General features: G+C 39.4%; 41 protein-coding genes and 2 pseudogenes (2 of these 43 cut by a window edge). 17 read left to right on the forward strand and 26 right to left on the reverse strand.

Features of this window, described 5'->3' with window-relative positions; all coding sequences use genetic code 11:
- The 3 genes from QWY93_RS01525 to QWY93_RS01535 form a co-directional block, all read right to left on the reverse strand.
- Positions 1-114, reverse strand: partial view of a VOC family protein gene (locus QWY93_RS01525; protein ID WP_290246429.1) — the 5' portion only. Its footprint begins 258 nt before the window's first position; 114 of the gene's 372 nt are visible here — the first part of the coding sequence; it begins with the start codon at positions 112-114; the stop codon falls past the left edge of the window.
- Positions 115-266: 152 nt separating this feature from the next.
- Positions 267-1,034, reverse strand: coding sequence for an XRE family transcriptional regulator (locus QWY93_RS01530; RefSeq protein WP_290246430.1), 768 nt, complete (start codon positions 1,032-1,034; stop codon positions 267-269).
- Between the two features lie 11 nt (positions 1,035-1,045).
- A complete protein-coding gene (locus QWY93_RS01535; protein ID WP_290246431.1) occupies positions 1,046-1,303 on the reverse strand; it encodes an early set domain-containing protein in 258 nt (85 codons plus the stop codon).
- Between the two features lie 266 nt (positions 1,304-1,569).
- Here QWY93_RS01535 and QWY93_RS01540 point away from each other — a divergent pair, with 266 nt between their 5' ends.
- Positions 1,570-3,894 carry a TonB-dependent receptor gene (locus tag QWY93_RS01540; RefSeq protein WP_290246432.1) on the forward strand — a complete coding sequence of 775 codons (2,325 nt, stop codon included), beginning with the start codon at positions 1,570-1,572 and terminating at the stop codon, positions 3,892-3,894.
- A gap of 95 nt (positions 3,895-3,989) precedes the next feature.
- On the opposite strand, the pseudogene QWY93_RS01545 reads toward QWY93_RS01540, so the two are convergent.
- Positions 3,990-6,233: pseudogene (locus tag QWY93_RS01545) on the reverse strand (Tex family protein).
- Positions 6,234-6,415: 182 nt separating this feature from the next.
- Here QWY93_RS01545 and QWY93_RS01550 point away from each other — a divergent pair.
- Positions 6,416-6,940 carry a TlpA family protein disulfide reductase gene (locus QWY93_RS01550; RefSeq protein ID WP_353959608.1) on the forward strand — a complete coding sequence of 175 codons (525 nt, stop codon included), beginning with the start codon at positions 6,416-6,418 and terminating at the stop codon, positions 6,938-6,940.
- A 198-nt stretch (positions 6,941-7,138) separates the two neighbouring features.
- On the opposite strand, the pseudogene QWY93_RS01555 reads toward QWY93_RS01550, so the two are convergent.
- Positions 7,139-9,350: pseudogene (locus tag QWY93_RS01555) on the reverse strand (sodium-translocating pyrophosphatase).
- Between the two features lie 154 nt (positions 9,351-9,504).
- Positions 9,505-10,425, reverse strand: coding sequence for an IS1595 family transposase (locus QWY93_RS01560; RefSeq protein ID WP_290246175.1), 921 nt, complete (start codon positions 10,423-10,425; stop codon positions 9,505-9,507).
- Positions 10,426-10,736: 311 nt separating this feature from the next.
- Between QWY93_RS01560 and QWY93_RS01565 the strand changes: the two genes are divergently transcribed.
- From QWY93_RS01565 to QWY93_RS01575, 3 genes are all read left to right on the forward strand, one after another.
- Complete coding sequence (locus QWY93_RS01565) at positions 10,737-11,783, forward strand: NAD(P)H-quinone oxidoreductase (protein ID WP_353959609.1); 1,047 nt, start codon at positions 10,737-10,739, stop codon at positions 11,781-11,783.
- Positions 11,784-11,910: 127 nt separating this feature from the next.
- Complete coding sequence (locus QWY93_RS01570; RefSeq protein ID WP_290246433.1) at positions 11,911-12,939, forward strand: pirin family protein; 1,029 nt, start codon at positions 11,911-11,913, stop codon at positions 12,937-12,939.
- 198 nt (positions 12,940-13,137) lie between these two features.
- A complete protein-coding gene (locus tag QWY93_RS01575) occupies positions 13,138-13,446 on the forward strand; it encodes a hypothetical protein (protein WP_290246434.1) in 309 nt (102 codons plus the stop codon).
- A gap of 231 nt (positions 13,447-13,677) precedes the next feature.
- On the opposite strand, the gene QWY93_RS01580 is transcribed toward QWY93_RS01575, so the two are convergent.
- Positions 13,678-14,811, reverse strand: coding sequence for a glycerate kinase family protein (locus QWY93_RS01580; RefSeq protein ID WP_290246435.1), 1,134 nt, complete (start codon positions 14,809-14,811; stop codon positions 13,678-13,680).
- A complete protein-coding gene (locus QWY93_RS01585) occupies positions 14,808-16,163 on the reverse strand; it encodes an alanine/glycine:cation symporter family protein (RefSeq protein WP_290246436.1) in 1,356 nt (451 codons plus the stop codon). Before QWY93_RS01585 ends, QWY93_RS01580 begins: the two co-directional genes overlap by 4 nt.
- A 556-nt stretch (positions 16,164-16,719) precedes the next feature.
- On the opposite strand from QWY93_RS01585, the gene katG reads away from it, so the two are divergent.
- Positions 16,720-18,954 carry a catalase/peroxidase HPI gene (katG, locus tag QWY93_RS01590; RefSeq protein WP_290246437.1) on the forward strand — a complete coding sequence of 745 codons (2,235 nt, stop codon included), beginning with the start codon at positions 16,720-16,722 and terminating at the stop codon, positions 18,952-18,954.
- 386 nt (positions 18,955-19,340) lie between these two features.
- Here the strand turns inward: katG and QWY93_RS01595 are convergent, their stop codons facing one another.
- Positions 19,341-20,558, reverse strand: coding sequence for a glycoside hydrolase family 43 protein (locus QWY93_RS01595; RefSeq protein ID WP_290246439.1), 1,218 nt, complete (start codon positions 20,556-20,558; stop codon positions 19,341-19,343).
- Between the two features lie 642 nt (positions 20,559-21,200).
- On the opposite strand from QWY93_RS01595, the gene QWY93_RS01600 reads away from it, so the two are divergent.
- Together QWY93_RS01600 and QWY93_RS01605 are read left to right on the forward strand one after the other, a co-directional pair.
- Positions 21,201-22,040: a universal stress protein gene (locus tag QWY93_RS01600; RefSeq protein ID WP_290246440.1), complete on the forward strand. Its 840-nt coding sequence runs from the start codon at positions 21,201-21,203 to the stop codon at positions 22,038-22,040.
- 191 nt (positions 22,041-22,231) lie between these two features.
- Positions 22,232-23,842, forward strand: coding sequence for a family 43 glycosylhydrolase (locus QWY93_RS01605; protein ID WP_290246441.1), 1,611 nt, complete (start codon positions 22,232-22,234; stop codon positions 23,840-23,842).
- Positions 23,843-23,983: 141 nt separating this feature from the next.
- Here QWY93_RS01605 and QWY93_RS01610 read toward each other — a convergent pair whose 3' ends face one another.
- On the reverse strand, positions 23,984-24,985 hold the full coding sequence (locus QWY93_RS01610; RefSeq protein ID WP_290246442.1) for a glycoside hydrolase family 43 protein: 1,002 nt from the start codon (positions 24,983-24,985) through the stop codon (positions 23,984-23,986).
- A 280-nt stretch (positions 24,986-25,265) separates the two neighbouring features.
- Here QWY93_RS01610 and proB point away from each other — a divergent pair, with 280 nt between their 5' ends.
- Positions 25,266-26,357, forward strand: coding sequence for a glutamate 5-kinase (gene proB / locus QWY93_RS01615; RefSeq protein ID WP_290246443.1), 1,092 nt, complete (start codon positions 25,266-25,268; stop codon positions 26,355-26,357).
- A 236-nt stretch (positions 26,358-26,593) separates the two neighbouring features.
- Here proB and pgi read toward each other — a convergent pair whose 3' ends face one another.
- Both pgi and acnA read right to left on the reverse strand, forming a co-directional pair.
- On the reverse strand, positions 26,594-28,240 hold the full coding sequence (gene pgi / locus QWY93_RS01620; RefSeq protein ID WP_290246444.1) for a glucose-6-phosphate isomerase: 1,647 nt from the start codon (positions 28,238-28,240) through the stop codon (positions 26,594-26,596).
- Between the two features lie 424 nt (positions 28,241-28,664).
- The gene (gene acnA, locus QWY93_RS01625; RefSeq protein ID WP_290246445.1) at positions 28,665-31,442 is read right to left on the reverse strand and encodes an aconitate hydratase AcnA; all 2,778 of its coding nucleotides are present in this window, start codon (positions 31,440-31,442) and stop codon (positions 28,665-28,667) included.
- Between the two features lie 437 nt (positions 31,443-31,879).
- Between acnA and QWY93_RS01630 the strand changes: the two genes are divergently transcribed.
- Positions 31,880-32,665 (forward strand): endonuclease/exonuclease/phosphatase family protein, encoded by a 786-nt coding sequence (locus QWY93_RS01630; protein WP_290246446.1) that lies wholly within the window; start codon positions 31,880-31,882, stop codon positions 32,663-32,665.
- 217 nt (positions 32,666-32,882) lie between these two features.
- Here QWY93_RS01630 and QWY93_RS01635 read toward each other — a convergent pair whose 3' ends face one another.
- The 4 genes from QWY93_RS01635 to QWY93_RS01650 all read right to left on the reverse strand — a co-directional run bounded on the left by QWY93_RS01635 (position 32,883) and on the right by QWY93_RS01650 (position 36,677).
- Complete coding sequence (locus QWY93_RS01635) at positions 32,883-33,872, reverse strand: MlaD family protein (RefSeq protein WP_290246447.1); 990 nt, start codon at positions 33,870-33,872, stop codon at positions 32,883-32,885.
- Positions 33,872-34,621: an ABC transporter ATP-binding protein gene (locus QWY93_RS01640; protein ID WP_290246448.1), complete on the reverse strand. Its 750-nt coding sequence runs from the start codon at positions 34,619-34,621 to the stop codon at positions 33,872-33,874. The genes QWY93_RS01635 and QWY93_RS01640 overlap by 1 nt, the downstream gene beginning before the upstream one ends.
- Positions 34,622-34,624: 3 nt before the next feature.
- Entirely contained in the window at positions 34,625-35,422 is a 798-nt protein-coding gene (locus QWY93_RS01645; protein ID WP_290246449.1) for an MlaE family ABC transporter permease, read from the reverse strand.
- Positions 35,423-35,489: 67 nt separating this feature from the next.
- Positions 35,490-36,677, reverse strand: a complete 1,188-nt coding sequence (locus QWY93_RS01650) for a response regulator (RefSeq protein ID WP_290246450.1) — start codon at positions 36,675-36,677, stop codon at positions 35,490-35,492.
- Between the two features lie 350 nt (positions 36,678-37,027).
- Here QWY93_RS01650 and QWY93_RS01655 point away from each other — a divergent pair, with 350 nt between their 5' ends.
- Together QWY93_RS01655 and QWY93_RS01660 are read left to right on the forward strand one after the other, a co-directional pair.
- A complete protein-coding gene (locus tag QWY93_RS01655; RefSeq protein ID WP_290246451.1) occupies positions 37,028-38,404 on the forward strand; it encodes a TIGR00341 family protein in 1,377 nt (458 codons plus the stop codon).
- Positions 38,405-38,428: 24 nt separating this feature from the next.
- Positions 38,429-38,881 (forward strand): YciI family protein, encoded by a 453-nt coding sequence (locus QWY93_RS01660; RefSeq protein WP_290246452.1) that lies wholly within the window; start codon positions 38,429-38,431, stop codon positions 38,879-38,881.
- Positions 38,882-39,082: 201 nt separating this feature from the next.
- Here QWY93_RS01660 and QWY93_RS01665 read toward each other — a convergent pair whose 3' ends face one another.
- Entirely contained in the window at positions 39,083-41,944 is a 2,862-nt protein-coding gene (locus tag QWY93_RS01665) for a PD-(D/E)XK nuclease family protein (protein WP_290246453.1), read from the reverse strand.
- Between the two features lies 1 nt (position 41,945).
- Positions 41,946-45,161, reverse strand: a complete 3,216-nt coding sequence (locus tag QWY93_RS01670; protein ID WP_290246454.1) for a UvrD-helicase domain-containing protein — start codon at positions 45,159-45,161, stop codon at positions 41,946-41,948.
- A gap of 220 nt (positions 45,162-45,381) precedes the next feature.
- Between QWY93_RS01670 and QWY93_RS01675 the strand changes: the two genes are divergently transcribed.
- A complete protein-coding gene (locus QWY93_RS01675; RefSeq protein ID WP_290246455.1) occupies positions 45,382-46,152 on the forward strand; it encodes a YdcF family protein in 771 nt (256 codons plus the stop codon).
- A 56-nt stretch (positions 46,153-46,208) separates the two neighbouring features.
- On the opposite strand, the gene QWY93_RS01680 is transcribed toward QWY93_RS01675, so the two are convergent.
- Positions 46,209-46,667: a CBS domain-containing protein gene (locus tag QWY93_RS01680; protein ID WP_290246456.1), complete on the reverse strand. Its 459-nt coding sequence runs from the start codon at positions 46,665-46,667 to the stop codon at positions 46,209-46,211.
- Between the two features lie 409 nt (positions 46,668-47,076).
- On the reverse strand, positions 47,077-48,063 hold the full coding sequence (locus QWY93_RS01685; RefSeq protein WP_290246457.1) for a glycosylasparaginase: 987 nt from the start codon (positions 48,061-48,063) through the stop codon (positions 47,077-47,079).
- Positions 48,064-48,230: 167 nt separating this feature from the next.
- Between QWY93_RS01685 and QWY93_RS01690 the strand changes: the two genes are divergently transcribed.
- Positions 48,231-48,938: a hypothetical protein gene (locus QWY93_RS01690; RefSeq protein ID WP_290246458.1), complete on the forward strand. Its 708-nt coding sequence runs from the start codon at positions 48,231-48,233 to the stop codon at positions 48,936-48,938.
- Between the two features lie 43 nt (positions 48,939-48,981).
- On the opposite strand, the gene QWY93_RS01695 is transcribed toward QWY93_RS01690, so the two are convergent.
- Complete coding sequence (locus QWY93_RS01695; protein WP_290246459.1) at positions 48,982-50,721, reverse strand: tetratricopeptide repeat protein; 1,740 nt, start codon at positions 50,719-50,721, stop codon at positions 48,982-48,984.
- 153 nt (positions 50,722-50,874) lie between these two features.
- On the opposite strand from QWY93_RS01695, the gene QWY93_RS01700 reads away from it, so the two are divergent.
- A complete protein-coding gene (locus QWY93_RS01700) occupies positions 50,875-51,093 on the forward strand; it encodes a PspC family transcriptional regulator (RefSeq protein WP_290246460.1) in 219 nt (72 codons plus the stop codon).
- Here QWY93_RS01700 and QWY93_RS01705 read toward each other — a convergent pair.
- Positions 51,090-52,097 (reverse strand): glycosyltransferase family 2 protein, encoded by a 1,008-nt coding sequence (locus QWY93_RS01705; protein WP_290246461.1) that lies wholly within the window; start codon positions 52,095-52,097, stop codon positions 51,090-51,092. The two genes, QWY93_RS01700 and QWY93_RS01705, sit on opposite strands and share 4 nt — an antisense overlap.
- A complete protein-coding gene (locus QWY93_RS01710) occupies positions 52,097-52,429 on the reverse strand; it encodes a YbaB/EbfC family nucleoid-associated protein (protein WP_290246462.1) in 333 nt (110 codons plus the stop codon). The genes QWY93_RS01705 and QWY93_RS01710 overlap by 1 nt, the downstream gene beginning before the upstream one ends.
- A 208-nt stretch (positions 52,430-52,637) precedes the next feature.
- On the opposite strand from QWY93_RS01710, the gene QWY93_RS01715 reads away from it, so the two are divergent.
- Positions 52,638-52,928, forward strand: coding sequence for a hypothetical protein (locus tag QWY93_RS01715; RefSeq protein WP_290246463.1), 291 nt, complete (start codon positions 52,638-52,640; stop codon positions 52,926-52,928).
- A 62-nt stretch (positions 52,929-52,990) separates the two neighbouring features.
- On the opposite strand, the gene hisS is transcribed toward QWY93_RS01715, so the two are convergent.
- Both hisS and QWY93_RS01725 read right to left on the reverse strand, forming a co-directional pair.
- Positions 52,991-54,364: a histidine--tRNA ligase gene (hisS, locus tag QWY93_RS01720; protein ID WP_290246465.1), complete on the reverse strand. Its 1,374-nt coding sequence runs from the start codon at positions 54,362-54,364 to the stop codon at positions 52,991-52,993.
- 461 nt (positions 54,365-54,825) lie between these two features.
- Positions 54,826-55,038: a hypothetical protein gene (locus QWY93_RS01725; RefSeq protein ID WP_290246466.1), complete on the reverse strand. Its 213-nt coding sequence runs from the start codon at positions 55,036-55,038 to the stop codon at positions 54,826-54,828.
- Positions 55,039-55,562: 524 nt separating this feature from the next.
- Here QWY93_RS01725 and typA point away from each other — a divergent pair.
- Complete coding sequence (typA, locus tag QWY93_RS01730; RefSeq protein WP_290246467.1) at positions 55,563-57,374, forward strand: translational GTPase TypA; 1,812 nt, start codon at positions 55,563-55,565, stop codon at positions 57,372-57,374.
- Between the two features lie 98 nt (positions 57,375-57,472).
- Here the strand turns inward: typA and QWY93_RS01735 are convergent, their stop codons facing one another.
- Positions 57,473-57,671, reverse strand: the 3' portion of a protein-coding gene (locus tag QWY93_RS01735) for a hypothetical protein (protein ID WP_290246468.1). 287 nt of this gene lie beyond the right edge of the window; 199 of the gene's 486 nt are visible here — the last part of the coding sequence; the start codon falls outside the window, past its right edge; its stop codon occupies positions 57,473-57,475.

The raw sequence follows: 57,671 nt of genomic DNA on the forward strand, positions 1-57,671 counted from the left end.
GTAATTTTGGGACATATCGCCACCAAAAACAGTAAAACCCAATTTTTCATAAAAGGATTTTGATGCTTTCAGGTCTTTGACATTAAGACTCACAGAAAAAACGCCAAGTTTCATGAGACTTTTATTTTAAGCCATAAAGATTTATTTCCTGCCAAACCAAGCAGGGCTAGAATATACCATCACAGTTTTCCTGGGAATTAATAGGAATAATTTAAAACAATTTTCCAGCATTTAAAAGCACCTTTTCCCATCCGCGAAATAAAATATTATTTGGTTTTCACTATATGAGACCTCAGTTCTCCAATCATTTGCGCTATATCCTCCAAAGTTGTTGGTTGGGTTTTGTCTTTGGGGTTAGGAAAATCGGTACTAATAAATGCTTTGGCCTCCCAAATTTCCTGGACATCAGTCCCTAAAACTTCATAAGGCTTATACAAGTCATTGTCGGACACCAAAAATAATTTTCCATTTTCCTCCAGATAATTAAATACTCTTTTATAAACCACACCTTCTGATTCTGTGATTAGTATATAAGTCTTTCCGCTTTTGATATCGGACAATTGCTCCACGTAAGCCCCAATTACTATGGTTCCTGATACCAGTGGCAACATACTGTCACCGTTGATTTCAAAAGCCCGGTAAGTGGCATTTTTGGACAAATTGGGCAAATGAAAAGAAGGTAACTTTTGCATGTATTCTGGATCTGCAAAACCATTGAGGTAACCAGCAGATGCTTTATGCTCCACCATGGTTATATTCTCATTTTCCTCCTGATCCAGAGAAACGGTGAGGATCTTAATATCCTTTTTTTGGGTGGCCTTCCTTCCTTTTGACTGTATATCATGTTGGAGCAATTCATCCAGGGAAACTGAAAAAATTTCAGATAAAATCTTTAAAGTGGACAACTTCGGTTCCGATCGGTTATCTTCATAAGCAGAAATCATTGTCCTTTTGATACCCAAACGCTCAGCCAACATCTCCTGGGTCATGGATTTTGATTTACGAAGGTATTTTAAATTTTTCCCCAATAACATATCGATTTTGTTTAGGCACTGTAGAGATAAAAATTGTGGTCATCTTGCCAGGTATTTTTAAATGAAAAACGGTGAAGATCTATTGTTGATTTCTCCATCATTTCCATTCTTTCCCTTATTTCAGCTATTACCTCCCCTACAAGTCGGTTACCCTTAACTAATAAATAACCATACCTGGGACGCATTTCATCCTCTACAAAAAATTTCACCTGGTGATTTCCAGAGGCCAATTGTTTACTAACGATTCTAATTTTTGGTGCCTTTTCCATAAACATTGCTATTTTTATAAACTTTGATGTTACTAAAGTAACAATGTTTACCAAACAAACAAAAACAGGATCATAAAACAAACATTTTTACGACACAAATTGTCTCAAAAAAAACAAAACTACTTATTTAACCAGCTTTCACCCAAAGGATCATTATTATTTTTCTACCACAAATCAGCCTATTTCCCCATTAATCCAAAACCATCCTCCAACCTAAACCTTTACCCCCTAATATTGGTTGGTTATTTTATAAACCAATATTCAGGATGAAGCAAGTAAACTTAATTATTTTAATTTTGGCTTTTATTTTTCCCAGCTTAGGGTTTGCCCAACAAGTTCAACTTGATGGCAAAATCATTGATGGGGAAACAAAAGAACCATTACTTTTTGCCCAAGTAGCGCTTTTTAGGGTAGATGAAGAAAAGAGCGTGGCTTTTACCCAAACAGATGAAAAGGGAACCTTCATCCTAAAAGCCCCAAAGGGTAATTATGATTTAAGATTTTATTTGGTAGGCTACCAAAATAAATTGATTCCCAATATTTCTCTTGATAATAACAAGAACCTAGGTAATGTGACTCTAACATCCGAAAATCAGGATTTGGAAGCAGTAGTGGTCCAATCCCAAAGTATTCCCATGCGAACAGATGTAGAAGGAATCGTCATCAATCCCAGTAACAACCTTTCTAATATGGGAGGTACACTTTTGGACATATTGCGTAATACACCCTCCGTTACGGTTTCCGATGATGGTTCCATTTCATTAAGGGGAAGTTCCGGCACCAATATTTTGATCAATGGGCGAAACTCTTCATTAACACAAAATCTGGATCAACTTCCGGCCAGTGCCATTGATCAAATTAAGATTATTAATAATCCGAATGCGCGTTATGATGCTGAGGCTGAAGGGGGCGTAATCAATATTATCCTAAAAAGAGGGGATGACCTGGGAACACATGGGGGGGTGGAATTGACTTATGGCACCAGAAACCGGCTTAATACAGGTGCAAGAATCAACCATCGTTCCTCAGCATTTAATATATATGGCGGTTATAATTTTAGAAACTGGAAAAGGATAGGCCAAAGTGAAACCAGAAGGGAAATTTTTGCGGACGAAGAAACCCTCTTTCAAGAGGGGGACTACAGAGAAACAAGTAATGACCACAACTTTAACTTTGGGGGAGATTATTTCTTTGGTAAGAATATCATTAGCTATGAGGGCGTTTTCAATACTGGTCACGAAGTAGAAAACAACCAGGTGTACTCCAGGTTAGAAGACAATAACACTCAGGACATTGAGTTGGAGTATGTAAGGGGAAATATTGAATCTGAGGATGATAAAGGAATTGACAATGCCCTGATTTATGAAAGGACATTTGAGGATAAGGACCGGAAATTTAGGGTAAATCTCAGCAATTCCTACCGAAACCAGTACCAAACCCAGGAAATTGATATTTACAGAAATGCCTCGGAAGCTTTACCTGAAAATTTAAATGGCCAACAAAAAGCATCGACTGATGAAAAAAGGTACACAACTGTTATTCAGGCCGATTATATTCACCCTTTCAATGAAAATTCAAAATTTGAATCGGGACTTAAAACTACTTTGAGGAAATTCGATAATGACTATAAGTTTTATCAATTAGAAAATGGTGCATTCCAGGAAGATTCGGATGTCAGCAACCATTTCCTTTACGAGGATCAAATTTATGCGGCATATTTTATTTACTCCAGAAGTTCTGAAAAGTTTGATATCTCGGTAGGGACCCGGGCAGAACAGACCATAGTCAACAGCCTGCTATACAATACCAATGAGGAAAACAACCAAAAATATCTAAACCTGTTCCCCAGTTTGCAGGCCCTATACAAATTAGATAAAAAGAATTCCATAAAATTCACCTATAGCAGGAGAATTGACCGGCCAACCGCATGGAGATTGAATCCATTTCCGGATATTACCGACTCCCTGAATGTAAGACGCGGGAACCCCAATCTTCAACCTGAATTGATTCATTCCATGGAATTGGGCCATATGGTCAATTTTGAAAAATCCAGCTTGACCACCAATATATTTTACAGGCATGTGGACGGGCAATTGGATTATATAGCCATGATTGAGGATGGAATTACCTACAGGCAGCCCGATAACCTAAATACAGCCCAAGCTTTTGGATTGGAGCTAATTGGGCTTGCTGACCTGACTGAGTGGTGGAGTATTAATGGAAGTGTTTCGCTTTTCCAGATCAAAGTGGATGGGTCAAATCTCGGGGAAGAATTTGTAAACAATGGCTTTTCCTGGAACAGCAAATTGACCAGTGATTTCAAATTGCCTTATGATATTAGCCTCCAATGGGTTGGAAATTATGAATCCCCGGAAATTGAAGCCCAGGGTAGAGACCTGGCCAGGTACAATGTGGATGCCAGTTTGAAAAGAGGCTTTTTTGATAAAAAAGGAATGCTTTCTTTGAGTTTGAGAGATGTTTTCAATACCCGACAATTTGCAGGGTACAATGAATCCAGCACCTTTTCCCAGGAATTTGTTTACAAAAGGGAAAGCAGGATTTTATTGCTCAGTGCCCGGTATAATTTTTAAACAAACAATGCCTCTTTTTCCATTTTCAATTTCTAAAAAGATAAATAGTTAATAAAAAAGCCCCCATTTTTGGGGGTTTTTTTTTAACTATTTGATTAACCATTAAACTTTCCTTTTAGCATGGCCAATTTGGCGGCTAAATCTCCTTCTGGTTCCTTTTCCCTTGCTTTTCTTTTGCCCTGTGGTTTTCCTTTTCCTCTTCAGCAAAAGGATCTGATTTCATACTCAAACCAATCCTTTTTCGATTCAAATCCACATCAACAACGGTAACTTCCACTTTTTGATTTACGGTCACCACTTCGTTGGGATCGGACACATAGCGGTCTGCCAAATGGCTCAAATGCACCAACCCATCCTGATGAACTCCAACATCTACAAAAGCTCCAAAATGGTGATATTGGTTATAATACCCGGAAGTTTCATACCAACTTTCAGGTCCTTCATTTCATTGACCCCTTCCTGGAAGCTGAATACCTCAAAAGTTTCCCTTGGATCTCTTCCCGGTTTGGCTAATTCCTCCATAATATCCTGGAGAGTAGGCAATCCTACGGAATCAGTAACATAATTTTTCAGGCTGATTTTACCCCGCAATTCCTGGCTTTTTATCAAATCCGCAACTTCTGCCTGGATATCCTTGGCCATTTTTTGAACCAGCTCGTATCTTTCCGGGTGGACAGCACTTCGGTCCAATGGATTTTCCGCATTTTGGATTCTTAGGAAACCTGCTGCTTGCTCATAGGCCTTTTCTCCCAGCCTGGGGACTTTTTTGATTTCCTCCCTACTTTTGAATGGTCCATTTTCATTTCTGTAATTGACAATATTCTGGGCCAAAGATGGCCCCAAACCGGATACGTATGTCAACAGCTGCTTAGAAGCAGTATTGACCTCCACTCCTACTCCATTCACACAACTCATCACTGTGTCATCCAAGGAATTCTTCAAAGCCGTCTGATCTACATCATGCTGATACTGCCCTACCCCGATTGACTTGGGGTCAATTTTCACCAGCTCCGCCAATGGGTCCATCAACTTCTACCAATGGAAACTGCACCTCTTACGGTCAAATCATGATCAGGAAATTCTTCCCTGGCCACTTCTGATGCAGAATAAATGGAGGCTCCGCTTTCATTGACCATTACCACCAGGACTTCTTTTGGAAGGCCCAGTGATTTAATAAACTGCTCTGTTTCCCGGCCGGCGGTTCCATTTCCAATGGCAATGGCATTAACCTGGTGTTTTTCCACCAAATGCTTAACCAATGCTCCGGATTCAGCCACTTTCCTTTGGGGTTCATGTGGAAAAATGGCGTCATAATGCAGCAATTGTCCTTGTGGCCCCAAACAAACCAATTTACAGCCTGTCCTAAACCCTGGATCAATGGCCATCACTGATTTTTCTCCCAATGGAGCCCCTAACAATAGTTGGCGAAGATTCTCAGTAAATACTTTGATGGCTTCCTCGTCTGCTTTCTTTTTGGTATAAAGGCGGACTTCGGTCTCCATTGAAGGTTTCAACAACCTTTTATAGCAATCTTTTATGGACAATTTCACTTGTTCTGTACAGGTATTGTTTCCTTTGACCACTAATCCTTCCATCAAAGCCAAAGCATCCACTTCTTCTGGACAACTGTCCAACATCAGGAACAATTCTTTTTCTCCCCTTCTCATAGCCAAAACCCTGTGGGATGGCGCAGTTTTAATATCCTCTGACCAGTCAAAATAATCTTTATATTTAATGGCCTCCTCTTCCTTTCCGGGAATTACTTTGGAAACAAACTTTCCTTCCTCAATGAAAAGATCCCTCATCTTTTTCCTTAACTCCGCATTTTCATTGATCCATTCTGCAATAATATCCCTTGCCCCTTGCAAGGCGGCCTCCGCATCAGGCACCTCTTTTTCTTCATCCACAAATGCATCGGCCTCTTTTTGTAAATCAATTGGTTCCTGCTCAAATATTTTTTCAGCTAAAGGTTCCAGGCCTTTTTCCCTGGCAATAGTGGCTTTGGTCCTTCTTTTTGGTTTATAAGGCAAATAAAGATCTTCCAAAGCAGCCATGGTTTCAGCCGCATTGATCTTATCCTCCAACTCCGGAGTCAGTTTTTCCTGGTCCTTGATGGATTTTAGGATCGCTTCCCTCCTTTTATCTAGGTCCCTTAATTGTTGTACTCGGTCCCTTATGGCAGCTACCTGCACTTCATCCAAGGAACCAGTAACTTCTTTCCGGTACCGGGATATAAAAGGAACAGTTGCCCCACCATCCAACAACTCAATGGTATCAGACACTTGTTTTTGCCTGACATTCAGCTCTTCAGCTATTTTTAAATAATGATTGATATTCATAAACTTTAAATAAGGACTTCTAAAATCAGATTTGCAATTTAAAGTTTATCGTACAGTTTTCTGAAAGGATTTTGATTTTATTGTAACCATTGTCACTAAGGTTTTGTAAATCAAAATATAACTTTGATATCTCAAAAGGAGCATAAAAAAGTTCAAAGGGTAAACTGCTCAAATATGGTAAATTGGAAAAAGGAATTAAAAAGTTGGGGTATAATGTTGGGCATTCTTGGAATTTTGTATTTCACAGGATGGATTACCCCCATTGCAGGAACAATCCAATCGGTGATTTTGTCCACCGTCTTTTTAACCCAGATACTGATAAAAATGAAAAGGCCAATCACGGTTTCATTTATCAAGGCCAACTCAAAGATAGGAATGGAAAACTCATTGATTTAAAGGATTATAAAGGAAAGACCTTATTTATAAATCTTTGGGCAACTTGGTGTGCTCCCTGCCGGGCTGAAATGCCCCATATTGCTTCCCTTTATGAAAAGGTAAAAGACCAAGAAAATTTAGAATTTTTGATGTTGGCTTTGGATGATGATTTCAATAAGAGCGAAAAATATGTGGATGCTGAGGGTTTCGGCTTTCCAGTTTTCCAGGCAATTGGTAGGATATCCCCATCATTACATAGTCAATCCATTCCCACCACCCTCGTGGTCAATAAGGAAGGAAAGATTGTTTTTTTACAGGGAAGGCATGAGTAATTTTGATACCGTGGAATTCAGGGAGTTTTTGACCAAGCTTTAAATTGTAAGCCCACCAGGGTCCGACAAACACCTAAGCCACGGATCAATGTTGAATTTTCATCTTCACCTAAATTTTTGACTATCGGTAAAAAATTAAACGGCTTAAATTAAAAAAGCCCCCATTCCAAAGAAATGGGGGCAATTAACCGATTAACCTTATTCTATCAACATGGCTTCTTCGACTTTTTTCTTTTGATCAACTGCTTCAATTTTAATCGTTTTTTCGTCCATATTTTCTTTGGCCATTGAATGGCCATCGTGATTAGAAATATGTGGTGCAATGATCAGGGAAACGATGGAGGTTAACTTGATCAAAATATTCATGGAAGGTCCTGAGGTATCTTTAAAAGGATCCCCAACAGTATCTCCTGTGATGGAAGCCTTATGAGGCTCAGATCCTTTGTATTCCATTTTACCATTGACCTCCACCCCTTTTTCAAAGGATTTTTTGGCATTGTCCCAGGCACCACCTGCATTGTTTTGGAAAATTCCCATCAAAACCCCTGATACCGTAATTCCTGCCAAGGAGCCCCCAAAACTTCTGGGCCAAAACTGAATCCAATAATAATAGGAACAAGCAAGGCAATGGCTCCAGGAGCAATCATTTCCCGTATGGAGGCTTTGGTGGATATTTCCACACATTTGCTGTAATCTGGCTTGGTCTTGTATTCCATTATTCCAGGAATTTCTCTGAACTGCCTACGGACTTCATTGACCATATCCATGGCAGCACGTCCCACTGCCGCAATGGCTAAGGATGAAAAAATAAATGGGATCATGCCTCCTACAAATAAACCGGCCAAAACATCCGCCTTATAAATATCAATAGAATTAATCCCAGCTAACCCCACATAGGCCGCAAAAAGAGCCAAGGCAGTCAATGCAGCTGAAGCAATGGCAAATCCTTTACCAGTGGCAGCGGTGGTATTTCCGACCGCATCCAGAATATCGGTTCTTTCCCTGACTTTTTTATCACAACCGGACATTTCTGCAATTCCTCCTGCATTATCCGCAATCGGCCCAAAGGCATCAATGGCCAACTGCATGGCAGTGGTGGCCATCATACCGGCAGCTGCAATGGCAACTCCATAAAGCCTGCACTTAAAAAAGAAGCATATATCCCTGAGGCCAAAACCAAAATTGGTAAACCAGTGGACTCCATTCCAACTGAAAGTCCACCAATGATATTGGTTGCATGGCCGGTGGATGAACGCTTTATAATACTATTAACCGGTCTTCGGCCCATAGCCGTATAATATTCTGTAATTGCACTCATCAGGCCCCCACTACCAATCCAATAAAAACAGCCCCAAATATCCCCATTTTGGTAAAGGTATAAGATTCATTTCTCAGCATTACCAACTCTCCTTCGGGCAACATAAAATCAATCAAAAAATAGGAAGCGGCAACGGTCAAAATTATAGAAATCCAATTTCCTTTATTTAAGGCAGCCTGAACACTATCTTCCTCATTTTTTTATTTAACAAACAGGGTTCCAATAATAGAAAAAGTCAACCCCAGACCGGCGATGACCAATGGCAATAAAATGGGAGCAATTCCCCCCATTTGATCATTGGAAACAATTTCTCTTCCTAATACCATGGAAGCAAGTATGGTGGCCACATAAGAACCAAAAAGATCAGCACCCATACCTGCAACATCTCCCACATTGTCCCCCACATTATCTGCTATCGTGGCAGGATTTCTCACATCATCTTCTGGAATCCCTGCTTCCACTTTCCCAACCAAATCAGCCCCTACATCAGCTGCTTTGGTGTAAATTCCCCCACCTACTCGGGCAAAAAGCGCAATGGACTCTGCACCAAGGGAAAAGCCTGCCAATACTTCCAATGCTTTTTCCATTTCCAAACCATTGACATTTCCATTGGTGGAAAGAACATATACATTATAAAAAACAATAAAGAGAGCCCATCCCCAAGACCGCCAAACCGGCAACCCCCAGGCCCATTACTGATCCGCCAGTAAAGGAAACCTTAAGGGCTTGTTTTAAACTTCCCTTAGCAGCTTCAGTGGTCCTTACATTAGCCTTGGTGGCGATTCGCATTCCAATGAAACCTGCAAAGGCAGATAAAAAAGCCCCTATAACGAATGATACTGCAATTACCGGACTGGAATTTTCAACAAGAGTACCTGACCAGGCCAATATTAATCCGGCAATGACCACAAAGTAAAAAAGAACTTTCCATTCGGATTTTAAAAATGCCATGGCCCCTTTGGCAATGTGGTGGGATAATTCAACCATGGTCTCCTCTCCTTTTGGCTGGTTATTGACCCAGGCCGATTTGAAGGCCATTACGATTAAACCCAATATCCCCAGTGCAGGGACAACGTATATCAAATTTTCCATAAACAGTCAGTGATTTTTATTCGGTTCATACCCTAACAAATATATTATTATTCAACTACGAAACAATTAATTATAAACCATCTGTTTTACCGGGATTAACCATATAATCCCTCAAAAACATCCTAAACCATTAAAACATTATATAATAATATGATTATCCGCAATCATGCCAGTAAGGATAAATGGAAGCAATAATGAGCCGGTCAAAAAGTTTTTGACCGAAATATTTTCTGTTGAGCTTATAACTAAACTCATCAAGATAGTTTTGCATCATCCTTTCACTTATCATATGGTATGTCTGCAGCTGTTTCTTTAAATTACTTATGGCTATATGAACCCATTTGAGGTTAAAATGGCCTTTATCAGTTCCAGAGACCTCTCTGACATGAACCTCAATACAGTCACCCAGATCTGAGAAGGTGGTACTCTTATCTGTTTGAAGCACTGAGTCCTGATCAATGAATTCTTTGACCAGACCTTGGGCTGTTTTTGCCTCTAAGTTCTTTATCTTCTTCATTTTAAAATATCTACAGCTCTTTTCAAGCTTTCCGGATTCAGGGTTTTCTAAAACTGTCGATTCGGCCATTACCGCTACAATGGACTGTTTTTGACTGCCCCTGCCTCTTTTGAGCTTGTTTTGGGATTTGGCTTTGGTGGCTTTTCCTACAAAGGCCTCATCATATTCTACCATATCCTCAAGCCTATAGATATCATCGCGTTGTCCCATGACCTTCCTGAGTTTATGGTACATCCTGAAAACAGGTTCATACCGCTTCATCCCAAGCTGCCTTTGTAGCTCTGAGGCACTGAAGCTCTTCTTAGTGGCGGTTATGAAGGTCATGGCCAGCAGCCAGGTCCTAATTGGAAGGTTGCTGTTTTCCATAACAGTACCACTCTTGATGCTGGTCCTGAACCCACATGAAGCACATTGAAAGGACTTCTTGTTTTCAAGCCAATAATGACGGTTACAGCTGCACCGTTTGCAAATGATGCCCGATTTTGTCCTTTGTTCTCTAATGAACTTAATACAGGAAGACTCGTCAGGAAACCGATTAATGAAGTTGATTATATTCATGGTCAAAACCGTTTATTTTGACCCAATTTATACAGAGTAATAACTTAACTAAAGCTATTGACACTAACTGTCACTTTTAATTTATTTGGCTACTGGTGTCATTGCGGATATACATATATAATAATAAAAATTATTTAATTTCAATTGAATAGATACCAATTAATGGGGCTTTTTATTATTAAATATGTACTTGATTCAAAAGAGTTGCTTTAAAATAAAAGAGTCTGTTTTTTTAAAGCGACTCACAAAAAAGTTAAGGAAGGTTAACCTTTATCTTTTCTTTTGAACGGCCTCTTAATGATCAACCCTTGATGCAGTTTGAACTTTATCTTTCAAAACCTAACTTTATCGTTTTAAGAAACAGATATTATGAAAGCCATAGTTATTTCTCAGCCAGGAAACCCGAAGTTTTACAAATTCAGGAAAAGCCTGTCCCCAAACCCCTGCCAGGAGAAGTCTTGATTAAAGTCAAAGCTGCGGGCATAAACAGACCTGATGTCATTCAAAGGAAAGGGTATTACCCTGCTCCTCCCGGAGTTCCTGCCGATATTCCTGGTTTGGAAGTTTCCGGGACCATCACCGCCATAGGGGATGGAGTGAATAAATGGAAATTAGGAGATGAGGTCTGTGCACTGATTGCGGGAGGAGGCTATGCAGAATATGTCCAGGCACCTGCAGAGCAATGCCTTCCCATTCCTGGTGGGGTTTCCCTAATAGATGCTGCTGCATTGCCGGAAACCTTTTTTACTGTTTGGAATAATATATTTGATATAGCCGATTTCCAAAACGGGGAAACCGTTTTGGTCCATGGAGGAAGCAGCGGGATTGGGGTAACAGCCATTCAGATGATCAAAGCCCTTGGAGGAAAAGTTTTTGTTACTGCGGGAACAAAGGAGAAATGTAATTTTTGTGAAAAACTGGGAGCGGAAAAAGCTATCAATTACCAAGAGGAAGACTATGAAGAAGAAATTCTCAAGGCAACAGGCAATGATGGAGTGGATATTATCCTGGATATGATCGGTGGTTCATATGCAGCCAAAAATATCAGGATCCTACGCCCAAAAGGGCGGTTGGTCATGATCAATTCCATGAAAGGAAAAATAGGGGAAGTGGATTTACTTCAAATCATGAAAAAGCAGCTTGTACTGACTGGAAGCACCCTTAGGGCAAAGCCAGTGGCGTATAAAGCCAAAATAGCCCAAAACTTAAAAAACCAAGTTTGGCCATTTTTCCCGGAAAAAATCAAGCCCATCATTTATAAGACCTTTCCCCTACAAGAGGCCGCAAAGGCCCATGAACTGATGGAAAGCAGCAGGCATATTGGCAAAATCCTTTTGCAGGTTCCGGAGGAGGTTTAAAAAAGGTTTCCACTTTTCTGGGGAAGAACAATAAATAAAAACTGAAATAATCCAAAAAAATCAACTTTGTGAAACCTTTTCACTAAAATACATGTATATACATATAAATTAAAAAAAGGACTTTATCATGAACAATTCCCAAAATGAAGCCATAAAAAAGATCAGGCAATTAGGTTTCCAATGGCAAACCCAGGACCCATTTTTGTTTTGTGCCTACCATTTGGACCAATACCCTGAGGGCAATGAAAACCTGGGCCCCAAAGCTTCCTTGGAAGGCAGGAATATTGGTCAGGATTTCACCATTAAAGATGGTTGGCGAATGTATCATGGCTCCAAAGTTCCGGGGTTCCCAGCCCACCCACATAAAGGTTTTGAAACGGTGACTTTGGTGGAAAAAGGATTGGCAGACCATTCCGATTCTCTTGGAGCCGCTGGTAGGTTTGGACAGGGAGATGTGCAATGGATGACTGCTGGAAAGGGTGTGATGCATAGTGAGATGTTTCCTTTGTTGAACCAGGACAAAGAAAATCCATTATTGCTTTTCCAACTTTGGCTCAATTTGCCCAAAGCTAGCAAGAATGTCTCTCCCCATTTCAAAATGTTATGGGCAGAAGATATTCCAGTACATACCATTACGGATGAAGAAGGAAGGAAAACAAAGATAAAAGTGGTGGCTGGGAAAATTGGCGAAACCCAGGCCCTCCCTCCTAATCCGGATTCTTGGGCTGCTGACCCTGAAAACCATGTAGCCATCTGGACCATCAAGGTGGAACCATATGCAAAATGGACCTTGCCAGCAGCTGTAAAAGAAGCCAATAGAAGTTTGTTTTTCTATAAAGGGGACAAGCTCAATACTGAGGGTTACGAAATTCCGGAAGGGCATTCTATTGATTTACAAGGGGACAAAGCTATCAGCTTTGTCAATGGAGAGGAACCTGCGGAATTGTTATTCTTGCAAGGCAAACCAATTGGTGAACCTGTAGTTCAACATGGCCCCTTTGTTATGAATAATATGGATGAGATTTATGAAGCCATTCGGGATTTTCAAAACACCCAATTTGGAGGTTGGCCCTGGCCCAATAATGAACCTACCCACCCCAAAGAAAAAGGTCGGTTTGCAAAGCATGCTAATGGTAAAGTAGAGGAAAAAGGTTAATCCATCCATTTCAATAACATCCCTTGGCAAAAGTTTCCCAAGGGATTTTTTATTGCTGACAACCAGCAAAATACAATTTAAAATTTAATTTTTTTTCAAATAATTTCATACATGTTGTGACACTCCTTCCATATTCCCCGTCTGGTTTTCAGTGAGCGCGCCACCATTTTTTTCATTTACAAAAAGAAATACTTTATCATGAAATTTACATTTAAAAATCTTTTTTCCTTTTTATTAACTGGAATTGTGGCAACTACTTTAGTTTCCTGTGAAAATGAGGATGAATGCTTTTCTCCTCCTGAGTCTTTCAAATTGACCTTGATAAATGTTGACGGGGAAGATATTTATGGAGGTGAAGAACCTGCCTTTAACCCTGAAAACATTCGAATTTATTTTATCAATATAGATGAAAATGAAGAGGAGGTGGAATTTAACTTCCAAACTCAGGAGGAAGGCCCTTCCTATATTGAAAGTTTATCCCTTTCTGAAGAAAGCCTGGCAGAATAAGATGAATTTTTCCTGGAGATTTCAGAAGAAACTACCATTAACTTGAATATTGTGGCGGAAAAAGTGGTGGAAGAAGGCTGTACCAGTCATCCCTTTACAGAAATAAAAGCTAATGGTGAAGACCTAAGTAAGGATAAAGGCATTTATTCTTTGACTATTGACGCCGAATAAACCCAGAATTTGAACCAGAGTCAAATCAAATCTCTAAAGGGGAATCCATAGGATTCCTCTTTAATTTTTATTTTGGCATTCAATTTTTTTTGAATGCCCCCCCTTAAAAAATGCCTTTACTTTTTGCTCTAAATTATTTTCCGCTTCCTTTTTAATATTTCCCTGGCCCTCTTTCAATGCAGGTAATGTGATCACTTTATAAAAACCACTTTCTTTTCCCTCTTCACCGGATGTTATTAAAATTGTTTTTTTATTACATTTTTTGGCCAACTGTAACAATTCAAATGGGCCTTTTCCAGCAGCTGATTGGGCATCAAAATGGCCTTCCCCTGTAATCACCAAATCCGCTTCTTTTATTTTTGCTTCCATATGGACCTGTTCAAAAAAGTAGGTTGCTCCAGGGAATACCTCCACGGGAAAAAAGGCACTCAAGCCCAGGGCAATTCCTCCAGCCGCTCCAAAACCTGGTTGATCAGCTAGCTTCCGAATAGATTTCTTTTTCAGCAATTCGAAAACCCTTATTGAACCCTTTTCAAATTCCTTTAAATCATCTTCCAATAATCCTTTTTGTGGGCCAAAAACTGGTATGGCTCCCTTTTCCCCAAAAAAGTAATTATTGACATCACAGAGGCAAGTAAAACTTAGTTTATAGTTTCTTGGAGGCCTTTGTATGTGGGCAATCCGGGATAAAAAACCTAGACTAAATTGGGGAATTTCCCTTCCATTTTGGTCCAAAAAAAGAAATCCCAAAGCCCTAAGAATCCCTGTTCCCATATCCACCGAAGCACTTCCCCCTAGCCCCAAAACGATATGGTTTATTCCTAATTCACTCAGTTTTTTAATCAATTCCCCTGTACCATAACTGCTCGTCACCTTTGCATCCCGTTCATAAGCTTCAAGCCATTTTATCCCTGATACCGTAGAAACATCCAAATAGGCAACTTTTTTACCCGTGTCAAAATACACTTTCCCGGTAACAGGCTTTCCAATTGCATTCAATGCAATAATTTCCAAAGACTGTACACACAGGGAACTGGCTAGCAAATCACAGGTACCATCTCCCCCATCAGCTATAGGGGCTAAGTTTGTTTGGGCATCAGGAATTGCAGATTCAATGGCTTTTTGGATAATAATTGCAGCCTGGTCTGCCTCAATGGTTCCTTTGAAAGCATTGGGTGCTACCAGGATTTTCATTTTTTCAGATTTTTCATTCTCCAAAAATAATCTTTTGTGGCATCCCTGACCTTGGGAGCCAAATACAAAGCGGATATCATCGTGGGAAAAGCCATGATGGCATACATTCCATCCACAAAACTCATCACCACTTTTAATGAAACTACTGCTCCACCCACTATGGTAATCAGGTAGAAATAATTATAATAATCTGCCCTGTTGGCGCCAAACAAATAGCCGAAGCATTTGTGTCCGTAATAGGAATAGGTAAACATGGTAGAAAGAGCAAAAACCAGTACAGCAACCATAAGGAAATATTTTCCAGCCCCGGGAATACCACTTTCAAATGCAGAAAGAGTCATCAGCACACCGTCCTTTTCCCCACTTTGCCAGACTCCGGTAACCATTATGGTCAAAGCCGTCAAAGTACATACTATTATGGTATCAATAAATGGCCCCAACATGGCAATCAAACCTTCCCTCACTGGTTCTGAATTTTTGGATGCCCCATGGACCATAGGGGCCGTACCAATTCCTGCCTCGTTGGAAAAGGCAGCTCTTCTGGCTCCGGTGACAATTACCGCTCCCACAGCCCCACCCATCACTGCTTTACCGGTAAAAGCATCTTCTATGATAAATAAAAGGGATGAAATCACCTGATCATTGAATTTGAAAAGGATAATCAAAACACTTACAAAGTATAAGGTTACCATAAATGGAACGAGTCTGGAGGCCACTGAAGCAATCCTTTTGATCCCCCCCAAGATTACAACGGCCACCAAAACCATCATGGAAACTCCAAGGATCCACCTAGTAAGGTTTCCTTTATCCAGGCCATAAGGTTTCAACATCACGACCCTGATCACATCTGTCAATTGATTGGCCTGAAATATAGCCAAAAGTCCCATAATCCCGGCCAGGCAAAAGATAACCGCTAATGGTTTCCATTTTTTACCCATGCCCTCTTCTATCACATACATCGGCCCTCCTTGTAAATGCCCAGAACTGTCTTTGCCACGGTACATAAGGGCCAGGGTACAGGTAAAATATTTGGTAGCCATGCCGACAAATGCAGAAACCCACATCCAAAATATGGCACCCGGGCCTCCTGTACTGATAGCCAGAGCAACCCCACTGATATTCCCCAGTCCAACGGTGGCAGCAACTGCTGAGGATAGGGCTTGCAAGGAGGTGATATCCCCAATGGCATTTGGATCATCAAACTTCCCCCCAGCTATCCTTAATGCGTGCCCAAATTTTGTAAAGGGCAAAAAGCCGGAATATAAAAACAATAAAGAGCCACCTCCCATTAGAAGGTACAATAAAGGTTGGCCCCAAATCCAATTACTAAAATCAATGATCAAATCTCCCATAAATCTCGAGGTTGCAGGAACATGGGCTGATGAAAAGGTTTTCCGCCTTTTTTTTCCTGACTGTTCTATTAAAGCAGAAGCCGGTAAAAAGATACCCGGCTTCCAAAAATTTAGTTTCTTTATTTTTTCCGGTTCAAGCTATAAAAAAATATGCAAACTGTCATTGAAAAAATCGGGAAGAAAAGGAGGTTTATGGTATTTGGGAGAATTTCTTAACAGTTTATGGGTACATTTTACGATGTACAAAGGAAATTAACTTAGGGTAAGCATTTCCATTTTTTTTTTGAACCCCTAACCGTTTTAGGGAATGAAAACACACATAAAATTAACTGATTTTTCATATGTAAAGACAGAATTCCCTTTCCGGTACATCATTTTGAAAATGTCTGGGTTATGAAATAACCATATTAATGGCTCAGGATGATATTCAAAGGATTCAATTAATTGGTGAAATGATCATAAATCTTTAAATTAATAGGATATCAGATTTGAATTATCCAAGGATCCACATTTCAGATTTAGATAATTTGTATGAACAATAAACCAATCTCAAAAAATGGAAAATAACCCAAATCAACAATCCAATTCTTATGATGTTAACCGGGCAAGTAAATGCCCTTTTTCCGGAACCCCACCTAAAAAGGCTGCTGGAGGGGGGATGCAAAACCAAGACTGGTGGCCTAATCGGTTAAATCTCAAAATCCTTAGGCAAAACTCTCCATTATCTAACCCTATGGGTGAGGATTTTAATTATGCAGAAGCTTTCAAAAGCATAGATTATAAAGCCCTAAAAAAAGACCTCCATAATTTGATGACCGACTCCCAGGACTGGTGGCCGGCTGATTTTGGCCATTATGGCGGGCTTTTCATCCGGATGGCCTGGCACAGTGCCGGGACCTATAGGATTGGCGACGGCCGTGGTGGAGCTGGTGCAGGACAACAACGCTTTGCCCCTATCAACAGTTGGCCGGATAATGCCAGTTTGGATAAAGCCCGTAGGCTGCTCTGGCCTATCAAACAGAAATATGGTAAAAAAATATCCTGGGCGGACTTGATGATCCTGGCCGGTAATGTTGCTTTGGAATCTATGGGTTTCAAAACTTTTGGCTTTGGAGGGGGCCGGGAAGATGTTTATGAGCCTGAGGAAGATGTGTACTGGGGTTCTGAGACCAAATGGCTGGAGGATAAAAGATATTCCGGAAAACGTGACCTGGAAGATCCACTAGCAGCGGTAGTGATGGGATTAATATATGTGGACCCGGAAGGGCCCAATGGCAATGGGGATCCATTATCTGCTGCTACCGATATTAGGGAAACCTTTGGCCGCATGGCCATGAATGATGAGGAAACAGTTGCTCTTATTGCTGGTGGTCACTCTTTTGGGAAAACCCATGGAGCAGCCAATCCTGATAAATACATAGGCCCAGAACCTGAAGCAGCCCCAATTGAGGAACAAGGGTTAGGTTGGAAAAACACCTATAATACAGGAAAAGGCCCCGATGCCATCACAGGTGGACCTGAAGTGATTTGGACTCAAACCCCTACAGAGTGGAGCAACAACTTCTTTAAAAACCTTTTTTCCTACGAGTGGGAAATGGCCAAAAGTCCTGCGGGTGCTAAGCAGTTTGTCGCCAAAGATGCTGAAGCTACCATTCCTGATGCCTACGATCCCAATAAGAAGCATAAACCAACCATGTTGATCACAGACCTTGCTTTGCGCATGGATCCGGAATACGAAAAGATTTCCCGTAGATTTTACGAAAATCCGGATGAGTTTGCAGATGCTTTTGCCCGGGCCTGGTTCAAATTGGTTCACCGGGATATGGGACCAAAGGTTCGTTACCTTGGACCAGAGGTTCCTGATGAAGATTTAATCTGGCAGGACCCAATTCCGGAGGTTGACCACAAGTTGATCGAGGAAAAGGATATTGCGGATCTAAAAGGCAAAATTTTGGAGACCGGGTTATCAGTATCCGAGTTGATTTATACCGCCTGGTCTTCTGCTTCCACCTTCAGGGGGTCTGATAAAAGAGGAGGAGCCAATGGTGCCCGAATCCGTTTAGAACCTCAAAAAGATTGGGAAGTCAACAAGCCAGAACAACTGGCCAAAATTTTGAATAAACTTGAGGGTATTCAAAAAGAATTCAATAATGCCCAATCCGATGGAAAAAAAGTTTCTTTGGCAGATTTAATAGTTCTTGCAGGTGGTACAGGATTGGAAAAAGCCATCAAAGATGCAGGTCATAATATAAAAGTTCCTTTCAGTCCAGGGAGAATGGATGCCTCTGAGGAATTAACTGAAGTGGAAACTTTCACCTATTTGGAGCCTGTGGCAGATGGTTTCCGGAATTATCGAAATACCAAATTCGATGTTTCTACAGAAGAATTGCTTGTAGATAAAGCTCAACTGTTGACACTTACTGCTCCGGAAATGACGGTCCTGATTGGTGGCATGAGGGTATTGGGAACTAATTATGATGGTTCCAAGCACGGAGTATTTACCGACAAACCAGGCAAACTGACCAATGACTTCTTTGTCAACCTGCTTGATATGGGCACTTCCTGGAAACCTATTTCGGACGACAAAGAAATCTTTGAAGGCAGTGACCGCAAAACAGGTAAGGCCAAATGGACCGGGACCCGTGCGGACCTGATCTTTGGCTCCAATTCCGAATTAAGGGCAGTTGCTGAAGTCTATGCCTGCGCAGACAGCCAGGAGAAATTCGTTAAGGACTTTGTGGCAGCTTGGGAAAAGGTAATGAATTTAGATCGCTTTGATTTGAAAAAGTAGAAAGGTGTCCATGAATCCGCCTCAGCGGACAATTTTATTTGGATTAACTCGAATTTTAATGGAAATAATCTTTTTGATAAAAATTTTATTTTTCATCAAAAGGTAGAGAACTCCCATTGAAAGCAAAAAAAGGTGATGCTGAAAAGTATCACCTTTTTCTTTACCATCTAATTTTGGATAATATTGATCAATCAGGATGTTGTGAAATACCTGCCTGGAATAGTTAAAAAAATTTGTGACGGCAACAAGCACAAGAGATTCACCCCCTACCTTTCAATCTTATTAAATGAAAAAAAGGAAACTAAAAAAGCCTCCTTTTTTTATGATATTCGAGAATCGAACACAATGCTAAACAATAGTCAAATCATTTAAATAATAGTCAAAATTTACTTTTTAGATGCCTCAATAAGCATTTTGTTGATTTTAAGCATCTTTTGGGTTTTGCTTGATTTGGAGAGAACAACATCGGCCTTCTCTTTGAGAGCCTTTATTTTTCTAAACTGTTTTGCAGTAAAATCCGATTTAGGCGTTTGTTCAATTTCATGCAGGGTGAGCTTCAGTTTTGACCAAGCTTCCAAACGACTTCGTTCTTTATCAGTAATATGCATTACTGATCCATGACGGGGGGTGAAATTACCCTCTGTGGCCGTATTCTGCACAAAGGTGAAATTTTTCAAATCATCACTCTTACAGAACTGGTAATAGCCTTTTATATAGCAGTCATACATCAGGATATACTCATCAGAACCAATCAAAGGAAAAACGCTTGAACCTTCTACAGGGGCTTCCTCGGTGTTATGAAGGTGTCGATATTCAATATCATAAGGACCAGTAAGGTTTTTACTTGTTGCACGCATCACTCCATTATTGGTTCGGAATCCATTATTATCAGCAGGAATTCCTTCATCCTTAAAGAAAAGCACAAATTCATTGTTTTTATGGTCAAAAACGATGTCCCCATCAATGGCTGCTGTTCCAAAATCAAAGAGCAACTTAGGCTCAGTGATGTCAGTAAAATCTTCATTTACATAGGAATAAAAAATCTTGAAATAGGGTTGATAACGATCTCCAACTGGATATTCCCAATCATGCCTTCCAATAGAATAGTAAATCAAATATTGTTCCTTTTCCGGGTCCCAGATAGTTTGTGGTGCCCAAACGGCATGTAGATTTTCCCTGTCAAAGCCTTCCAAATCAGGAAACCTTGTTGGAAAGTCAATATTAGTATGCTCCCAGTGGAGTAGATCTGTACTTTTCATTAGCACAAGCCCATCATTACTTTGCCATCCTTCACTGGACCTCATATCAGTCAATACCATATAGAAAGTTTTACCATCCTCTGCTCGCATGATATGGGGATCGCGGATGCTTTTTTTCAAGGCAATTTTATCTGAGGAAATGACTGGCCGCCCATCGTTCAGGGACTTATAATTCAATCCATCCTCGCTAATGGCATAGCGGACCTGTTCCCCTTCTGGGGTATTATTGGAAAAAAATGCAAAAAGATAACTGCTATAGGGGGATTTTCCTGCTTGTTGTGCCTCTGCAAGGTATGGAGTTACTGCCAAAACAAAGGGCAGGACTGTTTTTATCAGGGTTTTCATTTTAATTACGTGTATTTTTTACATTTATTTCAACAAATATAAAAATGATTTTCATTCAAGCCATTTTTATTTAAGCTTGTTTCATTACCAACTATGATAACAACCATATTATCCCCCTTGTTTTAACTAGTATTTAATTTCAAATCTGCTACCCTATTTAATGGGAATATTTAATTTTTTGATCCAAATCATCCATTTAATTGACACAAATCATAGTAATAAAAGGAAAATCCTAGGAAATTAATGTCATAGAACTCTGAAATACACCCAATACTGATCTATTAATGATACCTACTTCAGAGGGTAACGGCAATACTGAAGGGAAAAATAAAGCAATTAATAAAAATTTAAACCTAAGTTGATGCCTTCTTTTTCATCCACTCCCTAACACAATGAAGATTGAAGGTTAAACATATTTGGTGAATTTATTCTCTTTGTTTTATGGTCTTTTCTCAAATTTTTAAGGGAAAAGTTGATTATCATTTACACCAACTGACTGGGGATAATAATATAAGTTATAGAAATACCCCCTTTGTGCATCAATATCGTGAAACGTAATTTTTAAGCGATAACCTTGTTCTTAGTGAATACAGAACCATTCAAAGCAAGGCTTTCCAGATTTACCACCATCAAAAAAAACTCATGAAAAATATTCTGGTATTGACAGATTTCTCTGATGTGGCTTACAATGCCAGTTTGTTTGCCATGAAAATGGCCAAACAAATCAATGCAGAAATCCATTTCCTACATGTAATTTATACTTCTGAAAACAGGTTCTATTTGAGCGGGAACAACAAGCTGGATGAATCCCGTAAAAATATAGAAATAGAAAAATCAAAAGCAGGAATGGCCATCCTCATGACAATCGCGAAAAGTTTTGGCATAATCGCAAAAAATCACATCACTTATAATAAAGCTCATTTTGACATAGAAGATCATGTAAAAAGCTATAAGGATGATTATGTGGTTATTGGTTCCCATGGGGCTAATGGCATTAAGGAATTATTTTTTGGCTCCAATGCCCAGAAAATCATCAGGTATTCTCCTTGTCCCACCTTAGTGATTAAGGGAAAAGCAGAAAATACTCAAATAAGACAAATCGCCTTTGCCTCTTTATTTCATGAGGAGGATCATAAATCCTTCCGTAAGGTGCTTGAATTTGCAGATACCATTGGCGCCCAAGTCAGCCTTTTATATGTAAACACTCCATTTATTTATGAAAAGGAGGATAAAATTTCTGAAAGAATTCAGCAGTTTCTTAGCAAAGTACCTGGGTATCCCGAAAAGCAATTCAAATCCTATATAGAGTTCGGCAAATACTCTGAAGAAGGCATGTTGGATTTTATAAAAGAAAATGAAATTGATTTGCTGGCTATACCAACCTCGGGTAGAAACCCCATTTCAAGAATGCTCAAATCCAGTTTTACAGAAAAGATCGTCAACCATATAAAGAAACCTGTATTGACCATTTTGGAAAAATAATGGGAACTGAACTTCTAAGTCAGTTGGATGAAAATTGATTGGACCACTGAGCCATTGTAGTTATGTACAATTACCTATTTTCCATTGATCACAAAAAATCAGTAGTAAATCAAAAAAAAGCACTCTATTTTTTTAATTATTAACCATTTAATGATTTTTACCCCATATTTAATTTATAAATATAAAATTTAATGAATCTTAAAATCAGTAGTTCCTGTCAAATTGCCTTAATTTCATTTGTTTTTGTGCTAATACTAGGTCCCCACCTAACTCTTGCGCAAAAAACAAATATTAAAAATGATACATTCTGGAACACTAAAAACGGAAAACCTATTTATAGTCAGGGAGGTGGAATTTTCACCTTTACCGACCCAAAAGATGGCGTGAAAAAATATTTTTGGTATGGGGCCCATTATAAAGAAGCAGAACTGTATCGAAATGACCCCACGATCACTCAAAAAGGTGTACATTTTAAAGCTGTTACTTGTTATACCTCCACAGATTTGGTGAATTGGGAATACAAGAGCAATGCACTTGAAAGATCGGAAGTCGAACAAAACTACAGTTCTGCACATTGGATGGGGAGACTGGGAGTAGCTTATGTAAAAGAAATTGACAAATATGCCATGTTTGTCCAGCATAATAACGGAGTGCTGATAGCCCTTTCTGATATTCCTACCGGACCTTTTAAGGGTCATAACCGGTTGGATATGACGGATAGGATTGGTACCCCAAATACCGGGGATCAAACTGTTTTCACTGACCCGGATACTGGAATTTCGTATTTGGTTTATTCTTACGGTAGGGGCAGAAATAAGATATACATATCAGAAATTGGCGTAAAGGACGGAAAGGTAGATTTGCTGGATGTTACCCAAATATTTAGAGGTAAAGGACGGGAAGGGAATTGTATGGTAAAACATAATGGAAAATATTATGTGTTTGCATCCAACCTATACGGTTGGGATTCCTCTTATGCCTATTATCTGGTTTCCGATGACATTAGGGGGCCTTATTTACCTAACAATAAAATGCTGATTACCCCTGGGAGTTACGATGATTATGCCCATGTAACACAAACAGGTTTTTTTGTAAATGTAAATGGAACGGAAAAAGAAACGGTAATTTATTGCGGTGATCGTTGGGCAGACTTTGCCGGAAATGGTTTGGGGTACAATCAATGGTGTCCTCTTTCATTTGAAGGAGAGACCCCTTATTTCAACTCATTGAATTCATGGGTTTTAAATGAATCCACTGGAGAATGGAGTGTAAGTAAGGATAACAATTTTGTGAAAAATGGAAGTTTTGAAGCTGATAGAAAGGAGATTCCAAGTCCGGTGAAACCCATACAAGAGCAACTATTGGGATGGCATTCTGAAGTTAAACAAGGTAACGTCATTGTTGTAGGCTCAGATGAGTCCCCAGTTTTAAACTTTTCGAACTCAAGGGAGGATAGAAGACACGTTATAGGTGAAAGGAGTTTAAATATTGCAGATAATATAGAATTTAAAAGAAAGGTTTTTCAAATTTTAGCATCTACACCTTATGTTGATTTAAAGGATGGCTCCTATAAATTATCGGCAAAAATTAAAAACTCAGGAAATTTCGAGAAGTTAGAGATGTATGCAGAAAGTGGAGGAAAACGGAGGTTTACAAAAATCACAAAACAAAATAATAATTGGATTAATATAAATATCAAGGATCTCGAAGTAACAAATGGAAAAGTAGAAATTGGTTTTGTTGCTCATGGAGAAGCAGAAGCTAATTGCCAGGTTGATGACGTCATATTGGTGCAAAACTAAATGATCCATGTTAAAGTCACGAATCAGGAAAAAAATTAGGCTCATGCCTCTGAAATAAATCAGTAAAAGATAGATCGGAATATACATGGTGATATTCCGATCATTTTAATTTAACTCCAATTAATTTCCTTCAATTTATTATCAATCCCCTTTATGCTGCATAAAGTCAGGGAAGCCACTTTCTGTCCAGCGAATTTTTCTGGCTCTCGTTGCACGGTTGGGATCGGACAATTCATGCCCCTTAATTTCTTTATAATCCCGTGCATGGTAAATCATCACTACATCTCCTTTTTCGTTGGTGGTGAATGAATTATGTCCAGGCCCATATCTGTCCAGGTCTTCATTGGTATAAAAAACAGGTCCTGGTGATTTACTCCAGTTGTCCTTGTTCAGAAGATCTGCTTCTTCATCGATCCACAATAAGCCCACACAATAATTGTGATTGGTGGCACTGGCAGAATAGGTGACAAATATTTTTCCATTATTTTTGATCAGGGCAGGACCTTCATTCACATTGTATTTTATTCTTTCCCAACTGAACTCCGGTTCTGTCAATACAATTTCCGGTCCAGTTAGGGTAGTAGGATCTTTCATTTCAGAAAGTACCAAAGCTGTACCATGCTCCCCTCCCCTTACATTTTGGGCCCAGATCATATACCTTTTGCCCTGATGTTCAAAAGTGGTGGCATCCAAGGAAAAAGATGATTGGTCAGTAATAATTTGGCCTTCCTCGGTCCAATCTCCCTCCATGGGGTTTTCAGATGGATTGGAAAGGACCCACATCCTGATATTCCAGATATTTTCTGCTTCACCTGCAGCAAAATAAATGTACCACTTGCCATCAATCTTATGTAGCTCAGGAGCCCAAATATGTGCTCCCATTACGCCCTCCTTATGTTTATGCCAAACAGTTTTCTCTTCCGCCTCCTTTAATCCATTGATGCTATCAGCTTTACGAATAACAATCCTGTCATATTCCGGTACGGTAGCTATCAAATAATAAGTACCCCCATCCGTTTTATACACCCAGGGATCTGCACGCTTCTCCGCAATTGGATTTTCAAATTCCAGGCTTTGGGAAAAAAGGAAATGAGGGAATACAAAAGCTATGGCCATCACCAGGCCTATTTTTAATAGGTTCATTATTATTAGGATTTTTTATTGTTTTGTAAATATAGGTATGCCTTGGAAATCGAAGCAATAAATGGGCCAGGGAAAGAGGGGATTTTAAGATTTGTCCAAATGATACTGCATTTGAATTTTTTTCTTGGTTAAAAAGCTCCAGTTGGAACTTGACCTTATAAATATTAATTGGCAGAAGCGCTCATTTTAATTATGGGATATTCTAAGGAATACGACCTTAAAAAAAACCACTTTTAATATCACTTTACTTTCTTATTTTTATGGGCAAATACTGCAATACATGTCGCATCAAAAGGGCAAAAAAATCGTCATCAAAATCGGATCCAATGTTTTGACACAATCCGATGGAACTCCTGACCGGGAGCGGATGGCGGCATTGGTGGATCAAATTTCTTTTTTAAGGGAAAAAGAGTTGCAGGTTATCCTGATTACTTCAGGGGCAGTGGCTTATGGGAGAAAATCCTTTTCCCTGATCGAAAAAACCGATGCCGTGGTGCAAAAGCAGATCCTTTCGGCCATTGGACAGGTGGAATTGATTCAGGCTTACAAGCAATTGTTTCTGGAAAAGACGGTTCCTGTTGCCCAGATCATGGTCACCAAAAGTGATTTCCGGGACCGGAAACATTACCTCAATATGAAAGGCTGTCTGGAGGGCTTGTTGAAAAACAAGGTACTGCCTGTGATCAATGAAAATGATACAGTGTCAGTGACCGAGCTGATGTTTACTGATAATGATGAATTGGCCGGCTTGGTGGCAGCCATGATGGATGCGCATACTTTGATTATTCTCAGCAATGTAGATGGGATATTTAATGGGCATCCAGACCATCCCGAAACGGAATTAATCGAGAGGGTTGCACCTAACTCCCCATCCCTGAGCCATTTTATTGCTGCTAGCAAATCCTCCTTTGGCCGGGGCGGTATGATCACCAAAATGAATATGGCCAAAAAATCAGCCAATCTGGGCATTGAAGTGTTGATTGCCAATGGGAAAAGGGAGAATGTGCTCATCGATTATTATCATAACAAGCTGAAGTGCACCTATTTTGAACCGGGTAAAGCCAAACTAAATCCCAAAAAATGGATTGCCCATAGTGACCATTACTCCAAAGGAGAAGTGGTGATCAACCAGGGCGCGGAAAAAGCATTGAACTCCGGTCAAACGGTTAGTTTACTTCCTGTGGGTATTCTGGCCATCCATGGGGATTTTATCAAAGGTGAGGTGGTAAGAATTATAGCTGAAGATGGAAGGAAGATTGGACTGGGCAAAGCTGCTTATGGTGCCAAAGTAGCCCAGGAGAAATTAGGCCTCAACAACCAAAAGCCCTTGGTACACTATGATTACTTGTATCTCTTTGATCATAGCGCTTAAAAAATACAGACCACTAATTATTCGAATTGTCACTCCCCTACCCCTTGAAGGTTTTTAGATCCTATTAGTTACCGGGAGCAATTGAGCCCCATTTCTTCCCCAACTTGACAAATGTGGTGCCTGAAACTCAATTATCATGATTTTAAAATCAAATATCCCCTTGAATTAGGGTTTTCACTTAATGAAAAAAAATCCGGTCAATTGACCGGATTTTTATATTCTCTTCTATTTTTAAATTACTTTCTCATCTCTTTAAATGCATTAATCAAACCATTGGTGGAGGAATCATGGGAGTTGATGGTATCATCGTTTTCCAGTTCGGGAAGGATCTTTTTGGCTAAGATCTTTCCAAGCTCCACTCCCCACTGGTCAAAGCTGAATATATTCCAGATTACGCCTTGAGCAAAGATTTTGTGTTCATACATGGCCACCAAGGCTCCCAAGGTGAATGGATCAATCTTCTTCACCAAAATGGAATTTGTTGGGCGATTTCCTTCGAAAACTTTATGAGGGGCCAATTTTTCAATTTCTTCTTTGGATTTTCCAGCTTTTTCCAGTTCGGCCTTCACTTCTTCCAGGGATTTCCCATTCATCAGGGCTTCTGTCTGGGCAAAAAAGTTGGAAAGCAATTTGACATGATGATCTCCTACTGGATTATGGGAAATAGCTGGAGCAATAAAGTCACAAGGTATCAACTGGGTTCCTTGGTGGATCAATTGATAAAAAGCATGTTGGCCATTGGTACCTGGCTCTCCCCAGATGATGGGGCCGGTGGTATAATCCACCTTTTGGTTATTCCTGGTGACATATTTACCATTACTTTCCATATTTCCTTGTTGGAAATAGGCAGCGAAGCGGTGCATATATTGATCATAAGGCAAAATAGCCTCGGAAGCAGCTCCAAGGAAATTGGTATTCCAAAGGCCAATCAAAGCTAAAATCACGGGTATATTTTCCCCAAAGTCACTTTCCCGGAAATGCTTATCCATGGCATGGGCGCCTTCCAACAGTTTTTCAAAGTTGTCAAAGCCAATGGCACAGGCAATCGGCAACCCAATGGCTGACCACAAGGAGTACCTACCTCCTACCCAGTCCCAGAAAGCAAACATATTGTTAGGATCAATGCCAAATTCCTTTACAGCTTCCCCATTAGTAGAAAGCGCCACAAAATGCTTGGCAATGGCTTCTTCATCCTTAGCATTTTCCAAGAACCATTTTCTAGCCGAATGAGCATTGGTCATGGTTTCCTGGGTGGTGAATGTTTTGGAGGCAATAAAGAACAGAGTGGTTTCGGGATCTACTTTTTTCAGAGTTTCCGCGATATGGGTTCCATCTACATTGGAAACAAAGTGTATGTCCAGGTTTTCATTTTGATAAGGTTTTAGGGCTTCAGTCACCATTACCGGCCCCAAATCACTTCCCCCAATACCAATATTTACAAGGGATTTGATAGGCTTGTCGGTATAGCCCTTCCATTTTCCTGAGCTGACCTGGTCAGCAAATTTTTTCATTTGCTCCAACACCGCATTGACATCCGGCATAACATCTTTACCGTCCACCTTTACTGGTGTGTTGCTTCGGTTTCTTAAAGCAGTATGTAAAACGGCCCGGTTTTCAGTTTGGTTGATAGCTTCTCCTGAAAACATGGCCTCAATGGCAGATTTTAATTCAGTTTCTTTAGCCAGATCCATTAGGGTCTTAAAAACCTCATCATCCAACCTGTTTTTTGAAAAGTCCAACAAAATATCTTCAAACTGGATGGAATAATCTTTATATCGGGATGGGTTGGCGAAAAGTGATTGTATGGTGGTTGTTTTCTTTTGCTCAGCTAGTGATTGCAATTTCTTCCAAGCTTCGGTTGTGGTAGGGTTAATATTTTTCATCAGCTTAAAATAATAGGTTTATAATTTAGGATTGGTGGACAAAAATATGATTTATATCCAAAGCATAAAATTAATGATTGCGTTGGGTTTTCGATTGAAAGATTGAAAGATTTTAAAATTGACAGGTGGGAATATAGAAATTTAATCATTATCTGTCTCTTCTAATAAATGTCCAAATGACTTTAAATATCCTGCCAACTTTCCTTCAGCCCCATTATAAATGAACTTAAGGCTAATTCCAAAAACTATAGGCCCTGCTTTAAGGGGCATAAATATTATACCCTTGTTCTACCAACTTTGTGTATGATAAAAACTTTAGATTACGCATATTGACCATTATTCAATTTCAATAAATAAAAGTCAATTAATGAAAAAGCCCCAATAGCATATGCTTTGGGGCTTTTTTGAGTAGTTATTACAATGATTAATTATCTTTTAAGAATTGCCTCAATACATAATGAAGGATACCTCCATTTTTGTAATAGGCCACTTCCACCTCAGAATCTAATCTGCAGAGCACTTCAAAATCTACTGTTTCTCCACTTTCTTTTTTGGCGGAGACTTTCAGTTTTTTCATGGGGGCTAAGCCATCAGAAATTCCTGAAATGCTAATGGCTTCTTTGCCACTTAATCCAAGGCTTTCTGCGGACTCACCATCTGCAAATTGTAAGGGTAACACTCCCATTCCTACCAAATTGGAACGGTGGATCCTTTCATAACTTTCTGCGATTACTGCTTTGATGCCTAACAGGGTGGTACCTTTGGCTGCCCAGTCCCTGGAAGAACCACTACCATACTCCTTGCCTGCCAAAACTACAAGAGGGGTATTGTCCTCTTGATATTTCTGGGAGGCTTCATAAATGGTCATTTCCTTGTTGGATGGAATATGGGTAGTATAGCCACCTTCTTTGGTTGCCAATTGGTTTTTGATCCTAACATTGGCAAAAGTCCCTCGGACCATAACTTCATCATTACCCCTTCTGGAACCATAGGAGTTGAAATCCTTTTTCTCCACTCCTCTTTCGGTGAGGTATTCACCTGCCGGGGAAGTACTGGCAAATGCACCAGCAGGAGATATATGGTCTGTAGTAATTGAGTCACCCAATTTCAACAAAACATGGGCGTTGTTGATATCCTCAGGTTCTGGCACCTCGCTGGAAATGCCCTTGAAAAAAGGAGCTTCCTTAATATAAGTGGATTTATCAGACCATTGATAAACTTTGTCTTTTGGAGCCTCCAATTCTCTCCACTGGTCATTTCCTTCGAAAATCTCTCCGTAATTTTTTTTGAAATCATTGGGAGAAAGAACTTTGCCCATGGTTTCAAAAATTTCTTCATTTGTAGGCCAGATATCTTTCAGATAAACAGGCTCCAAATTAGGATCGTAGCCCAATGGTTCATTGTTCAGATCCACATCAACCCTTCCAGCCAGAGCATAAGCTACTACCAACATAGGGGACATCAGGTAATTCATTTTTACCTGAGGGTGTACACGGGCTTCAAAATTTCTATTTCCGGACAAAACAGAAGCTACCACTAAATCATTTTCTTCTACAGCCCGGGCAATATGTCTGGGCAAAGGACCAGAGTTTCCAATACAAGAGGTACAACCATAACCTACCACATGGAACCTCAAAGCTTCCAAGTCGTCCAATAGCCCGGCAGTAGTCAGGTAATCTGTCACTACTTTGGATCCTGGTGCCAGAGAAGTTTTTACCCAGGGTCTAACATCCAGGCCTCTTTCACGGGCTTTTCTTGCTACAAGCCCTGCTCCGATCATTACACTTGGATTGGAGGTATTGGTACAAGAGGTGATGGCTGCAATGACAATGGAACCATCATGTAGCGCAAATTCATCATCATTGAGCTTTACCAGGACGGTTTTTAATCCATCTTTTGTTCTGGTCTCAATTTCCACTTCATCAGGCATGCTTCCATTTGATTCAGTAGGCTGGCTTCCCCCTTCTGAAAACCATCGGCTTTTTTCTCTTTTATCCATGGGGATATAAACACGGCCATGGACTTCATTTAGCAATTCCTGAAACTTATTTTTAAAGTTCCTTACCAAAATCTTATCCTGAGGGCGTTTAGGACCGGAAACGGTAGGCTCTACGGTACTTAAATCCAAGTCAACTACACTGCTATAGCTAATTTGATCCTCATCCTTTCTCCACAGCATGTTGGCTTTGGCATAATCCTCTACCATTTTAATTTGGTCCTTGTCCCTATTTGTCTTTTCCATATAGTCCAAAGTGCGATCATCAATGGGGAAGTAGGAAACCGTACAACCAAATTCCGGGGACATATTGGAAATGGTGGCCCGGTCAGGTACAGTAAGGTTATCCAGTCCTGGGCCGAAAACCTCCACAAATTTACCTACCACGCCATGTTTACGTAGCAATTCTGTAATGGTCAAAACCATATCCGTTGCAGTAGTACCCAAAGGAAGTTTGCCGGTCAGCCTTAATCCGACCACTTCAGGCATAATAAAATATATAGGTTGTCCCAAGATAGCAGCTTCCGCCTCGATGCCGCCTACCCCCCATCCTACTACACCAATGCCATTTACCATTGGAGTATGGGAGTCAGTTCCTACCAAAGTATCAGGGAATACATTGCCGTCTCTTTCAATTACCCCTTTGGCCAAATACTCCAAGTTGACCTGGTGGCAAATACCCATACCGGGAGGAACCACCGAAAAATTGTCAAAGCTCTTTTGGGCCCATTTCAAAAATTGATACCGTTCCCCATTCCTATGGTACTCGGCATCCACATTTTTTTTATAGGAATAATTGGTTCCAAAATAATCCACTTGAACGGAATGGTCCACCACCAAATCTACTGGAATTAGAGGATTAATTTTTTGGGGGTCTTTGCCTTTCCTTACCGCTTCTGCCCGTAGGGAGGCTATATCCACTACAGCAGGAACACCAGTAAAATCCTGCATCAAAACCCTGGCAGGCTTAAAAGGCACATCCTTATCAGAGGGCTCGGGTTTCCAGTTCAATAAGGTTTCTGTATGTTCTTTGGTAATCGCGAAGTCATCATAATTCCTCAGGGCATTTTCCAACAATATCCGAATCGAAAAAGGAAGTTTATTGATCGCATAACCTTGACTTTGTAAGGCTTCTAAACTCCAATAGGTTAATTTCCCTTTGGAGGTTTCAAGCTGTTTCTTAATACTATAAGGATCTAGTGACATATATTTTTTATGGTTAGGTTATTATTAGAAAAAAGATTAAGCTGCTTTTTACCTTCAATTAAGGTATCCGTTTCCTTAATTTAAGTTTTTTTACGTTAATTGTAAACCAAAATTCATATAACCATCTGAAGGACCAATTGTTTCAAAATATAGAAACAACTTTCAATTCATTTATGAAAATAGCACTTTACATTTTCTCTGCCTTAGTCTTAATAGCAGGGATCATGCCATTGGTAAAAAAAGACTATTGGACTTTTCGGGTTTTCGATTACCCAAGGGTTCAAAAGTTGCTATTGACATCAACCCTTTTAATTATATGGATATCAGCTATTTACCCTAATTTAAAAAAAGTAGATTATGGGGTTATTTTTTTATTATTAATGCTGTTTATTTACCTGCTCACCCAAATTTTACCCTTTTCCATTTTTGGAAAAAAAATGGTAAAATCTGCAAATAAACATCAAAAAACTTCTCTTCACCTTCTGGTGGGAAATGTGTACCAGTTCAACAAAAATTATCAAAAAACAATCCGTTTGATCCAAAATATTTCACCGGATATCTTCATGCTGGTGGAAACAGACCAATTCTGGGCAAATGAGGTTTCTGCCTTAAAAAACGAATATCCTTATCACATTGAAATCCCACTTGACAATACATATGGCTTACTTTTTTATTCCAAATTCAAAATAACTAACCAAAGCATCAATTACTTGATTAATGAGGATATTCCCTCCATAATTGTTGACATGGAACTACCTGACCAAAGAAAAGTCAGAGTTTATGGCCTCCACCCCACTCCCCCTGTTCCGTGGGAAAACACCCACAGTACAGAAAGGGATGCAGAAATCCTTATAGTTGGAAAACTTGCCAAAGCATATGGAAAACCCAGCATTATCATTGGTGACTTGAATGATGTTGCCTGGAGTTATGCCAACGACTTGTTTCTAAAAATTAGCGGCATGGGTGATCCCAGGCGGGGCCGGGGCATGTACAGTACTTTTCATGCCAAATATCCCTGGCTAAGGTGGCCTTTGGACCATATTTTTCTAAGTCCCCATTTCAAACTCAAAAAACTAAAAGTCCAACCTAACGTGGGCTCAGACCATTTTCCCATCAGCGCCCAGGTGGTCCTGGATTTGGAAAATGAAAATGAGCAATTTGAGGCTGATCAAGAGGATAAGAAAGAGGCGATGGAAAAAATTGCCCGTGGAGTGAATTTTTGAATTTTCCAAAACACAAAAAGGTAGGTCACTACTTCGCTAAATGGTGTAGAACGAGCTTAACTGTTTGGGCAGCTGTCCTGCAATTAGGGGCAAGACTATTTGTTTAACTGCTTAACTGAAAAATCAGGATTAGCTAAATAAAACCCGACCGTTAAGCAATTAAACAGTAGGATGGCTACTAACAAATTATACTTAAAAGAATACTGGATACTAAAATCTATTCTTTTTCTTCCTCAGCAGCTTTTTTCTCGGCTTTGGCTTTTCTCCTAAATGCACCACGGAACAACCAATGGTACTGTAATGCTTCCAAATTTTCATTTAGGTTTTCGGATCCCTCTTCCATATTGTCCATGGTCCCTTTAAGATATTGGGCAAATTCCCTGTCATTTAAAAGCATACCCAAGGCATTATCTTTGGAAGTCAACTGGGCACTGGCATCCTTAAAATTTTCTGCCGCAGAAGAGGCATTTCCGCTTGTTTCTTCCAACTCCTGAGCTGTTTTCTTGAAGCTGGAATAAATCGTGGTATCATTGGTCAGCTCATGTAGCAACGTTCCCTCTTTATCGAGGTTAGAAGAAAATTGGTTCAGCTCGGCCGACATTTGACTGGTATGGTTGGAAGTCTGCTCCAGATTGGCGACTATATTTCTAAAATTATCGGCCAAAACACTATCGGTCAGTACGGCCCCCACAATCCCTTCACCTTTAGAGATTTTGCTGGTGAGGGCTTTTAGATCATTGGTAATGGACACCAGATTTTTATTATTTTCCTGCAGGGTCTCCATCATCTTATCAGTGTCCAAAGGCATAACCGATTTAAGGCGATCTCCATTTTCAATCGGAGGTGCTTGGGTGGTTCCTCCAAGGATAACAATGATCTTATTTCCGATCAAGCCATCAGAGCTGATGGTAGCTTTGGAATCTTTTCGGATAAAATCCTTGGTTTCGGCGTCCACATTCATTTCAATTTCCACCTGGGAATCCCCATAGAAATTGATTTTGGTTACGGTACCGATTTTAACCCCTGAAAACCATACATTATTTCCAGGTTGCAACCCCCCGACATCATCAAATACAGCTTTGAGTTTATAGCTCCTTACAAAAACTTTTTGCTGGGCCCCCAGAGTCAGGATTCCCCCAACCAGGATTATAATGCCGATCAGTACAAAGATCCCAACAACAACAGATTTTTTATTATCACTTCTCATTATCTAATGAAATTATAGTCGTAAAATGATTTCACTCTTTCGTCACCTGCATTTTTAAAGACATCCTCAAACTGCCCTTCTGCGCCAAAAGCTCCATCCAACAAAACGGCCACCCTGTCACCGGTATCTCTGGCACAGGTCAGGTCATGGGTAATGATGATGGAGGAAGTGTTATATTCTTCTCTTACCTGGTTGATCAGGTTATTGATATCACTACAAGTAATCGGGTCCAATCCAGCTGTAGGTTCATCATACAGCATTATTTCAGGTTTTAAAATCAGGGTCCTGGCAATCCCAATCCTTTTCCGTTGACCACCGGAAAGCTCAGAAGGCATCTGGTTGATAGCCTGCAAAAGCCCTACTGATTCAAGGACCTCTTCTACCATTTTATCTTTCTCCCCTTTGGTCAGGTTCTTAACATTCCTCACCAATGGGAACTCCAGATTTTCCCTTACTGTCATACTATCGTAAAGGGCACTAGCTTGAAAGGAAAACCCGATTTGCAGTCGGAGTTCATTAAGCTCATGGGTCCTCAAATTGGAAACTTCCTGGCCCAATACCTCCATTGTCCCCTCGTCCTGGGTCAAGAGGCCCACCATGATTTTTATCAGTACGGATTTTCCTGTACCGGATTTTCCCAAAACTACTACATTCTCCCCCTTATAAAGATCGAGGTCAACGCCTTTCAATACATCAAGCTCTCCAAATGATTTTTTTAGTCCTCGGACTTCAACTACTTTCTCTTCCATAGCTTATGACATTCTTAAAAAGTTGACAATTTGCAAGGCCAGTAATTCCTCGATAAAGATCAAAAACATGGCCAATACCACTGAGGCATTTGCCGCCCTTCCCACTCCTTCAGTTCCTTTTGAAGAATGGTAACCTTTATAACACCCTACAATCCCAATGGTGAATCCAAATACAAGGGATTTCAATACTGAGGAAAAAATATCCAAAAATGAAATGGCTTCAAAAACCTGAACAAAATAGGTGTTAAAGCTGACCATTTCTTTTTGGTGAACGCTTAAAAATGCCCCCATCAAAGCTACAAAATCGGTGTACATCACCAAAATGGGAATCATAAAGGTGGTAGCCAAAACCCGGGTAACCACCAAAAACTTAAAAGGATTGGTGGCCGATACCTCCATGGCATCAATTTGCTCGGTCACTTTCATGGATCCGATTTCCGCCCCAATACTGGAACCTACCTTTCCTGCAGCAATCAACGCGGTCACCAAGGGTCCCATTGCCCTGACAATGGCAATAGATATCAAAGCTGGCAACCATGAAGTAGCTCCAAATTCAGATAAAGAAGGTCTTGACTGGTTGGTAAATACAATCCCAACAATAAACCCGGTCAAGGAAATCAAAGGCAATGAATTATAACCAATTTGGTAACATTGTTTGATCACCTCTCTGAATTCATATGGAGGGAACCATACCTCCTTAAAAAAACGCTTAACAAACGCAAAGGCATCTGCCAAGCCCATCATTACCTTATCTATCTTGGGAGTGAGAAAATGATCCTTTTTCGTTGAATTATCCGCCATAAAACTTGTATGAAAATGCGAAGCTAATAATTTTAGCCAGATTACACTTTATCAAAAAGTGATTATTTTAAAGTTCTAATAATTCCATAACGCGATCCTTATTTAAAGGTTTGGTCAAAAAACCGGTTACCATCTCATACTTCTGACTTTTTATTTCATCATTAGGATCAATAGAAGAAGATAGCATCTTAACAACCGGTTGTTTTTCTAAAGTTTTTAATCTATCTAAAAACTCCCACCCATTCATTTCCGGCATATTAATGTCCAATAACAAAATATCCGCACAATTATTTTCCAACCACTCCAGGGCATCCATGGGATTAGCAAAAAAATGCAAATCCAAATCGGACTGCACTCCCAACAAAATCCGTTTGTTGATCATATGCTGAACTTTATCATCATCTACAAACAAAATTGTTTGGGCTTCTTGTGTGTTTTTATTGGCTTCCATGTTCGGATTCATTTCTTGCTCCTGCAGTAATTCATTCATATTTCTGATTTCTTTATCTAGCCTTTCAGAAGAAAGCTTTAGCATTTGAACAATATCCTTATCAGGTTTATTTCCATCCCCCATTAGGTTTATTATCCCTATTATATTAGCTAAGGGACTCCGTATATTATGTGAATTGATAAATGAAAATTTTTTTAGTCTTTCATTTTGAAATTGCAAGTCCCGGTTCAATCGTTCCTTGTCCTCTAAAATTTGATGTATCCGGGTATTGTCAACCATCATGACCATCACTTTTTCACTTTCCTTAAAGAAAAACGGAACAGAATATATATCAACTTGTTTTACATTTCCCTTCCTATCCTCTATTTCTTTGCCCGGGATTCGTACCCTAACTCCAGCCTTGATCATTTCATCCTCTTTGGAATCCCAACTATTGAATTGATGGGAAATGATGGGTCCATCTTGCCCGTAATCAGTTAGGTCAAATTTGGATTTAGCAATCTGGTTGCAGACCTTGATTTTTAAATCCTCCCTATCCAAAATGAACATGGGTATGGGACTTGTCTCGAAAATCTCCAAATATTGATCTCTGATTTTTTTCTCCAGGCGAAAAGATCTTTCAATTAACCCATACATTATCAAACCGGAAACAATAACAAACAAGACCGCTTTCACCGCTTCCAAATAATTAGAGTTTTCCAATTGGAACCATTCCATAAAAACATCCAAATACAGAGAAGAAAAAGCCACCCAAGTTCCTCCGATAAAAATATAGATCAGTGCTATTTTTAGACTAGGCCTCATAAAATCGGGATTGAGTTTTCAAAAATATAAAATTATTTAGCTCTATTGACCTTTATATGCCAAAAACAAACGAATATTATGTTTTAGCTTAACCTAATTTTTTTAGCCTGAGCTAATTTAGCCTAGACTAAATTAATCTTAACTTTCTTTTTTTCAACACTTTGAGAATATTTATTTAAACCTTTTTATTGACTTGTGGCAAAATGAATGTCCATATGATTATATCGAAAAATAAGTCCCCTTATGCTTCGGCCTCAACAGGTATTTTCTGATAAAAAAAGGGTTTCCCCTACCCTCTTTCCCTTTGATCTAAATTCTTTTTAGTAAACTTGTGGCCTAAGCTAAGCACTATGATTACCGAGCAAAAAGACCGAGGTTTTAGAAAAAAAGCATTGGATTTCCTTTTGTTTTTTAAAGACCGATTTGACCTTCATGAGGGCAAGGAAGATGAAATAGAAACCATAGAATACGTCCGAAAAAATATAGAATTTAAGGGCGCGAACCTTTGGATTTTGATCTTTGCCATTCTGGTGGCGTCCGTTGGCCTTAATGTTAATTCAACCGCCGTGATCATTGGAGCCATGTTGATTTCTCCGTTAATGGGTCCCATCATGGGGATCGGGATGTCAGCTGGGATAAATGATTTTGAACTGCTCAAAAAGTCCCTCAAAAACCTAGGGATTGCCGTATTCATCTCAATCATTACTTCTACGATTTACTTTTCTTTTACTCCCTTAGATGATGCCCGCTCGGAACTACTTGCCAGAACCGAGCCCAGCATTTGGGATGTTTTCATTGCCCTGTTTGGTGGGCTGGCTGGAATTGTCGCTGGATCTAGAAAAGAAAAAAGCAATGCCATCCCCGGTGTAGCCATTGCCACTGCTTTGATGCCTCCCCTTTGTACCGCCGGGTATGGTTTGGCCACCGGCAACATTTATTATTTCTTTGGGGCTTTTTATCTCTTTTTTATCAACTCCGTTTTTATCAGCCTTTCTACTTATCTGATAGTCCGCTTTATGAATTTTCCTAAAAAAGAATTTGTGGACCCCAAAAGGGAAAAGCGGGTTAAAAGTTACATTACCTTATTTACCATTTTGACCATCGTCCCCAGTGTTTACTTAGCCTATAATATTGTAAAAAGGACCCTCTGGGAAGAAATTGCCAACCAGTACATAGCCGCTGAAATGCAGTTTCCAAATGCCCAAGTGATCCATTCCAAATTGACTTATGAGGTGGACAGCAGTACAATTGAAGTGACCTTGATCGGAGAAAAACTGGATCAGGAAAAAATCAGCATGCTCAATAGTAGAATAAAAAATTATGGGTTGACCAATACCCACCTTTCAGTAAAGCAAAGTGGGGATCAGGGAACTGATCTCAATGTGCTCCGTTCTGATGTGCTCAAAGACCTTTACGAAAGGAATGAAAATATTATCAAAGACAAAGACCTACGTATAGCCCTCCTGGAAAAAGAAATTGCAGACTATGGAAGAACCAACAGACAGGTGTTGGACATTGGTCAGGAAGCCCTGGTCAACCACAAAAATCTGGAAAAATTCTCCATCAATAGTTCAATAATTGCTAATTTGGATAAGGGGCAACAGGATACCCTTGTTTTGGCTTATGCCCAATTTAGTCGAAAACCCTCCCAGGAGGAAACCAATCGATTAAAAGAGTGGCTGAAATTGAGAACCAAATCTGACTCCATTGCTCTGATTATCCAATAATTCAACCTGAGAATTGATCCAGCTATGAAAAAATGGTGGTTTGCTTTGTCCCTTTTATGTTTGATTTGCCTTTCTGCTTTTAGTCAAGATCATTATGATCCAGAATTGGCCTCAAAATATGATGCTGATGATTATGGCATGAAAAAATATGTCATGGCATTTTTAAAAAGAGGACCTTCTGCTGAAAGCTTCACAGACCAAGAACGAATGGATATTCAAAAGAGGCACCTGGACTATATCCAAAAAATGGCAGAGGATAAAAAAATCATTCTTGCCGGCCCCTTCCTTGATGATGGAAACTTAAGGGGAATTTTTTTATTTAATATTACATCCCTGGATTCGGCCCAAAAATGGACATCAAATGATCCTGCGGTCCAAGCCGGGGTATTGACTATGGAGTTAAAGCAATGGTATGGATCGGCAGGAATAATGGCTATTCCTGAATTACATAAAAAATTGCAGAGAAAGGATTATTAGCTGATCGGTGGTAACCAAAACAGGTTTTTAAAAAGGACATCAAGATAAATTGGTTTGGCAATTTCCATATATAAAGCTAAGCCTTGTCTTTTAAACTGATAAAATCACCCCATCTCCTGGTATTTAAGTCAATTCAAGGGTCAATCGAAAAGAAAAGGTCAAATCCTCCAATTATTATTAAATCTTAAAATTCTCCCCAGTTCAACGACCACAAATATCCTTATAGGGACAATAATTGCACTTATCCAAATCATCTGTTTGATCAAACGGTTGCTCTGGATCAAAGATTTCTTCAAAAAGCCTCTTCAACCCCCTTTCAAAATCAACTTCGTAATCCCGGTAATCATTGACCTCAACCTTTGGTCCCTTTTCGGGTTTCAATTGGAGGTAGGGATTAAAATCATCTCCAAAAATTTCCCTGAGATTGTAAATTGCCGGCTTTAATGCCAATTGGTTATCAGGAAATTTGGCTTTGTACAGCAAGCCATAAATCATGGTCTGCATAGCAGCTTTGTTCCTGTTTTTATTTTCCCTTTCAAACAAGCTATCAATTCCTTTAAATTCCTTCTTATCCATTCCGGACTTATAATCTATCAAACGAACCGTCCCATCCTGCCTATCTACACGGTCAATAATACCTTTAATTACCACATTCTGGATTCTCCCTCCCACCTCTATTGGAACGGATGTCTTATAATGTTGATCCTTTTCCAAGCTGATCAATTCAAATGGAGCGGAACTCATATCCATTTTCAAAAGCTCCTGAATATAATGTTGTAAAACATCTCTAACTATAGCCAACTGGCCGCTCAACCGGGTATCCTTTTCCTCAGACAGATGGTAAAAATCCCGGATGGATTTTTCAATGGCCGGAAAAACAAATTCTTTTAAATTTTCAAAATCTTCCCTTTCTACGACTCTCCTTTTTTTCCTATAAATAAAACCTTTATACAGGTTTTCCAAGCTGTAATGGGCCAAATTTCCAAATACGGCTGCATCTACTTCTTCCTCCACTTTATCCTGCTCCCGGATATTGGCCAGGTACTGAAAATAAAATTTTAACCTGCAATCCAACCAGACATTCAGTGCAGATGGTGAAAAGGCTGTTATGGATTTTCCTTCTTCCTGTAAAAGATATTTATCCATCAATTCTTTTACCGCAGGAGTCTTGGGAATGCTTATCTCCGGAGTTGACCCTAAGTCAACCGGAGTAAATACAACTTCCTCAGGAATTTCAATTCCTAATTCCACCTCCATCTGGTGGATATACCGGCTTTTTTCTCCAACCTTTCCCTGGTCTGAGGCTGTTGCATAAATCATATGGAGTTCTTCTGCCCTGTGCAATAACCGGTAAAAGGTATAGGCATAAATTGCATCATTCTGCTCCTGGACCGGAAGCCCGAAGCCTTTCCTAACATTGAAAGGGATCAAAGAATTCAGGGAAGCTGAGGGGGGAAAACTCCCTTCATTCATATTGGCAATGATAACCTTTTTAAAATCGAGGTTCCGGGACTCAAGTACCCCCATCACTTGCAAGCCCTCCAAAGGTTCACCTTCAAAAGGTAATCTAACTTCGCGGAAAATCTGACGGAAAAGCCGGATAAAAAATTCTAAACTTACTTCGATATCCTTCTGTTCTTTGAATATTTCCTTTAGCCTTACGAGCTGTTTATGGCATTGGTACAAATAACTCCGCTGCAATTTTTCTTCCACCAGCATTTCGGCTAACTCCTTGATAAGGGTTTCCAAATACCCAAATAGTTCTTGAGCAGATAATTTTTGGAAAATTAGTTCGAACAATTTGCCTCCCCTGTAGAGATCTTGTTGCGAAATATAAACCTTATTCTGCTCTTGAGTTTTAGTCAAAAAATCGTGGACAAAATCTGTCTGCCCCGTTCTTAAATATACCGACGAAAGTAATTCCTTAACAGGGCGATGATAAAATTTAATCTCTCCTTCTTCCAGTTTCACATAGCGCTGTAACTCCAATACCGCCTCCAAAAAGGCATAAACAGGGGCATTTCGAATGGGATATCCCATAGTAACATTGACCTTGTCAATATTAGAGGGCAGCTGTTGCATGACAGGAAATAGCAATTGCTCATCCGGTAATATGACCACTGTTTCTTCTAAAGCCTCATTTTGGCCGGAACTTTCCAATATATGACTGATCAAATTGGCCTGGCTTACTTTCAGTGGGGTGACGTAGCTTTTAATTGTTGGGGGTTGGGATTGGATATGGCTTGGCATTTCCTTTGGGAAGGTAGGCCCAAAGATTTTATCTTTCTGGTAATCCCTAAAAAACAATCCCGCTTCCTGAACTTTGGATTGAATATAATAGGCATCCAGGTCCCAATAAATTTGAGCATCAAATTGCTTAATATAATGTTTTATCAGACGTTCCTCCGTCCCAGTAAACGCATTAAATCCTACAAATATATATTGGTTTTCTGGCTTAGGTATATCTTCCAGGTTCTCCACAACTTTTCTGTAAAGCTTTCCGGAATACCCTAAACCAGCAATCTCAAGTGCACCTTGATAGGATCTGTAAAGCGGCAGTAGTATTTGCCAAAATTTTACAAATTTCTCCTGCTGTGGGCCGCCATCCCTTTCAAAAGATTTCCAAAACTGCTGAATCAACTCTATTTGACCTTCGGTCAAATAGCTAATATCTCCTTCCAGGGTCTTTATGTCTTCCAGCAAACCATATAATTTTTCCGGATCAACCAAAAATTGATCCAGATCATTGAAGTCTTTGAGGATCATTTCTCCCCAAAAGTAAAATCGGTCAAAAGTTTCTGGATTTGATTTCAGGTCCGTATAGACTTTGTACAATTCAAAAATCAGAGTTAAAGGGTCAGCTGATTTTTGTCCGGCCAACTCATAAAAAAGGTCCTCAACAGTTTTAACCTCGGGCATCCACTGGGGCTCATTTATCAAATGCCCTAAATGCCGATTAAAGAACAAACCTGCTCGACGATTAGGAAGTACTACCGTTATCCTGCTCAAATTGGGATAGTTGGTTAATATATCCCGGGCAGTTTCTTTCAAAAAACTTTCCATCCTATTTGATCGCTAATATTTTTCCTGATTCCAAATAACACAAATAACCTTTAACAGGCTTCTTGGCCAAGTTCCCTACCAATTCCATATATTCCTTGACCTGATTATGGTAAGCTTGTTTTTCTTCCCCAGTTTTAAAATCCACCACCAAGGCCTCATCATCTTTCAGAATGATCCTATCGGGGCGTTTTTGTCTACCCCCAGGTAAGATAACCCCCTGTTCAGTTAAAATATCTCCTTTTCCATCAAACCAAGCAGCAAAAACAGGATCATCCATTAAAGGCTTTAATTGCTCCTTAACCAAATCCATTTCTTCAGCACTTAACCTCCCGTCGAAATAAAAAGCCTGCAAATGTCTTTCGATATCTTTCAGTTGCCTGGACTTCTCCAATACCTCATGGATCAATACACCAAAATCCCGTTTTTCCCTTTGTGCCAATCCTTCAGGGCTAAAATCAACTGCATAGGGTTTGACTTGAAGCAGTTCAGACCAATCCCGGTATTTCCATCTTTTGCCCACCCCTTGTTTAACTGGAGAAACCTGCTCCCTTTTCGGCAATTCCCCCCAATCAAAAACTTTTGACTCTTGGTCAAAAACAGCATTATATTCATTTCCCTCATTACTAATTGGGATCATCAATTGAAATAAATTGTTTTCCAATGGTTTTAAGGAAAAACCACTCTTAGGTGGATTATGTGGACATAAGCCCCAAAACACCTCTTCAGCTCTGGTCAAAGCCACATAGACCATATTCAATGTATCCAAATAAGCCATGGTTACTTCTTCCCGGTATAACGGGGCAAAAGCAGATTGCGCCATATTTCTTCTTAGGGTCAGTGGTATGATGGCTTCCGTTCCCGTATCTTGATCCTGAAAAGGGGACCAGATGATGTTTTCCTTTTTGAAATCCACAATATCCCAACTGAGAAATGGCATCAAAACCACCTTAAACTGAAGGCCTTTGGACTTGTGAATGGTCATGATAGGCATAGCATCGTGGGTTTCCGGAATCTTAACTGTTCTTTTTTGATGGTTATCCTCCCACCATTGAAGAAATCCAGCCAGATCTGCCCGGTTATTAGCAACATAATCAAAAACAGACTCCCTAAATCCTGAAATATAAGCTTGCTCCATAGGTAATTCATGAAGACCCAAGTGAGCAATTAGTGTTTCCATCAATTCCATCAATGGCTGCCTTTCCATAAAAGCCCTACGCTCCAAAAAGGAATTAATTTTAGCCTCCAACCATTCCGGAGCCTGGCTTGAATCAAATATTTCATGGGAAATAGGCCTTCCATGAAGCATACTCCAATAGTACCATAAAGTCTGAAAGGGCAGTTTATCCTCCGGATTCAAAATACTTTCTAGGGCTGCCACTAAAGCCCTTACAGAAGCCGCTTTGGTCAAATACATGGATTCATCAGAAACCACCTCATAATTAAATGGGAGGTCAGGGTTCTCCATCCGGTAGGCCATTAAAGTATCGGCAATCATTGCCCCTTCCTCTTTCCTCCTTACCAAAAAGGCAATATCCCTGGCTTGATAGCCACTTTCCTGTAAGTGTTCTACCATTTGTGGAATTTTTTCCAACGCTTGCTCTTTAGAAGATAACTCTTCTCCCTCCTCTTCTTTTTTCGAAATAAATTCCAACTTTACCTTTCCCTGGAAAGGAGAGGCGGTTTTTTTTGAGGAAACTTTTTGGGTAACGTCCCCATAAGCTTTTTCTAGAATGCCAGTGTCCTCAATGCCGTTCTCCTGTTGCAGACTTAACTGGAGCTGTTGGGGAAGATGGTGAAAAAGGGCATTATTAAAGGCGATAATTGCTGGTAAACTCCTAAAATTGGTGTCCAGGTTATTCACCTTTATGAGGTCCTTGTTGATGTCCTCCTCTACCTTTTCCAATAGCAGTTTTAGATCTCCTCCCCGCCATCTATATATAGATTGCTTTACATCTCCCACTAGAAGATTGGTATTACCCTCGGCCAATGAGTTTTCCAAAAGAGGCTTAAAACTGTCCCACTGAAAACCAGATGTATCCTGAAATTCATCTATCAAAAAATGCTTGTACTGGTTACCTACTTTTTCATAAATAAAAGGGGCATCATTTTCCTTTGTAATCTCCTTCAAAAAGTCATTGGCATCGGAAATCATCAATAGGTTTTCTTCATCCTTCAATTCCCGTAACTCTTCCAATAGATTTCGGAATAGGCCATAAGCATAAAAATTCTTTTGGATAGCTTCCAAAGTATTCCATTCATACAAAAGGGGTTCAAATTGACCCAACAATTGGCCTAATCCAGCATGGTAAGCGCTAATGATTGCTTCCTTATTTTTACTTTTTTGGGAATACCATTTAGTTTCATCCTCAATATTTGATTTTTGTTTTTCGGTCAATTCCGGAACGGGATTATCTTTTTGACCGAGTTTTTCAAATTTATTGGCAAAGGAATTTTTGCCTCCGGAAAAATCAATCCATTCCAGCCCATATTGATCCCGGATTTCCTGGGCCTGCTTTTTAACTTCCTTGATATGGCCCAATAAAAGATATTCCTTTTTCCTCAGGTATTCCTGAAATCCATTTATGTTTTCTTGATCCGATAAAAAGTCCCTAATAAACCCCTGAAATTTTTTAAAATCCTCCCTAAAAATCTGATTTCCAAGAGAAAGTATATTTTTTCGGATATCCCAGGACTTGCCTAGCTGGATTTGGGAAATAGCATAATCCACCAACCATTTATGAAGGTATTTATCCTCCAAAACATTTTCAACTACCCTATCAACCACCCTTTCAAGTACTTCTCCTTGATCCAAGGCTATATCAAACTTGGCTTGCAAATCAATTTCCCGGGCAAATGCTCGAACCACTTTTTGAAAAAAACTATCAATGGTACTTACGGAAAACTGGCCATAATCATGCAAAATAGCCGTTAGTACCTGACCAGCCCTCTCCTTTAATTGACCATCATTCAAAGATAAATGCTTCATCAATTCCTGGTCCATAAACTCATTGGGGTTCACGTCCTTTCGAAGCCGGTTAAGCACTTCCAGTATTCTTTCTTTCATTTCCTGAGTGGCCTTATTGGTAAAAGTCACAGCCAAAATAGACCTAAATGCTGCTGGAAATTGCAAGGCCAATTTAAGGTACTCTAAGGTAAGGGTATAGGTCTTTCCGGACCCAGCTGAGGATTTGTATATTACAAATGGTTTTAATTCCATAAGGGATCGTTTTCGAAACAAAGCAATGTGAATTTTTCAGATAATAAAAATTAATGACAATAGATGTCAGAATATTTTTCAGAATTCTATTGCTTAACCTATTAATGGGAAAATGGGTACTTTTAATCTATTCCATTTTAAAGAATCCATCTCCCAAATTCGGCTTTAAAACAATAATTATAAAAAAATAAAAACCTTTATTTGCATCAAATAATAAGCTATGTTCTTTATCCTTTCCCAATTATTGAGTTTTCTGGTCATGCCACTTACCCTGGTAATCATTTGCTTTTTGGCGGGGATGCTGTATTTGAAAAAAAAGTGGGGCAAAAAGCTGTTAATGCTGGGCATCATTCTGCTTTTATTGTTTACCAATAAATGGTTGTCCAATACGGTTATGAATGCCTGGGAACCCCCGTATAAATCTTTTGAAACTTTGCCGGATTTTGAAATGGGAATAGTTCTTACCGGGGTAACGAACTTGGATAAGACCGCTTATGACCGTACATTTTTTAATAAGGGAGCGGACCGGGCAACCCATGCAGTTCAGTTGTATAAAATGGGAAAAATCAATAAAATCCTGATCACTGGAGGGCAGGGCTTTGATCCAGTCAACTCCAATACCGAGGCGGAATTACTTGCTGACTTTATGGAAATGGCCGGAGTCCCTGCCAGGGATATATTGATTGAAAACAAAGCCAAAAACACCTATCAAAACGCAATTTTTTCAAAGGAAAAATTGTTGGAATCAGGATTTGACCTTAATTCAACTTATTTATTAATCACCTCTGCTTTCCATATAAAAAGGGCCAAAGGCTGCTTTGACAAAGCAGGCTTGGCCACTGAAACTTTTCCGGTAGATTATTATTCTTCCGATTCCAAAGTCAATTTTCAATCCCTGCTACAACCAACACCAGAGGGCTTATTGCTTTGGCATAAATTATTCAAAGAATGGATTGGAATTATCGCTTACAAAATGATGGGGTACTTATGAAAAAATTGAAAAAAATTTTGGGTAGTTTACCCATCCCAGTAAACTACCAATTCCCTTTACCAAGTAGTTTCTTTCAGTAAAGGAATAGCCCGGACAATATCACTTACACTAATTTGTCCAACCAGTCTCCCCTCTTTCATGACAGGAAACCTTCTGATTTTAAGGGTCAAAAATCGATTAGCAGCATCAAATATGCTAATATCACGGTCAAGGGTGATGACTTCTTTTGTCATATAATCCTTTACCGTACCACTCATTCTAGGGGTATTGTTATACTTTCCCCGAATGATTTCTTTCAAACAGTCTCCCTCAGAGATCATACCTACCAAATTATTCGCATCATCCACCACTGGAGCACCTGAAATGCGGTGATGAGTAAGCACCTGGATAACATGATCAATGGTGTCATCCGGATGGAATGTGGTCAAATTGGTACTCATGTGATCACTGACCAAAATAGGTTGGTCGGGAGTCTTGGGTTCTAATAATCTTTCTCCTTGAAAACTTTTTACCATAATTTTTCAGTTTAATACAACCCGAATAATTTAACCATATAATAAGATAATACCAAAATAATGCCTCAACATTTAATAAAAATAACAATTACATAAAACCATATTATTTCATTTTACCAAAGAAAATAAAACATCCACACCCAAAAATAAGTCAATGGTCCCCAACAAAAATTTTTAATAAATTTATTGGAAAACCCTCAAAAAAGTTCCTTTTTTTAACGAAAAATGCTTTTTAATTTCATTTTATTATCACTCAAAACAACTCATTTTGAAGGACTTACACTTAACTTCTAATTATTCAAAAAGCAGAATAACCAAAAGAAAAAATTATCATCCAAAGGTTCATTTATACCCCCCTAATTTATTCTGGCTATTAATAAAATTAATAATAATTGAACTTATCCAATTATTATTTAAACTTAAAAAAGTGATCCGCATCTACCAATGCATTTCTACCTTGGTGATTTATGGCATAATTAAACCCAGGTCGAAGTGAAAATGCCCCAAATTGACCTTCCTTGTTTAAAGCCAAAAAACCCACTTGGGTATTTTCTAATGACTTACTTTTGGCAGCCAACCTCCTAATAGCCTCCTCACAAGCTTCTTGGGGCGTCCTGCCCTGGCGCATCAGTTCAACAATTAAAAAACTTCCACAAACCCTTAGTATTGATTCACCAAGGCCTGTTGCTGTGGCAGCTCCTACATTTTCATCCACATACAGCCCAGCCCCTATTATGGGACTGTCTCCCACCCTTCCATGCATCTTAAATGCAATACCACTGGTAGTACATGCCCCAGCCATTTGTCCATTGGAATCCAGGCCTATCATACCAATAGTATCATGGTTCTCAGCATTGATTTGAGGTTGGTACCGGGACTTTTGGACCCATTCATCGTATAGCTTTTTTGCCCTGGGGCTTAAGGTTTCATCTTCAATTGTGAACCCTTGTTTTATAGCATATTGGAGAGCTCCTTCACCAGAAAGGAGTATGTGTGGGGTTTCTTCCATAATTTTTCTGGCCAAACTTATCGGGTGCTTTATTCTTCGCAAATAAGCCACGGCTCCGCAAGAGCCGTCCCCTTTCATAATAGAGGCATCCAATGTTACAATTCCATCCCGGTCGGGCAATCCATTTAATCCAACGGATAAACTGTTTGGATCGGCTTCGGTGACCCTTACCCCTCCTTCTACAGCATCCAGAATACTCCCATTTTTATGCAAAATTTCCCAGGCTTTATCATTTGCAGGCCTGCCATGCCTCCAGGTGGAAAGAATCAAAGGTTTATACCTTTTCTTTTCATTTGAGTCAAATGAAAACAGGTTTCCAGCCTTCCCAGGCATCAACATTACTGTAGAAATCAAGGATTTTTTTAAAAACATTCTTCTTCCAGACATAAGCTGCACCAAGTTGAACCTATTGAAAATTTAAAACATACCATCTTAATAATCAACCTAATGCAACCATAAATATTTGCTTCATTTTTTTCAAAAAGTCCCTAAACACTTGGGACCATTATCCATTTTTTATCGTTATGAGAAAAAAGACCCAAAATATGATTTATATGAAGACCATTTTATCTCTATTTGTAATAATCGCTATAAATATTTCTTGTAATGACGATCCCAATCCTAGTGGTAATTTGGATGAAAGGCAATTAACATTTGATTTTGAGGAAAACCTAGAGGGTTGGGAAGGTGGTTTTGCGGATTATCCAGTTGAAGATCCAGAAAGATTTGAACTCATTTATGAGCATAGTATTTTACCTGATGAAATAGGCGAAACCTATTATGGAGCCAAAATTGGGGGTCAAAATCTAAGTGACGATCTCTTTATGTTTTTGAAGAAGGCGATTACCGGCCTAAAACCTTCAACTCAATATGAGGTACAGTTTAATATTGAACTTGCCTCTCAATACCCAGAGGAATCCGTTGGAATTGGGGGGAGTCCAGGGGGATCCGTTTTCCTTAAAGCAGGTGCAAGTTCCATTGAACCTTTGCCTATTGTCCAAAATGGCTATTACCGGATGAATATTGATAAAGGTAACCAGTCCCAGGATGGAAATGACATGACCAATATTGGCACAATAGGGATAGAAGGAGAGGAATTCCGCTATGAGCTTATTCAAAGAGGCAATGGAGGAACTAATTTTCAGGCCCAGTCCGATGGATCTGGACAACTTTGGTTGATTATTGGAACCGATTCAGGGTTTGAAGGCCGAACAGAATTATATTATAATACCATTAATATTCATTTGAAGGAAGTGCCTTAGGAAAAAAAAGGTGCAGGAAAAAAATCCTGCACCTTTTTTTGTTTTAGCGAATCGCTTGCCTAAAGGCTGCTTTATCCTGATATTTTTCAAATTCCAGGTCAGTAGCAGCCCTCCTTTTTAGATAAGGACTTCTTTGAACTGCCTTGGCAAGGTTTTCATATAACCTTTCTTCATCATTATTTTTGGCCGCTACCAAGGCAAGTCCATAGAAGGGGTAGGCGTATTCCATATTGGACATAGCACTTTCCTCGAAAGCAATTGCAGCCTCCCCATACTCTTCTGCCAAATAATGGGCCAACCCTTTATTGAAAAGGTTAATATCAGTATCCGGAGCTTTGTCCAGTCTCACTGTTGCCAATTTGTAATCTCCTCTGATTATATCGATAGCCCCCCTTTTACCTTCATTGAAACGGTTAAAATCCGGATTATCCTGGGAAATAGCGTTGGCCTCCGAAATGGCAATATAGGCTCCTGCATAGTCCTCCCACATTAGATAAGCCTGGCCCAGGTTATGCAAGGCATAGGCATTCTTATTAATATCATTGGACTTTTCAAACATATTGATGGCTTCGGCTACCTTTTGGTTTCGCTCACTGACCTTAATCATTCTGTGGGCTTGGTTAAGGTATACCACACCCAGGTTATTAAATGCCAAAGCAGAACCATGTCTTTGAATCATTTCCTCATATAAGGCTTGTTTTTCTTTAAGACCTGGGTTAAACTCTGCTGCATATGCCAATTCCCCTTCAGTCAATACCTTTTCACCTGCAGTACCATGAATGTATTGATTGGCATAAGCTGATATTTCCGGATCCGGCCTTCTGTTTTTTTCAACTAAAAAAGTGACCTTGGCCATCCTCAATTTGGGAAAAATATCCCTTTTCACTCTTCCAAAGTTGACCACCTTTTCCAGATCGGTAACCTTTTGGAAATACGGCTTATCGCTGTAGATAACATCAAAGTATTTTTCCTTATCCTCCACCGAAATTTGGTCATAGGTTCTAAGCAATTGCCTAAACTGCAACCAGTTTTTTTCTTGTGTTCCCAACACAAATCGAATATTATCCAACTCCTCACCATAACCATTTTTTTTCAACTCTTCCCTAATAAAAGCGGCCAAAGCTTGGCCCCTTTGATCTGCCAAAGCAGAATTTTGTAATTCAGACGGTTCAGGTGCCGTCATCCCTGTAATACTTACCCCTTTGATGTCTTTATGATTCGCAATAAAATTTTTCAAAGCCCTCATTTCATTTGACTGGCTCACCTTATCACTTACAATGGCCTCGTTGCTGGGGAAATACACATTCATCTCAACAGGCTCGGTACTTAGGGCCATTTCCTCATTATATCTCATATATGCCCCAACTTGTGGAATCGCTTCTCCAGGTGCAAACTGTCCCACCTGAACCAAGGTTGGGGTACTTATTATGCCTTGCGCCAAATTGATATAGGAGGTGCTATAAGTTTTTTGGTTCTCCTTATCCTCCAATAAGCCCTTTACCCTGAGGACTCCCCGGTCCATTCCTTCCTGATACGGGAAAATAATTTTATGAGTAAGTTCAATAGGCTGGTCTTTGTCCCCGGTAGAATTGGCATTTACTTTGATGTCTTCTAATGGAAGGGCACCTTCACCATACTGAAATTCTGGCAACAAATAATAATTTGTTTTTTCCGTTACCAAATCCGATGGAATGCTGGCCTTAATAACTGCCTGCACGGAATCTTTGAATAATATCAAAGGATCATTCTCCACAGTAATTTGTTGTCCGGCGGTTTTGTTCATTAAAGCTTTAGAGCTACAGCCGACAAAAACCAATGATAAACAAATCATTAGCCAGGTATAGGTTCGTTTCATAAGAGATGGAAGGTGAAATTTATTTATTAGAATATTCATTATATTTTGACTAATTTTAATTTCCAAATTATGCAGACCAATATGGAAAAATTAAAAATTTTCTTTGAAGAAAGGGCTTTTGGCGTTTGCTCCAAACTTGGAGAAAAACTCCGGTTTCCCATTGACAGCATCCGATTGTTTTTTATATATGCTTCATTCATCACTTTGGGTTCCCCAGTCATCATTTATGTAAGCCTGGCTATGATGATGAAAGTCAGAAAATATTTCAGAAAGAGCAATAATCCAGTCCTATTTGACTAGATATCCCCAAACTTTTTATTTCCCTTTAAATAATAAACCCAAATAACCGAGGGGATCTTCTTCCCGATTTTTCGGAAGGGCAATTTTGATGCCAAAGGGGCCTTTTTATTTATTCGGCCTTTAAATTTTAAAAAATCCCTATAGGCATTCAACACAGCCTTGGAATGGGCCCATTCCCCTTGGATCAAAAAATGGACAGCTGCTCCTGCATCTAAGAATATCCTGGCCAAAGTAATTTTAAAAAAAGAACTAGGAGTTAAATTTTTATACAGCATCAAAAGATTATTTCTAAAATTCAAATAGGTTTTGAATGGGCTGGATCTGGACAAAGTTCCTCCTCCAACATGAAAAACTGAGGTGTTTCCAATGCACCCTAACTTGTATCCCAACCTACTAAACCGCCAACATAAGTCAATTTCTTCCATATGGGCAAAAAATATATCATCAAAGCCCCCTTCCTGATGAAACAAGGAAGACCTGACTACAAAGCAAGCCCCAGATACCCAATCTACCTCCATCATTTCGTCATATTGCCCTTGATCCTTTTCCAAGGTATGCAATACCCTGCCCCGGCAATAGGGGTATCCTAATGTATCGATAAACCCACCTGCTGCACCTGCATAATCAAACTTCCCGGGAAATTGATGGGATAAAATTTTGGGTTGGACCGCTGCAAAATCAGGATGCTCCTCCAACCACTGAACCAAAGTCAAGTCCCAGAAGGGACTGACTTCTACATCACTATTGAGGAGGATATAGTATTCAAATTCTCCTTTCAGGGATTGAAGGGCCAAGTTGTAGCCTTTACTAAAACCATGATTTTTTTCAAGTAGAACAGTCCTGATTTTGGGATAATGTTCTTTCAAAAAATGAACCGATTCATCAGTACTGGCATTATCGGCAATGATGATTTCAAAGTGACTGTTTTTAATGACGTTGGGAAGGAATTTTTGTAACATTTCCTTCCCGTTATAATTCAATATAACAATGGCCGCCTTCTGCATTAAACCATATTGCCAAAATCCATCCCAGGGATATTGGGCATCAATCCTTCAGTGGCTTTTTTCATTTCCTCTTTAATCTTTACCTCAATAGATTCATAAGCCTTATTGGTTGCTGCAACTATCAAATCCTTCAACATTTCCTTATCATCAGGGTTGACCAGGCTGTCATCTATCACAATATCGACCACTTTACGGTGTCCATTTACAACTACTTTTACCATGCCCGCTCCAGATTCTCCTTCAGCGGTAAGGTGAACCAGCTCGGCCTGCTTTTCTTTAATCTTGGCCTGGGCTTCCTTCACCTTATTCATAATATTCATAAAATCAAACATACAATTCCTTCTGGTTTATTCTTCAAATATAATCGATTTCACTTTACTGGCCCAACAATTGGTTTAAAGTAAAATTTCAACCCTTACAATTATATCAAAATATTATTCCAATATTAAATCACAATCAACATATAAAATTAATCACAAAACCTTTTCGAAACATTATTCGATAAAATAATATATACCATATTGTTTTAATAATTGAATTATGAGCATTGTTAAAATTATCTCAAAAGAAAATATCAAGGACCTCAAGTTTACAAGTAAAGAGGTGCTATTGGATAAGGAAAGCAGGGAAAAAAGAATGCGAAATCTCCTAAGGGGTCTGGCATTGGGGAATGTGCTCCATGGAAAGGTAAAAATCACTTTTGAAACCGAAGATGCAAAGCTTTATCTGGTGGATACGACTATTTGGGCAGTGAGTCAGGAATTTATAAACCTAAAGGGAAATATTACCATTCCTGTCAATGCCATTCTTGGGTTGGACTTAAAGTATTGAAAAATTTCAAATATTAGCCCCCAATACAGTATTGGGGGCTAATATTTATTTTTTGCTGAAACCTAGCTGGCTTTTATGGTTCCAATAGCATCCTCAAAAGTCATTAGTTTTTGTTCTCCTGTTTTTAAATTTTTCAGGGTAATTTTATGCTGTTTGATTTCATCAGAACCTACCAGAATTACAAAAGGAATCCCTTTTCTATCCGCATAATTAAATTGCTTTTTGACTTTGGCATAATCCGGAAATATCTCAGCAGGGATATTCACACTCCTTAGGCCATTTAAAATTTTTAGGCCATAATTTCTCCCCTCCTCATCAAAATAGCCTATCATAGCACAGGAACTTTGGTTATGGTCGTCCGGGAAAAGATTCAATTCCTGAAGTACATCATAAATCCTATCTACGCCGAAGGAAAAGCCTACCCCACTGACCCCTTCCATTCCAAAAACACCTGTTAAATTATCATATCGACCTCCACCGCTTACCGACCCAATGGAAACCTTATTGACTTTCACTTCAAATATTGCTCCTGTATAATAGGATAATCCTCTGGCCAGGACCACGTCAAATTGAATATGGTCTTCTTCCTCACCAAATTCTTCAAGTAGTTGAAAAATTTCTTCAATTTCCATTATTCCTTTCATTCCCTGATCACTGGAAGAAAGAAATTGCTTCATAAAGCTGATTTTTTCCAAATTACCACCGGACAGGTTAATGACAGGCTCCAATTTGTTGATAGCATCCCGGGAAAAACCCCGTTGAAGCAGCTCCTCCTGCACTTTTCCCCAGCCGATTTTATCCAATTTATCTATAGCAACACACAGGGCAGATTCCTTTCCTTTTTCACCGATAACTTCCGAAATACCAGTAAGAATTTTTCGGTTATTGATTTTGATATTGTAATCAGTCAATTTTAACCTGAAGAAAACTTTTCGGATCATCAACAGAATTTCGGTCTCACAAATCAAACTATCAGTCCCGACAACATCTGCATCACATTGGTAAAACTCCCTGTACCTACCCTTTTGGGGTCGGTCTGCCCGCCAAACAGGTTGGATTTGAAAACGTTTAAAGGGGAAATTGATTTCATGCCGGTTCATCACCACATACCGTGCAAAAGGTACAGTTAGATCATATCGCAAACCTTTTTCAGCTACCTTAGGCATTACCGCTGTTGATCCTTCCCTCAAGTCAGGATCTTTAACTTTTTTTAGAAAATCTCCGCTGTTTAGGATTTTATATAAAAGCTGATCTCCTTCATCCCCATATTTACCTGTCAATACCGCAAGATTTTCCATGGCAGGGGTTTCCAATTGTTGGTAACCATAAAGCTGAAAAGTTTCTTTAATGATTTTAAAGATATAATTCCTCCTGGCCATTTGAATTGGGCCAAAATCTCTGGTTCCTTTTGGTAAAGATGGTTTCTGGATGCTCATTTTTCTCAATTTTGCCCAAAGGTAAAAAATATGCTTGATTAAGTGAAAATTAATAATCCGATCAGCTGGAAAACTCCATAAAGAAAACAACTTGAACCAAGTTCAAGTCAATAGAAAGGAAATGGTATTTGTTAAAAGACCCTAGCTTATTTTTCCCGAAATATTATTTAACTACCATTAAAAAAAACTGGTCAAGGCATTTAGGAATATCCTTCTCTTGGATACCCCCAAATTTCTTTTATTTTTCAAACAAGTAAAAGGAAAGGTGTTCAAGAAAATTTCAAACTTTATCCTTATTGCGCACTAAAAAAACCTCCGGAAATACTTATCCGGAGGTCTAGAAAAGAAATTTCCAGTCCCACTTTTCTCCCAACCAAACATAATCCTGTAAGCCCTTCTTCAAATTTCAGGTTTGTAATAGGAGTAATCTTTTATTCATATTCCTTTCAATTTACCACAGTCTATAACAACAAAGCACTTCGAATCCCTTCGGCAAATTTTTTTCCAAATGAGGCTGCTTCCTGAGTTTCTATAGCTTCTTTTTCAATTGATTTTAATGTGGTTTTTCTTCTGATGATTTCCCATACATTATCCCTAGCTTCCCGCTCATGGGCTGCTTCAGTATGAATCTGGAATTCTACATCATTGATTTCGATTTTAATGAGGTACTTCATGGTTCAGGTGTTTTGGTGAAACAAAACAATCGAAGCAAACATTACACTTCAGGTGTCTCCTGTCAGCTTCCTGACATCCAGTATGGAAATACACATACTTTATTTTACGCTTTTCAAATGCATTTTTTTGCACTTTATAAATATAAATATTATTTATTAATATTCACATCAATCCAAAAAAATTATTTTCAATGTAATTTTGACTTAATTTATAAACGTCGAAACTAAAAGCTTGGATGATTTACCACATCCCATTGATTTACCAAAATCATCCATTTATTTACACAACAATTCCTGTTCCTTTTTTTCCAAACCAGGAAAATTCCGCATTAATAATTGTCATACCAAAGAAAGTTCTATTTCATAATTCTCCATTGACAAAGCAGAAACATTTAGATTAAAAAAGCATCAAGACTTATCCGCCTCAATAAGGTTAAACCTTGAAAATCTACTTGTTAAACTTTCACTCCCCTTAATTATTTTCAAAAATTATTCGTACTTTTGCATTTCAATTTAAATTAACCATGCAGAATATTCGAAACATTGCGATCATCGCGCACGTGGACCACGGCAAGACAACACTCGTGGACAAAATCATTCATGCCTCTAAGATCTTTCGGGAAAACCAACAGTTTGACGACTTGATCCTGGACAATAATGATTTGGAAAGAGAAAGGGGAATTACCATCCTTTCCAAAAATGTTTCTGTTAGATATAAGGATATTAAAATCAATATCATTGACACCCCTGGTCACGCCGACTTTGGTGGAGAGGTTGAAAGGGTGCTTAAAATGGCAGATGGGGTTTTGCTTTTGGTGGATGCCTTTGAAGGCCCTATGCCGCAAACCCGTTTCGTATTGGGCAAAGCGCTTGATCTGGGATTGACTCCGATTGTGGTAGTCAACAAAGTAGATAAGCCCAACTGTCGTCCTGATGAAGTACATGAGGCAGTATTTGACCTTATGTTTAATTTGGATGCAACAGAAGAACAGTTGGACTTTGTTACCGTTTACGGGTCAGCCAAGAACAATTGGATGGGCCCTGATTGGAAAAAGGAAACTGACTCCATTCTTCCCCTATTGGACACCATCATTGAAAATATTCCAGAGCCAAAAATTGAAGAAGGCAGCACCCAGATGCAGATCACTTCTTTGGATTTCTCCAACTTTGTGGGAAGGATTGCTATTGGCCGGGTAAAAAGAGGTTCTTTGAAAGAAGGTGACCAGGTAGCTCTTTGCAAATCCGATGGTACCATTAAAAAAGTACGGATCAAAGAACTTCATGTATTTGAAGGTCTGGGCAAAAACAAAGTGGAAGAAGTGCAGGCAGGAGATATATGTGCAGTTACCGGTATTGAAGGATTTGAAATTGGTGATACAATTGCAGATGCAGAAAATCCCGAACCCCTACCAAGAATTTCCATCGATGAGCCTACCATGAATATGCTCTTCACCATCAATAATTCCCCATTTTTTGGGAAAGAAGGAAAGTTTGTGACTTCCCGTCATTTGAGGGATCGTCTTTTCAAGGAAATGGAGAAAAACCTTGCCTTAAGAGTAGAACCGACAGATAATGAAGACAAATTCCTGGTTTATGGACGGGGTATCCTGCATTTGTCCGTATTGATCGAGACCATGAGAAGAGAAGGTTATGAGCTCCAGGTGGGACAACCTCAGGTGATTTATAAAGAAATTGACGGGGTTAAAAGCGAACCTATTGAATCATTGGTGGTGGATGTGCCAGAAGAAACAGCCGGTAAGGTCATAGAGTTGGCCACCCAACGGAAAGGTGAACTTTTGGTCATGGAACCCCGCGGAGATTTGCAACATTTGGAATTCCAGATTCCTTCCAGAGGATTGATCGGTTTGAGAAACAATGTTTTGACCGCTACCCAAGGGGAAGCCATCATGAACCACAGATTTATCACTTACGAACCATTCAAAGGTGCTATCCCTAGCAGGATCAATGGTTCCCTGATCTCAATGGAGTCCGGCCCAACTACCGCTTATGCCATTGATAAACTTCAAGACAGAGGAACTTTCTTTGTGGATCCAGGAGAGGAAATTTATGGTGGACAGGTGATCGGTGAACATTCCAGAGATAATGATATCGTGGTCAATGTTCAAAAAGGAAAAAAACTGACCAACATGCGGGCTTCTGGTTCTGATGACAACTCCAAGATTGCTCCCGCCAAAAAATTCTCTTTGGAAGAGGCCATGGAATACATCCAAAAGGATGAATACCTGGAGATCACGCCAAAGAGCATGAGAATGAGAAAGATCTATCTTGACGAAAACGAAAGAAATAGAATGGCCAAAAAAGAAGCGGCCAATTAATCAATCCAATATTTCAAAAAACTCCCCGGAACATGGTTCCGGGGAGTTTTTTTTATACCATTTTTTTTGGACAGGTCTTGTTGAAAATTTCAAGGAATTTATCCACCTAATTCTTCTTGTTTTTCATAATATAGAAAGAGACCATCACAAGGCGCCCAACTGATGTTAGCCAATTGCCCTTCCTTAGAAATATGAAGCGCTTCTTTTTCCTCCTCACTACTGCTGCAGTTGTAAGCCATTCCGTCACCACCTGTAAAAGTAAGCACCACCACGCCCAGGTATTTATCTTTCAAATCT

Source organism: Echinicola jeungdonensis, assembly GCF_030409905.1.
GTDB classification, from domain to species: Bacteria; Bacteroidota; Bacteroidia; order Cytophagales; family Cyclobacteriaceae; genus Echinicola; species Echinicola jeungdonensis.

What these genes read in the sequence shown, in the direction of transcription:
- QWY93_RS01710 (WP_290246462.1), bottom strand. Translation starts at nt 52,429, where the DNA reads ATGTTTGATTTTATGAATATTATGAATAAGGTGAAGGAAGCCCAGGCC.
- QWY93_RS01680 (WP_290246456.1), bottom strand. Translation starts at nt 46,667, where the DNA reads ATGGTAAAAAGTTTTCAAGGAGAAAGATTATTAGAACCCAAGACTCCC.
- QWY93_RS01640 (WP_290246448.1), bottom strand. Translation starts at nt 34,621, where the DNA reads ATGGAAGAGAAAGTAGTTGAAGTCCGAGGACTAAAAAAATCATTTGGA.
- proB (WP_290246443.1), top strand. Translation starts at nt 25,266, where the DNA reads ATGTCGCATCAAAAGGGCAAAAAAATCGTCATCAAAATCGGATCCAAT.
- QWY93_RS01575 (WP_290246434.1), top strand. Translation starts at nt 13,138, where the DNA reads ATGAAATTTACATTTAAAAATCTTTTTTCCTTTTTATTAACTGGAATT.
- QWY93_RS01530 (WP_290246430.1), bottom strand. Translation starts at nt 1,034, where the DNA reads ATGTTATTGGGGAAAAATTTAAAATACCTTCGTAAATCAAAATCCATG.
- hisS (WP_290246465.1), bottom strand. Translation starts at nt 54,364, where the DNA reads ATGAGCATCCAGAAACCATCTTTACCAAAAGGAACCAGAGATTTTGGC.
- QWY93_RS01605 (WP_290246441.1), top strand. Translation starts at nt 22,232, where the DNA reads ATGAATCTTAAAATCAGTAGTTCCTGTCAAATTGCCTTAATTTCATTT.
- QWY93_RS01705 (WP_290246461.1), bottom strand. Translation starts at nt 52,097, where the DNA reads ATGCAGAAGGCGGCCATTGTTATATTGAATTATAACGGGAAGGAAATG.
- QWY93_RS01685 (WP_290246457.1), bottom strand. Translation starts at nt 48,063, where the DNA reads ATGTCTGGAAGAAGAATGTTTTTAAAAAAATCCTTGATTTCTACAGTA.
- QWY93_RS01700 (WP_290246460.1), top strand. Translation starts at nt 50,875, where the DNA reads ATGGAAAAATTAAAAATTTTCTTTGAAGAAAGGGCTTTTGGCGTTTGC.
- QWY93_RS01570 (WP_290246433.1), top strand. Translation starts at nt 11,911, where the DNA reads ATGAACAATTCCCAAAATGAAGCCATAAAAAAGATCAGGCAATTAGGT.
- QWY93_RS01670 (WP_290246454.1), bottom strand. Translation starts at nt 45,161, where the DNA reads ATGGAATTAAAACCATTTGTAATATACAAATCCTCAGCTGGGTCCGGA.
- typA (WP_290246467.1), top strand. Translation starts at nt 55,563, where the DNA reads ATGCAGAATATTCGAAACATTGCGATCATCGCGCACGTGGACCACGGC.
- katG (WP_290246437.1), top strand. Translation starts at nt 16,720, where the DNA reads ATGGAAAATAACCCAAATCAACAATCCAATTCTTATGATGTTAACCGG.
- QWY93_RS01580 (WP_290246435.1), bottom strand. Translation starts at nt 14,811, where the DNA reads ATGAAAATCCTGGTAGCACCCAATGCTTTCAAAGGAACCATTGAGGCA.
- QWY93_RS01660 (WP_290246452.1), top strand. Translation starts at nt 38,429, where the DNA reads ATGAAAAAATGGTGGTTTGCTTTGTCCCTTTTATGTTTGATTTGCCTT.
- QWY93_RS01540 (WP_290246432.1), top strand. Translation starts at nt 1,570, where the DNA reads ATGAAGCAAGTAAACTTAATTATTTTAATTTTGGCTTTTATTTTTCCC.
- QWY93_RS01690 (WP_290246458.1), top strand. Translation starts at nt 48,231, where the DNA reads ATGAAGACCATTTTATCTCTATTTGTAATAATCGCTATAAATATTTCT.
- QWY93_RS01610 (WP_290246442.1), bottom strand. Translation starts at nt 24,985, where the DNA reads ATGAACCTATTAAAAATAGGCCTGGTGATGGCCATAGCTTTTGTATTC.
- QWY93_RS01645 (WP_290246449.1), bottom strand. Translation starts at nt 35,422, where the DNA reads ATGGCGGATAATTCAACGAAAAAGGATCATTTTCTCACTCCCAAGATA.
- QWY93_RS01650 (WP_290246450.1), bottom strand. Translation starts at nt 36,677, where the DNA reads ATGAGGCCTAGTCTAAAAATAGCACTGATCTATATTTTTATCGGAGGA.
- acnA (WP_290246445.1), bottom strand. Translation starts at nt 31,442, where the DNA reads ATGTCACTAGATCCTTATAGTATTAAGAAACAGCTTGAAACCTCCAAA.
- QWY93_RS01565 (WP_353959609.1), top strand. Translation starts at nt 10,737, where the DNA reads ATGCAGTTTGAACTTTATCTTTCAAAACCTAACTTTATCGTTTTAAGA.
- QWY93_RS01595 (WP_290246439.1), bottom strand. Translation starts at nt 20,558, where the DNA reads ATGAAAACCCTGATAAAAACAGTCCTGCCCTTTGTTTTGGCAGTAACT.
- QWY93_RS01695 (WP_290246459.1), bottom strand. Translation starts at nt 50,721, where the DNA reads ATGAACAAAACCGCCGGACAACAAATTACTGTGGAGAATGATCCTTTG.
- QWY93_RS01600 (WP_290246440.1), top strand. Translation starts at nt 21,201, where the DNA reads ATGAAAAATATTCTGGTATTGACAGATTTCTCTGATGTGGCTTACAAT.
- QWY93_RS01635 (WP_290246447.1), bottom strand. Translation starts at nt 33,872, where the DNA reads ATGAGAAGTGATAATAAAAAATCTGTTGTTGTTGGGATCTTTGTACTG.
- QWY93_RS01630 (WP_290246446.1), top strand. Translation starts at nt 31,880, where the DNA reads ATGGTAAAATCTGCAAATAAACATCAAAAAACTTCTCTTCACCTTCTG.
- QWY93_RS01665 (WP_290246453.1), bottom strand. Translation starts at nt 41,944, where the DNA reads ATGGAAAGTTTTTTGAAAGAAACTGCCCGGGATATATTAACCAACTAT.
- QWY93_RS01715 (WP_290246463.1), top strand. Translation starts at nt 52,638, where the DNA reads ATGAGCATTGTTAAAATTATCTCAAAAGAAAATATCAAGGACCTCAAG.
- QWY93_RS01585 (WP_290246436.1), bottom strand. Translation starts at nt 16,163, where the DNA reads ATGGGAGATTTGATCATTGATTTTAGTAATTGGATTTGGGGCCAACCT.
- QWY93_RS01560 (WP_290246175.1), bottom strand. Translation starts at nt 10,425, where the DNA reads ATGAATATAATCAACTTCATTAATCGGTTTCCTGACGAGTCTTCCTGT.
- QWY93_RS01675 (WP_290246455.1), top strand. Translation starts at nt 45,382, where the DNA reads ATGTTCTTTATCCTTTCCCAATTATTGAGTTTTCTGGTCATGCCACTT.
- QWY93_RS01725 (WP_290246466.1), bottom strand. Translation starts at nt 55,038, where the DNA reads ATGAAGTACCTCATTAAAATCGAAATCAATGATGTAGAATTCCAGATT.
- QWY93_RS01655 (WP_290246451.1), top strand. Translation starts at nt 37,028, where the DNA reads ATGATTACCGAGCAAAAAGACCGAGGTTTTAGAAAAAAAGCATTGGAT.
- QWY93_RS01535 (WP_290246431.1), bottom strand. Translation starts at nt 1,303, where the DNA reads ATGGAAAAGGCACCAAAAATTAGAATCGTTAGTAAACAATTGGCCTCT.
- pgi (WP_290246444.1), bottom strand. Translation starts at nt 28,240, where the DNA reads ATGAAAAATATTAACCCTACCACAACCGAAGCTTGGAAGAAATTGCAA.